General features: G+C 71.8%; 51 protein-coding genes, 1 other RNA gene and 3 pseudogenes (2 of these 55 only partly in view). 19 read left to right on the top strand and 36 right to left on the bottom strand.

Annotation, left to right across the window (positions count from 1 at the left end; translation table 11 throughout):
* Both IE239_RS31820 and cymV read right to left on the bottom strand, forming a co-directional pair.
* On the bottom strand, positions 1–587 hold the 5' portion of the coding sequence (locus tag IE239_RS31820; protein ID WP_190152912.1) for a phytanoyl-CoA dioxygenase family protein. 208 nt of this gene lie to the left of the window's left edge; the window shows 587 of its 795 coding nt (coding positions 1–587); it begins with the start codon at positions 585–587; its stop codon lies beyond the left edge, outside the window.
* A 78-nt stretch (positions 588–665) separates the two neighbouring features.
* Positions 666–1853: a cyclomarin C epoxidase CymV gene (gene cymV, locus IE239_RS31825; RefSeq protein WP_190152913.1), complete on the bottom strand. Its 1188-nt coding sequence runs from the start codon at positions 1851–1853 to the stop codon at positions 666–668.
* 271 nt (positions 1854–2124) lie between these two features.
* Here cymV and IE239_RS31830 point away from each other — a divergent pair, with 271 nt between their 5' ends.
* Positions 2125–3438, top strand: a complete 1314-nt coding sequence (locus IE239_RS31830; protein WP_229878434.1) for a cytochrome P450 family protein — start codon at positions 2125–2127, stop codon at positions 3436–3438.
* A gap of 78 nt (positions 3439–3516) precedes the next feature.
* On the opposite strand, the gene IE239_RS31835 is transcribed toward IE239_RS31830, so the two are convergent.
* The 4 genes from IE239_RS31835 to IE239_RS31850 all read right to left on the bottom strand — a co-directional run bounded on the left by IE239_RS31835 (position 3517) and on the right by IE239_RS31850 (position 7102).
* Complete coding sequence (locus IE239_RS31835; protein WP_190152914.1) at positions 3517–4056, bottom strand: hypothetical protein; 540 nt, start codon at positions 4054–4056, stop codon at positions 3517–3519.
* A gap of 187 nt (positions 4057–4243) precedes the next feature.
* Complete coding sequence (locus IE239_RS31840; RefSeq protein ID WP_190152915.1) at positions 4244–5005, bottom strand: thioesterase II family protein; 762 nt, start codon at positions 5003–5005, stop codon at positions 4244–4246.
* Positions 5002–5859, bottom strand: coding sequence for an FkbM family methyltransferase (locus IE239_RS31845; protein WP_190152916.1), 858 nt, complete (start codon positions 5857–5859; stop codon positions 5002–5004). The genes IE239_RS31840 and IE239_RS31845 overlap by 4 nt, the downstream gene beginning before the upstream one ends.
* 28 nt (positions 5860–5887) lie before the next feature.
* The gene (locus IE239_RS31850) at positions 5888–7102 is read right to left on the bottom strand and encodes a cytochrome P450 (RefSeq protein ID WP_190152917.1); all 1215 of its coding nucleotides are present in this window, start codon (positions 7100–7102) and stop codon (positions 5888–5890) included.
* 322 nt (positions 7103–7424) lie between these two features.
* Here IE239_RS31850 and IE239_RS31855 point away from each other — a divergent pair, with 322 nt between their 5' ends.
* The gene (locus IE239_RS31855) at positions 7425–10301 is read left to right on the top strand and encodes a helix-turn-helix transcriptional regulator (RefSeq protein ID WP_229878435.1); all 2877 of its coding nucleotides are present in this window, start codon (positions 7425–7427) and stop codon (positions 10299–10301) included.
* A gap of 97 nt (positions 10302–10398) precedes the next feature.
* Here the strand turns inward: IE239_RS31855 and IE239_RS31860 are convergent, their stop codons facing one another.
* The 13 genes from IE239_RS31860 to IE239_RS31920 all read right to left on the bottom strand — a co-directional run bounded on the left by IE239_RS31860 (position 10399) and on the right by IE239_RS31920 (position 22987).
* Positions 10399–10833 carry a carboxymuconolactone decarboxylase family protein gene (locus tag IE239_RS31860; RefSeq protein ID WP_190152919.1) on the bottom strand — a complete coding sequence of 145 codons (435 nt, stop codon included), beginning with the start codon at positions 10831–10833 and terminating at the stop codon, positions 10399–10401.
* A gap of 18 nt (positions 10834–10851) precedes the next feature.
* The gene (locus tag IE239_RS31865; RefSeq protein ID WP_190152920.1) at positions 10852–11154 is read right to left on the bottom strand and encodes an NIPSNAP family protein; all 303 of its coding nucleotides are present in this window, start codon (positions 11152–11154) and stop codon (positions 10852–10854) included.
* On the bottom strand, positions 11151–12842 hold the full coding sequence (locus IE239_RS31870; RefSeq protein WP_190152921.1) for a bifunctional 3-(3-hydroxy-phenyl)propionate/3-hydroxycinnamic acid hydroxylase: 1692 nt from the start codon (positions 12840–12842) through the stop codon (positions 11151–11153). The genes IE239_RS31865 and IE239_RS31870 overlap by 4 nt, the downstream gene beginning before the upstream one ends.
* Positions 12839–13759 carry an alpha/beta fold hydrolase gene (locus IE239_RS31875; RefSeq protein ID WP_190152922.1) on the bottom strand — a complete coding sequence of 307 codons (921 nt, stop codon included), beginning with the start codon at positions 13757–13759 and terminating at the stop codon, positions 12839–12841. Before IE239_RS31875 ends, IE239_RS31870 begins: the two co-directional genes overlap by 4 nt.
* 1 nt (position 13760) lies before the next feature.
* On the bottom strand, positions 13761–14363 hold the full coding sequence (locus IE239_RS31880; protein ID WP_229878436.1) for an amino acid synthesis family protein: 603 nt from the start codon (positions 14361–14363) through the stop codon (positions 13761–13763).
* Between the two features lie 84 nt (positions 14364–14447).
* Positions 14448–15011 (bottom strand): VOC family protein, encoded by a 564-nt coding sequence (locus IE239_RS31885; protein WP_190152924.1) that lies wholly within the window; start codon positions 15009–15011, stop codon positions 14448–14450.
* Positions 15011–16033 (bottom strand): WD40/YVTN/BNR-like repeat-containing protein, encoded by a 1023-nt coding sequence (locus IE239_RS31890; RefSeq protein WP_190152925.1) that lies wholly within the window; start codon positions 16031–16033, stop codon positions 15011–15013. Before IE239_RS31890 ends, IE239_RS31885 begins: the two co-directional genes overlap by 1 nt.
* An 18-nt stretch (positions 16034–16051) precedes the next feature.
* Complete coding sequence (locus IE239_RS31895) at positions 16052–16846, bottom strand: SDR family NAD(P)-dependent oxidoreductase (protein ID WP_190152926.1); 795 nt, start codon at positions 16844–16846, stop codon at positions 16052–16054.
* A 24-nt stretch (positions 16847–16870) separates the two neighbouring features.
* Positions 16871–18409: an aldehyde dehydrogenase family protein gene (locus tag IE239_RS31900; RefSeq protein ID WP_308435440.1), complete on the bottom strand. Its 1539-nt coding sequence runs from the start codon at positions 18407–18409 to the stop codon at positions 16871–16873.
* A gap of 11 nt (positions 18410–18420) precedes the next feature.
* The gene (locus IE239_RS31905) at positions 18421–20019 is read right to left on the bottom strand and encodes an acetolactate synthase large subunit (protein ID WP_229878437.1); all 1599 of its coding nucleotides are present in this window, start codon (positions 20017–20019) and stop codon (positions 18421–18423) included.
* Between the two features lie 71 nt (positions 20020–20090).
* Positions 20091–20846 carry a DsbA family oxidoreductase gene (locus IE239_RS31910; protein WP_190152927.1) on the bottom strand — a complete coding sequence of 252 codons (756 nt, stop codon included), beginning with the start codon at positions 20844–20846 and terminating at the stop codon, positions 20091–20093.
* Positions 20830–21453 (bottom strand): NAD(P)H:quinone oxidoreductase, encoded by a 624-nt coding sequence (gene wrbA, locus IE239_RS31915; RefSeq protein WP_190152928.1) that lies wholly within the window; start codon positions 21451–21453, stop codon positions 20830–20832. Before wrbA ends, IE239_RS31910 begins: the two co-directional genes overlap by 17 nt.
* A gap of 58 nt (positions 21454–21511) precedes the next feature.
* A complete protein-coding gene (locus tag IE239_RS31920; protein ID WP_190152929.1) occupies positions 21512–22987 on the bottom strand; it encodes an aldehyde dehydrogenase family protein in 1476 nt (491 codons plus the stop codon).
* A gap of 208 nt (positions 22988–23195) precedes the next feature.
* Here IE239_RS31920 and IE239_RS31925 point away from each other — a divergent pair, with 208 nt between their 5' ends.
* From IE239_RS31925 to trxA, 8 genes are all read left to right on the top strand, one after another.
* Positions 23196–23903 carry an IclR family transcriptional regulator gene (locus tag IE239_RS31925; protein ID WP_229878438.1) on the top strand — a complete coding sequence of 236 codons (708 nt, stop codon included), beginning with the start codon at positions 23196–23198 and terminating at the stop codon, positions 23901–23903.
* Positions 23904–24336: 433 nt separating this feature from the next.
* A complete protein-coding gene (locus tag IE239_RS31930; RefSeq protein WP_190152931.1) occupies positions 24337–25770 on the top strand; it encodes an APC family permease in 1434 nt (477 codons plus the stop codon).
* Between the two features lie 66 nt (positions 25771–25836).
* A complete protein-coding gene (locus IE239_RS31935; RefSeq protein WP_229878439.1) occupies positions 25837–27789 on the top strand; it encodes a primary-amine oxidase in 1953 nt (650 codons plus the stop codon).
* 808 nt (positions 27790–28597) lie between these two features.
* On the top strand, positions 28598–28924 hold the full coding sequence (locus IE239_RS31940; RefSeq protein ID WP_190152932.1) for a rhodanese-like domain-containing protein: 327 nt from the start codon (positions 28598–28600) through the stop codon (positions 28922–28924).
* A 48-nt stretch (positions 28925–28972) separates the two neighbouring features.
* Entirely contained in the window at positions 28973–30202 is a 1230-nt protein-coding gene (locus IE239_RS31945) for an NAD(P)/FAD-dependent oxidoreductase (RefSeq protein ID WP_190152933.1), read from the top strand.
* Positions 30203–30326: 124 nt separating this feature from the next.
* Positions 30327–31712, top strand: coding sequence for an MBL fold metallo-hydrolase (locus IE239_RS31950; protein ID WP_190152934.1), 1386 nt, complete (start codon positions 30327–30329; stop codon positions 31710–31712).
* Positions 31713–31924: 212 nt separating this feature from the next.
* Entirely contained in the window at positions 31925–32530 is a 606-nt protein-coding gene (locus IE239_RS31955) for a class I SAM-dependent methyltransferase (RefSeq protein WP_190152935.1), read from the top strand.
* A 365-nt stretch (positions 32531–32895) separates the two neighbouring features.
* The gene (gene trxA / locus IE239_RS31960; protein WP_190152936.1) at positions 32896–33267 is read left to right on the top strand and encodes a thioredoxin; all 372 of its coding nucleotides are present in this window, start codon (positions 32896–32898) and stop codon (positions 33265–33267) included.
* 48 nt (positions 33268–33315) lie between these two features.
* On the opposite strand, the gene IE239_RS31965 is transcribed toward trxA, so the two are convergent.
* Entirely contained in the window at positions 33316–33918 is a 603-nt protein-coding gene (locus tag IE239_RS31965; RefSeq protein WP_190152937.1) for a rhodanese-like domain-containing protein, read from the bottom strand.
* A gap of 81 nt (positions 33919–33999) precedes the next feature.
* On the opposite strand from IE239_RS31965, the gene IE239_RS31970 reads away from it, so the two are divergent.
* Positions 34000–34287 carry a metal-sensitive transcriptional regulator gene (locus IE239_RS31970; RefSeq protein ID WP_047017838.1) on the top strand — a complete coding sequence of 96 codons (288 nt, stop codon included), beginning with the start codon at positions 34000–34002 and terminating at the stop codon, positions 34285–34287.
* A gap of 21 nt (positions 34288–34308) precedes the next feature.
* Here IE239_RS31970 and IE239_RS31975 read toward each other — a convergent pair whose 3' ends face one another.
* Positions 34309–35055 carry a sulfite exporter TauE/SafE family protein gene (locus IE239_RS31975; protein ID WP_190152938.1) on the bottom strand — a complete coding sequence of 249 codons (747 nt, stop codon included), beginning with the start codon at positions 35053–35055 and terminating at the stop codon, positions 34309–34311.
* The gene (locus tag IE239_RS31980; protein ID WP_190152939.1) at positions 35052–35438 is read right to left on the bottom strand and encodes a rhodanese-like domain-containing protein; all 387 of its coding nucleotides are present in this window, start codon (positions 35436–35438) and stop codon (positions 35052–35054) included. Before IE239_RS31980 ends, IE239_RS31975 begins: the two co-directional genes overlap by 4 nt.
* Positions 35439–35714: 276 nt before the next feature.
* On the opposite strand from IE239_RS31980, the gene IE239_RS31985 reads away from it, so the two are divergent.
* The gene (locus IE239_RS31985; protein ID WP_190152940.1) at positions 35715–36107 is read left to right on the top strand and encodes a DUF302 domain-containing protein; all 393 of its coding nucleotides are present in this window, start codon (positions 35715–35717) and stop codon (positions 36105–36107) included.
* Positions 36108–36278: 171 nt separating this feature from the next.
* Here IE239_RS31985 and IE239_RS31990 read toward each other — a convergent pair whose 3' ends face one another.
* Positions 36279–36827: a hypothetical protein gene (locus IE239_RS31990; protein ID WP_190152964.1), complete on the bottom strand. Its 549-nt coding sequence runs from the start codon at positions 36825–36827 to the stop codon at positions 36279–36281.
* Positions 36828–36894: 67 nt separating this feature from the next.
* Between IE239_RS31990 and IE239_RS31995 the strand changes: the two genes are divergently transcribed.
* Complete coding sequence (locus IE239_RS31995) at positions 36895–37929, top strand: SAM-dependent methyltransferase (protein ID WP_229878441.1); 1035 nt, start codon at positions 36895–36897, stop codon at positions 37927–37929.
* Between the two features lie 169 nt (positions 37930–38098).
* On the opposite strand, the pseudogene IE239_RS32000 reads toward IE239_RS31995, so the two are convergent.
* The 4 genes and pseudogenes from IE239_RS32000 to IE239_RS32015 form a co-directional block, all read right to left on the bottom strand.
* Positions 38099–39150: pseudogene (locus IE239_RS32000) on the bottom strand (helicase-related protein); the annotation flags it as partial.
* 73 nt (positions 39151–39223) lie between these two features.
* A complete protein-coding gene (locus tag IE239_RS32005; RefSeq protein WP_190152942.1) occupies positions 39224–40213 on the bottom strand; it encodes a hypothetical protein in 990 nt (329 codons plus the stop codon).
* Positions 40214–40235: 22 nt separating this feature from the next.
* Positions 40236–41528 (bottom strand): DUF8616 domain-containing protein, encoded by a 1293-nt coding sequence (locus tag IE239_RS42525; protein ID WP_229878443.1) that lies wholly within the window; start codon positions 41526–41528, stop codon positions 40236–40238.
* Entirely contained in the window at positions 41525–41887 is a 363-nt protein-coding gene (locus IE239_RS32015; RefSeq protein ID WP_190152943.1) for a hypothetical protein, read from the bottom strand. Before IE239_RS32015 ends, IE239_RS42525 begins: the two co-directional genes overlap by 4 nt.
* A 179-nt stretch (positions 41888–42066) precedes the next feature.
* On the opposite strand from IE239_RS32015, the pseudogene IE239_RS42530 reads away from it, so the two are divergent.
* Positions 42067–42276: pseudogene (locus IE239_RS42530) on the top strand (transcriptional regulator); the annotation flags it as partial.
* 280 nt (positions 42277–42556) lie between these two features.
* On the opposite strand, the gene rnpB reads toward IE239_RS42530, so the two are convergent.
* The 3 genes and pseudogenes from rnpB to IE239_RS32030 form a co-directional block, all read right to left on the bottom strand.
* Positions 42557–42959: RNase P RNA component class A (rnpB, locus tag IE239_RS32020), an RNA gene on the bottom strand.
* 115 nt (positions 42960–43074) lie between these two features.
* A pseudogene (locus IE239_RS43350) lies at positions 43075–43863 on the bottom strand (DMT family transporter); the annotation flags it as partial.
* Positions 43864–43888: 25 nt separating this feature from the next.
* Positions 43889–44710, bottom strand: a complete 822-nt coding sequence (locus IE239_RS32030; RefSeq protein ID WP_229878445.1) for a helix-turn-helix domain-containing protein — start codon at positions 44708–44710, stop codon at positions 43889–43891.
* 320 nt (positions 44711–45030) lie between these two features.
* On the opposite strand from IE239_RS32030, the gene yaaA reads away from it, so the two are divergent.
* Positions 45031–45813 carry a peroxide stress protein YaaA gene (gene yaaA / locus IE239_RS32035; protein WP_190152945.1) on the top strand — a complete coding sequence of 261 codons (783 nt, stop codon included), beginning with the start codon at positions 45031–45033 and terminating at the stop codon, positions 45811–45813.
* Between the two features lie 212 nt (positions 45814–46025).
* Complete coding sequence (gene eda, locus IE239_RS32040) at positions 46026–46691, top strand: bifunctional 4-hydroxy-2-oxoglutarate aldolase/2-dehydro-3-deoxy-phosphogluconate aldolase (protein WP_190152946.1); 666 nt, start codon at positions 46026–46028, stop codon at positions 46689–46691.
* Here the strand turns inward: eda and IE239_RS32045 are convergent.
* The 3 genes from IE239_RS32045 to IE239_RS32055 are packed head-to-tail and all read right to left on the bottom strand — an operon-like array spanning position 46666 to position 49755.
* A complete protein-coding gene (locus IE239_RS32045) occupies positions 46666–48123 on the bottom strand; it encodes a bifunctional RNase H/acid phosphatase (protein ID WP_190152947.1) in 1458 nt (485 codons plus the stop codon). The two genes, eda and IE239_RS32045, sit on opposite strands and share 26 nt — an antisense overlap.
* A gap of 25 nt (positions 48124–48148) precedes the next feature.
* Positions 48149–48892: a zinc ribbon domain-containing protein gene (locus IE239_RS32050; protein ID WP_190152960.1), complete on the bottom strand. Its 744-nt coding sequence runs from the start codon at positions 48890–48892 to the stop codon at positions 48149–48151.
* On the bottom strand, positions 48889–49755 hold the full coding sequence (locus IE239_RS32055; RefSeq protein WP_190152948.1) for a Nif3-like dinuclear metal center hexameric protein: 867 nt from the start codon (positions 49753–49755) through the stop codon (positions 48889–48891). Before IE239_RS32055 ends, IE239_RS32050 begins: the two co-directional genes overlap by 4 nt.
* A 296-nt stretch (positions 49756–50051) precedes the next feature.
* On the opposite strand from IE239_RS32055, the gene IE239_RS32060 reads away from it, so the two are divergent.
* Both IE239_RS32060 and IE239_RS32065 read left to right on the top strand, forming a co-directional pair.
* Positions 50052–51218, top strand: coding sequence for a hypothetical protein (locus IE239_RS32060; protein WP_190152961.1), 1167 nt, complete (start codon positions 50052–50054; stop codon positions 51216–51218).
* Positions 51219–51315: 97 nt separating this feature from the next.
* Positions 51316–51495 carry a hypothetical protein gene (locus IE239_RS32065; protein WP_190152949.1) on the top strand — a complete coding sequence of 60 codons (180 nt, stop codon included), beginning with the start codon at positions 51316–51318 and terminating at the stop codon, positions 51493–51495.
* A 112-nt stretch (positions 51496–51607) separates the two neighbouring features.
* Here the strand turns inward: IE239_RS32065 and IE239_RS32070 are convergent, their stop codons facing one another.
* The 3 genes from IE239_RS32070 to chsH3 all read right to left on the bottom strand — a co-directional run bounded on the left by IE239_RS32070 (position 51608) and on the right by chsH3 (position 54793).
* Positions 51608–52579: a 3-oxoacyl-ACP reductase gene (locus IE239_RS32070; protein WP_229878449.1), complete on the bottom strand. Its 972-nt coding sequence runs from the start codon at positions 52577–52579 to the stop codon at positions 51608–51610.
* Between the two features lie 93 nt (positions 52580–52672).
* Complete coding sequence (locus IE239_RS32075) at positions 52673–53749, bottom strand: Zn-dependent alcohol dehydrogenase (protein ID WP_190152950.1); 1077 nt, start codon at positions 53747–53749, stop codon at positions 52673–52675.
* A 186-nt stretch (positions 53750–53935) separates the two neighbouring features.
* Positions 53936–54793 carry an enoyl-CoA hydratase ChsH3 gene (gene chsH3 / locus IE239_RS32080; protein WP_190152951.1) on the bottom strand — a complete coding sequence of 286 codons (858 nt, stop codon included), beginning with the start codon at positions 54791–54793 and terminating at the stop codon, positions 53936–53938.
* A 387-nt stretch (positions 54794–55180) separates the two neighbouring features.
* Here chsH3 and IE239_RS32085 point away from each other — a divergent pair, with 387 nt between their 5' ends.
* A protein-coding gene (locus IE239_RS32085; RefSeq protein ID WP_190152952.1) for a sensor histidine kinase crosses the window boundary here: on the top strand, positions 55181–56590 show its 5' portion. 210 nt of this gene lie beyond the right edge of the window; 1410 of the gene's 1620 nt are visible here — the first part of the coding sequence; the start codon lies at positions 55181–55183; the stop codon falls past the right edge of the window.

Genomic DNA, 56590 nt, shown 5'->3' on the forward strand with positions numbered 1-56590 from the left:
CCCTTGGGGCTGACCATCTCGTGCTGCTTGACCAGGCCGGCGAGTTCGACGGGGGTCAGCGCGTACTCGTGCGGGTCGATGTGGCCGGCGCCGTGGTCCCGCGCGGACGCGGCGCGTTCCAGCGTGCCCAGCCGGTGCGAGCCGCGCAGGAAGATCACCGGGCCGTTGAACTCGGTGACGTCGTCGAGGAAGAGCGCGACGTTGACCTGTGAGGCGGCCCGCATGTTGTCGGCGTCGCGCCAGACGATGTAGTCCTGGTGCCACGCCCACTCCTCGCCGCCGAACGCCTGCTTGGAGTTGACCTTCATCTGGTGGACGTAGAGGTCGTCGTCGGCGATCTGCCGGGCCGGGCCGAGCAGCCGCTCGGAGCGCACCAGCCGTTCGAAGACGGGATGGCGGGTGTGCGAGGCGTAGATCGACCGGGGGGTGACGCCGTCGTTCTCGGTGATCAGCCGTGGGCCGGGCACGCGCTGGTCCTCGGCCAGCGCGAGACACAGGGTCTCGATCTCCTCGCCGGAGAACGTGTTCTCCAGCAGGACGAATCCGTCGTTGCGGTAGCTCGCGAGTTGTTCCTCGGTCAGTGTCATGGCTTTCTCCGCGTGGACCTGGTCGGCAGGACGTGGTGACCGACGATCGCGTCAGGTGCGGCGACCCGTGGTGTCGGATCAGTGGTGACGGAAGGCGATGTGCAGGGAACGCGGACCGGCGACGCCGGGCGTGTCGTAGTAGTCGACGGAGGTGTCCGTCACCTCGAACCGGCTGAACCGGTCGAGCATCGCCTCCAGCGCGATGCCCAGTTCGAGGCGGGCCAGCGGGGCGCCCAGGCAGTAGTGGACGCCATGGCCGAACCCCAGATGTCTGCGGGCGTCACGGTGGACGTCGAACCGGTCGGCGTCGGTGAAGTGCTGTTCGTCGCGGTTGCCGGAGATGAACGACAGCGACACGAACTGGCCCGCCGACAGCCGCTCGGCGCCGACCGTGACCGGGCGGGTGGTGACCCGCATGTTGCTGACGATCACCGGCCGGTATCGGAGGGTCTCCTCGACGGCCCCCGGGATCAGTGCCCGGTCGGCGCGTATCCGCGCCTCCGCGGCGGGGTGCTCGTCGAGTGTCAGGACGATGTTCGCCAGCAGCAGCGTGGTCGTCACATGGCCGGCGAGCAGGAGGAGGTTGGCGAAGTTGACCACCTCCTCCTCGGTGAGCCGCTCGCCGTCGACCTCGGCCCGGCAGAGACGGCTGATCAGATCGTCCTGGGGGTCGGCCCGGCGCCGCCGGCAGTGGACCCTCAGATGGTCCAGCAGTTCCTTCTGGGTGTCCGTGACGCGTCTGCGGGCCGCCTCGTCCGTCAGGTCGCTCCTGTCGAAGGAGAGCAGGCGCTGTGCCCAGTCGCGGAACAGCTCCCCCTCCTCCTCCGGCAGACCGAGCAGCTCGGCGATCACCAGGACGGGCAGAGGATCGGAGAGATCGGCGACGACGTCCATCTCGCCGCGGTCGGCGACGGCGTCGAGCAGGCGATCCGTGACGGCGGTGATCCTGGGCCGCAGGCCCGCGACCGCGCGGGCCGTGAACGCGCGGCTGACCAGATCGCGCACCAGGCGGTGCCGGGGCGGATCCATCGCCGTCAGATTGCCCGCGGTGAGATCGCCGGTGCCCATCTCCCCGGGCAGATAGCGCCACAGCTCCGACGAGAAGGCGGCCGGGTCGGCGGTGGCCCGTGTGATGTCACTGTGCCGGTACAGGGTCCACACCCGGGTGAGGGGATCGCGGTGCACCGGGTGGTGCGTCCGCATGTCCCGCAGCCACCGGTGCAGCGAGCGTCCTCCGTCGAGCGAGTACGCCGGGGCCGTCAGCACGCCGGTTCACCGCATACGCGTGCAGGCGCCGATTCACCGCATACGCACATGTGCGCCGAAGATCCGTCCACGCTCACACCGCCCCCGTCGTGCTTTCGGAAGATCTTCGGCAATCCTTCGCGACGACGGTCCCTCACCGCACCAGGGGAGCACCCCAGAAGAACCCCAGGAACGAGCCGATCCGGACGCTGCGTAGTCCAGGGTTGCGGCTGGGGGCCCGGACACGCAGGGTGGGCGCAGCGAGCGCATCCGGTGCATACGGAGGGCATCCGTGAGTGGTCACCCTGTCAGCGGTCAGCAGCAGCCCGACGTACACGCAGCACCCCCCGACGTGCTCACCGACCCGCACGCCGTGTACGCGCACATGCGGGAGCAGGCGGCCGCCTGTCCCATGCGCTCGCTCGACGGGTCGTTGATGTGGGTGGTCGGACGCCATGAGGGCGTGCGGTCGGTGCTCGCCGACCCCCGGTTCGCGAACGATCCGGCCTCGGCCGGCGCGCCGCTGATGCAGGTCGACGCGATGCGGAACCTCGGTCTCGCCGAGGAGCTCATCCCGTATCTCGCCGACACCCTCCTCGACAACGACGGGGCGGTGCACAGCCGGTTGCGGCGGCTGGTGGCGCCCGCGTTCAGCGCGCGGCGGCTCCTCGCCCTCCGTCCGCGTATCGAGCGGCTCACGGACGACCTCCTGGACGAGATGGCGGCACACGCCGAGGACGGAGTCGTCGACTTCCTCGGCCGGTTCGCCTATCCGCTGCCCATCACGGTGATCTGTGAACTCGTCGGCGTGCCGATGTCCGACCGGCCCGCCTGGCTGCGCTGGACCCACGCCCTGTCGTTCGAGCAGGAGAAGCTGGGCGAGACGCTCGGACCGCTCGTGGACCACACCCGGGCGCTGGTCGAGAGTCGCCGGGCCCGGCCGGCGGACGACCTGATCAGCGAGCTGATCCGGGCGCAGGACGGCGACCGTCTCACCGACCGGGAACTGGTCACGATGGTGCTCAGCCTGGTCATCGCCGGACACGACACCACGGCCAACTTCCTCGCCAACAGCGTCTGGGCGCTGCTGACCCACCCCGAACAGCTGGCGCTGCTGCGCGCCGACCCGGAGCTGACGCCGCAGGCGGTGCACGAGTTGCTGCGCTGGTGCGGGCCCGTCCTGGTGTCGCGGCTGCGGTACGTCACCGAGGACGCCGACGTCGGCTGGGCGTCGTTCCAGGCGGGGGACGCGGTGATGGCCGCGCTGAGCGGCGCCAATCACGACCCTCGGGAGTTCCCGGACCCGGAGCGCCTGGACATCACCCGTCGGCATCGCACCCGCGGGGAGGCGCATGTGTCCTTCGGCGCCGGCCCGCACTACTGCCTCGGCGCCGGCCTGGCCCGCCATCAGTCCGAGATCGCCTTGCGCCGACTGCTCGCCCGCTGGCCCTCCCTGTCCATGGCCGTGAGCCCCGAGGAGCTGAACTGGCAGCCGGTGTCGGGCATGCGCAAGCTGGAACGCCTGCCGCTGCGGCTGGACGGAGCCCGGCCGGCAGGGCCTCCCCTCCACCGTGACCGCCCCGGGCCGGACGGCGCATCCGCCTGACGGCGAGGCCTCCTGCCCGGCGGCACACCCGTGTGCCGGTGAGGGCGCGGCCGAGGGCGCCGGCGCCGCCACCTGGTCTCACGGTTCGTCGGTGTCGGCCTCGCCGGGGTTGCGCGTCAGTCCGCCGGACACGGGGCGGGCCGGGTCGAACCCTCGCTCGCGCCATCGTTCGCTCTCGACGGGATCGAGGTGGCGGCCGGCCCAGTCGTCGAGGTCGTGGGCGTACGCCTCCGGCGCGTAGGCGGCCTGGGGGACGGCCAGTTCCGGCAGCTCCTCTCCGGGCTCGTGCCGCATCGGATGGGCCAGACCGGCCTGCCAGCGCTGCTCCTGCGGCAGCCACCGCTCGGTGACGGACTCGGTGCGGATGCCCATCGCGACCGCGATGCCGGTCCAGTCGGCGCCGTTCTCCCGTGCGTGCAGGACGGCGGCCTCCACCAGCCTGTCGGCGGACGAGCGCACCCGGAGCGCCTGGAGCAGCAGTTCCTGCGCGGTGTGCCGGTCGTCGTCCAGGGTGGGAACCAGACGGAGCGCCTCGTCGACGGTGTCGCGGGCCCGGTCGGCGAGGACCAGACGGGCCAACGCCGCGGTCGTATAGGGGTTCGGCGGCCTATCGGACATGGACGGCTCCGAATACGGCGTGCGGGGACGGCGTGCCCGAACGGTGTGACGGCATCGGGCGAGTCTAGTCCCGGGCCCGCTCGCGGTCGTCCTGCGTGCAGTCCGCCGTGACCGCCCGGCAGACCGCGGCCGGGTCCTCGTGCGGGAAGAACGGCGTGCCCGAACGGTGTGACGGCATCGGGCGAGTCTAGTCCCGGGCCCGCTCGCGGTCGTCCTGCGTGCAGTCCGCCGTGACCGCCCGGCAGACCGCGGCCGGGTCCTCGTGCGGGAAGAAGTGGGTGCCGTCGAAGACTCGTATCCGGGCTTCCGGGGCCAGCTCCCGCCATCCCTCCAGCGACGCGACCGGGACGTCGTGGTCCGCCGCCGCCCCGTACACCGAGACCGGCGACGTCAACGGGCGCGTGAACTCCGGTGTGTACCGCTCGATCAGATCCAGGTCGGCACGCAGCCCGGCCAGCAGCTGCGGGCCGAACTCGGGGTCCGTCAGGAGGCTTTCGTCCGTGCCGCCGAGCCGTCGGACGTAGGCGGCCATGTGCGCGTCCGACGCCCTGAGCACATCGGGCGGAAAGGTCCGCCGGGAGCCGGGGGGCGCGGCGGCGCACAGCACCGTGCGCTCCGGGAGCGGCCCGGCCGAGTCCTCCAGCAGGCGCAGCGTCTCCGCGGCGATCAGCGCGCCGAGGCTGTGGCCCAACAGGATCCACGGCTCCGGCAGTTCGCGCACCGCGTTCGCGAGGGCGGCGGCGCGGCGCTCGACACCGGAGCGGCGTTCCGACCCGGCGGGCCGATCCCAGTGCACCGCCCGGACCGCGAAACCGTGCGGGCCGAACACCCGGTGCCAGGAGTGGAAGGCCACGGCGCTGCCCCCGGCATGCGGCACACAGACCAGTGTCCGGTCCGGCTTCGGCGGCTCGGCGCCCATCGTGACGAGGGCCGCCTGCTCGGCGCTCATCGGCCCGCCTCCTCGTGGGCGTCGTCCGTCACGACCGGTCGGCCGGTGTGCTCCGCCCGGTAGGCGTGGACCTCGTACATCTCGGTGCCGCGCAGTGCGGGGTCCTGCCGCACCCGCAGGGAGAAGCCCACGTCCCGCAGCAGCTCGCTCAGCCGTGCGAGGCGGTCGTCCTCGTCGTGGACCTCGGCCACGACGGCGCCGATGCGCGGCCAGTCGGCGGCGTCGACCCCGCGCAGGACGTCGAGCTCCGCGCGCTCGACGTCGACCTTGAGCAGTGCGACGGACCGGAGGTCGTGCTCGCGCATGAGGCCGGAGACGGTGGTGACCGGGACCTGGATGGTCAGCCCGTCGTGCAGTCCGTCGATCATCATGTCGACGGCCTCCTCGTCGAGACCGCCGTGGCGCAGGAAGGTCCTGGTGAGGGCGTCGTCGGCCGCACGGTCGGCGTACAGGCCGGAGTTGCCGGGGGCCGCCGGGTAGTAGGTGAAGTCCTGGACGCCGGGCGCGGCTCCCACGGCCGTGCGCACCGGGGTCGCTCCCGGGACATGGCGGGTGAGGTTGTCCCGCAGACAGGAGAAGACGTCGGGTACGGGTTCGGCGGAGACGATCCGCAGTGTGCGCTGCGCGTCGGCGAACGCGATCGACACCAGCCCGATGTTGGCGCCGACGTCGAGAACCGTGTCGTGGGGGCGCAACCCGCGTGCGGCGAGCCCGTACAGGCCGTCGCCCGTGGCCTCCCGCCAGATGAGCAGTGCCTCCGCCGGGCTGGTGCACCACACCCGTCGGCCGTCGGGGAGGCTCACCTCCCGCCGCGTCGCGCCGGGTGCGTCGTGCGCGGTCCGTTGCTCGCTCATGGTCGCTTCCTTCGGCTCGCGCGGTGGGTCAGGCGGCGACGAGCCGCACGGGCAGCGTGTCGTAGCCCCAGATCAGGATCGACCGCGTCCGCCGGGGCGGGCCGACCGGCTCGGCGTCGCGGACCCGTCGCAGCAGTTCCCCGAACAGGACGGTGAGTTCCCGGGTGGCGAGTGCCGCGCCGAGGCAGTAGTGGGGGCCGCCCGCGAAGGCGAGGTGGGGGTTGGGCCGCCGGGTCACGTCGAATCGGTCGGGGTCCTCGAACACGGCGCCGTCGCGGTTGCCGGCCGCCAGCCACAGCGCGACCTGGTCTCCCGGGGCCAGCGCGTGGCCGGCGATCTCGACCGGGGCGGTGGCGGTGCGCAGCACATGCATCGCGGGGCTGGTGAACCGCAGGATCTCCTGCACGGCGGTCGGCAGCAGTTCAGGGTCCTCGCGCAGCGACGTCCACTGTGCCGGATGGCGCATCAGCGCCAGCAGGCCGCCGACGCTCGCGTGCCGGGTGGTCTCGTTGCCTCCCGAGACGAGCCCGTCGCAGTTGAGGAAGATCTCCTCGTCGGTGAGGGGGACGCCGTCGACCGTGCCGTGCGCCAGCGCGGTGACGATGTCCTCCTGGGGTTCGCGGCGGCGGCGGGCCAGCAACTCCTCGTAATACGACAGGATGTCCGCGTGCGCCTCCGCCGATGCGAGCGGGTCGGCCGCCGGTTCCCCTCCCTCGCCGAAGGCGGCCTTGGTGCGCTCCAGCATGAAGTCCCGGTCGCCGGGCGGCACTCCGAGCATGTCGCAGATCACCGAGAGCGGCAGCCGGGCCGCGACCCGGGTGAAGTCGCACTCGCCGGCCTCCAGGGCCTCGTCCAGTACGGCGGTGACCGTCTCGCGCATGCTCTGCTCCAGCCGGGCCACCATGCGCGGGGTGAAGGCGCCGCTGACGATCCGGCGGATCCCGCCGTGGCGCGGCGGATCGGTGATGATCAGCATCTTGCCCGAGGCCGCCGCCGTCGCGGCGGGGTTCTGGTCCAGCCGCATGCCCTGCTGGGAGGAGAAGCGGCGGGTGTCCTTGACGACCCGGGAGATCTCCGTGTGCGACAGCACGGCGTGGAACCGGCGGCCGTCGTACTCGCCCTCGTGCACGGGGGCGATGCGCCGCATCCGCTGCCAGAGTTCCTCGGGGTGTCCCTGGGCGTAGAGGTCCGGGTCGCAGAGTTCCAGGGAGGAAAGCGCGGTGACCGGTCGACCACGTGACATACCGAAGGCTCCTGGGGTGAGGGGACGAGCCGATTGTGTCCGACACCCGCTCGGGGCTGAACCCCAGAGTTCTTCATGCCTCGTCCGGCCCGATTCCGGGGGCCCCGCCGAAAACTCTGGGGGTGCGGCCGCGATACCGGCGGCTATGGGCCCCGGTGACCGTTCCGCGGAATTACGGAGGGCGAGGAGCGTATCGGCTAACGGGATTTTTATTTCGGGACGAAGGCCGTTTCGGCGAGCGAGGCGCTCGGCCAGAATCATCCTGGACGCTCGGGCAGGGGTCGTGTAATCTCTGATTCGTTCATGCGTTCATAGCAGTGAAATGTTCTCGGCCAGGCGATACGGGGAAGCACTGACCGTGGTAACCGATATTCTTGACAGAACGCGCACCGAACTTCTCGAACGACAAGCTGAAATATCCGCGATCGAGAGAAAACTCGACAATCTGCGCGGCGGATCCGGCGGAGTCCTGGCGGTCGAAGGCGCACCGGGTACGGGCAAGTCGAGCCTCCTTCACCACCTGCACCGCAAGGCCGTCGACAGCAAGTTCCTGGTACTCCGTGCGAGAGGGAACGAATTCGAGGCCTCGTTCGCCCTGGGAGCGGTCGCGCAACTGATTGAATCCGCGGTCGAGGACCCTCCGGGCGGGGACCTGTCCGCCCGACTTCACACATCGCGCATCGCGCACCTGCTGCACGGGGAAATGCCCGACGAGGCGCACCCGGCGGAATGGCACGCGCTGCTCCACGAATTACACCGGGTCTTTCTGGACCTCGCCGGCGACCGGCGCCTCGTCCTCGTGGTCGACGACGCGCAACTGGCCGATCTGCCCTCGCTGCGGTTCCTCAGCTACCTCGCCGCCCGGGTGGGGCGGAGCCGCATCGTGCTGACCGTCGCCATGGAACCCCGGGGCCCCGGGCCGGCCGCCGATCTGCTGGGGGCCGTGGTCACCTCCTTCGAGTCGACCGTGCTCCGGCCGGCCCCGCTGAGCCTGCGGGCCCTGGAACAGGTCGTCGCGGAGACCGTCGGCGGAGCCGACCCCCTGGCGACCGCCGCGTCGCTCTTCGAGGCGACCGACGGCAACCCGATGCTGGTGCGGGCGGTGCTCGACGAGGCGGCCGCCGGAACCGGCCGGCCGGCCGGGACCGACCTGGACCGGCTGACCGAACGCGCCCCGCGCAGTCTCATACGCTGGATCGTCCGCAAGCTGCGCAGCCTCCCGGAGCCGTCCCTCGAACTGGCCCAGGTGGTCGCGGTGCTGGGCCGCGCGACGGAGCCATGGGTGGTGGAGCGGACCACCGGACGCGCCGACGCCGGGGTCGACAAGGCGCTCGCCGCGCTCATCGACGCGGAGATCCTGGTCGACGGACCGGTACTGCGGTTCGCCCATCCGCTGGTGCGTACGGCGGTCAAGGACAGCACCCCGCTGGTCACGCGGCGCCGGTTGCACGCCCGCGCGGCACGGGCGCTGGCCACCACCGGCGCCTCACCGGAGCAGATCGCCGGCCATCTGCTGCAAGCGCCGGCCCAGGCCGACCAGCGGAACGTCAGGAGCCTGCTCGACGCCGCGGCCGCCGCGACCGCGCGGGGCGAGCCGGACACCGTGTCCTATCTGCGGCGCGCCCTGCGCGAGCCCCCGGCCGACCGCAATGTGCCGATGGTCCTGAGCCGCCTCGGCACGGCCGAACTGTCCGTCGACCACGAGGCGGCCGCCGCACACCTCGGGGAAGCCCTGGCGCACACCTGCGCACCGGACGCGCGCGGCGCCGTCGCACGCGACCTGGCCTGGGCGCTCGCCGCCGGCTCCCGATTCGAGGAAGCCGTCACCGTACTGGCCGACGCCATCGTCGAACTCCCGGCGTCGGACGCCTTGGCGGACCTGCACGACGCGCTGTCCTGGATCGGCAGGATGTCGCCCCGCGCCCGTGATCTCCAACGGCAGCGGCTGGCCCAGATCCAGGAGCGGACGGCCGGGACGAGCCTCCCCGGGAGCGTTCACGGCCTCCTCGAACAACTGCGGAACGGCACGGACGCCCGGCGGACGGCGGACTCGGCCGGCCACGTGCTGCGCCGGACGGGCCTGCCCGCCGGGAACGGCGTCGGCTGGGGCGCCGCCCTCGCCGCGTCCTGGTCCCTGGCGATCTGCGACCGGCTCCCGGAAGCGCGCAACGCCCTGCGCACGGTGACGGACGAGTCCCGGCGCCGGGGAGTCCACCTCTTCCACCTGGACCACTGCCTGCGGGCGTACGTCGAGCTGCACCTCGGCCAGGTGTCCGCCGCCGCCGAACTCGCCGCGACGGCGCTGGAGGCGAGCGAGTCGGGAGGCCGCCCCACGATCGCGCAACCGATCGCGGCGGCCGCCCTGGTCGAGTCGCTGATCGAACTGGGCGAACTGGACCGCGCCACGGCCGAGCTGTCGGACCGTGAGCTGCTCCACGTCGAGAGCGACACCTCCGTCCACCTCCCCCTGCTGCACGCCCGTGGACGGCTACGGCTCGCCCTCGGGCAGACCGACGCGGGGGCGGCCGACCTGATGAGGGGACGAGCCCTCGACGCGGAACTCGGGCCGACGGCGGGGTCGGTGGGTATGTGGACCCCGATCGTCACGGCCCTCCACCACAGCGGACGGGTGCGGGACGCACAGGAGCTGGGCGAGGAGGAACTCGCCCGCGCGCACGCCTTCGGAGCGGCCCGCCCGCTGGCGGTGGTGCTGCGGACCCTGGCCGCGACCGCGTCCCCGGGCCGCGCCCTGCGGCTGCTGGAAGAGGCCGTCGACGTGCTGGACGGCTCACCGGCCCTCCTCGAACGGGCCCGCTCCCTCTACGTCCACGGCCGGCTGCTGGGCAGGGCCGGCAAGACCTCGACGGCACGCGAGCGCCTCCGGCTCGCCGCCGAACTCGCCGGGGAGTGCGGGGCGTACCCCCTGCACGAACGGGCCCGGAAAGAGCTGCTGTCACTCGGGGCCCCGGGCCGCGGCCCGGGCCGCCTCAAGCGGTCCCCGTCCACGCTGACGCCCTCCGAGGAACGGGTGACGGCCCTCGCCGCCGAGGGCCTGAGCAACCGGGACATCGCCCGGACGCTCTTCGTGACGGTCAAGACGGTGGAGTGGCACCTCACCCAGGCGTACCGGAAGCTCGGCATCGTCTCACGGGAGGACCTCTCCCGGGCGCTCGAGGCATCGGCCGCGGAGCACCGCTGACACCAGGGCGCCTGCCGGTGTGCCGGGCGGCTGCCGGGAGCGAGCGAGTCGTCCGGGGGCGGTGCTTCCGAGGGCTGCTTCGATGCCGGACGGGGCGTCATCCTCCTGTTCCCGAGCCGCCCTGGTGCACCTGCACGGTGGGTTCGACGCCGTCGGCGCCGACGACTTCCCGCCACGCGTCCAAGCCCGCCTGGAAAGCGACGATCCCGGCCTCCGGGAGAGCGATCTCGATCGCTTCGAGGATCTCCTGCGAGGTGACCCCGAGGTCCAGGGCCACCCGGATGTGACTCTGGATGTGCCCTTTGCCTGCTCTCATCACGGTCAGACTCAGGATGAACAGCAGTTCCTTGGTCCGGGGGTCCAGGGCGCGAGGGGCGAGATAGGCGGCCCGCACCAGGGTGTCGGTCGCCTGCAGCACCTCGAAGTCATGCCGGGCCATGACCTTGTGGTAATCCAGGACGTACCCGCGTTCGCGGGCCATCGCGTCGATGTAGTCCTGCGCGTCGTCCGGGGTCCGGGCGTCGGTGGACATGGTTCTCCTCGGGTCGGGTCAGGGCAGGGCGGGCGTGAGGATCCTGTTGGACTGCCGCACCAGAAGGTCTCGCACCTCTGCGCGGAATGTCGCGAAGTCGGGGTCGGCGGCCAGCTCGGCGCGCCTCCTGGCACGGTCGTCCGGCCCCTCGTAACCCCACAGGTAGACCAGCGTGTTCAGCTCTCCCACCTCGGTGACGTAGAAGCCGAGCAGGTTCCCGAGAATGCGCACCTGGGGTTCGCGGCCGTGCTCGGCCCACAGCTGGGCGTACTTCGCGGCCGTCCCCGCCTTGACCAGGTAGTTGCGTTCCTCGACGATCACGACGCACCTCCGGTGGCGGGGACGGCCGTCGGCCGGGGCGGTTGCTCGTCGTGCCGGTCCGGCTGTCGCCGGGGGGCGAGCAGCCGCTCGAAGGCGCCGCTCAACGTGCCCAGCTCCGCCGCGTGGGCCATTGCCGCGACATAGCGGTCGGGGCGGATCACGGCCACTGTTCCGGGCTGAGCGGCGAACCAGTCCCGCAACGTGCCGTCGAGGTCCTCCAGGACGACCGAATCGGTGCCCGAGCGGGGTCGCTCGGCGCGCGAACGCCCCGAACGGGACTCGGTGACGGTGACGTAGCGGGTTCCGATCCCGTCCCAGAAGGCACGGGACTCCGGGTCCAGGTGCACCAGTGGGTCGGTTCCGTAACCGACGAGGGTGAACCACTCACCGAGCGTCTCGTCCAGCAGCACCGACCGTCCGTCCGCCGTCTCCACCTTCGGCTGGACGAACATCCGGCCGACGGCCGACTTCTTGGCCACGGGCCGCCGGCCGTGCAGCACGACGCCCTCGGTGTAGCGGGGCATCGGCTTGAATCGCATCTGCAGCAGCCAGTCACGCACCTGCGGCGCCACCGTGAGACCGCGGAACAGGGCGTCGCGGGTGCGCGCCGTCCAGGTGTTGGTCGAGCAGAGCACGCGGCCGAGGGTGTCGGACAGTGCGACCATCGCCCGGGCGTGCGCGCGTCGCTCGGTGTCGTACGTGGACAGGATCCGCGGGTGGGCCCGGCCCGTCACCACGGCAGCGAGCTTCCAGGCGACGTTGGTGGCGTCGCGGATCCCGGTGTTCATGCCCTGGCCGGCCCAGGGCGGCATCAGATGGGCGGCGTCGCCCACCAGGCAGACCCGGCCGTCCAGGAAGCGGGCCGCGACGCGCGAGTGGTGGGTGTAGACGCGGGCGCGGACGATGTTGAGTGCCCTCGGGTCGGGGACGTGGCCGGTGAGCAGCTCATGCACCTTCTCGGGCCGGAGCATCGCCTCGGCGTCCTCCCCGGGGAAGAGCTGGAACTCCCAGCGCCGGTAGCCGTACGGCAGATCGACACAGACATACGGCCGCCTCGGATCACAGTGCAGGCCGGTGTAGGGAGCGTCCAGGGGGTCGTTGTCGCACTCGATGACCACCCACTTGGCCGGATGGGTGTCCCCGACCAGAGGGATCCCCAGCTGTCCGCGGACCGTGCTGCGGCCACCGTCCGCGGCGACCACGTACTGGGCACGCACCAGCAGTTTCTCGCCCGCGGGGCCGGTCACATGGAGGCGGACCTCGGTGCCGTCCTGCTCCAGCCGGTCGAGTTCGTGGCCGAACATCGGCTTGATCTGCGGGTAGCGTTCCAGGCCCGTGCGCAGTGTGGCCTCGGCCAACTGCTGCATGAAGATGTTCCGGCGGGGCCAGCCGTACTCGTCGGTGGCCGGCCGGATGTCGGCGAAGCACCGGCCGTCCGCTCCGAACATCTTGAGCGAGACGTTGCGGATCGCGTCGGCGAGCACCTCCTCCGCGAGCCCGATGCCCTGGAAGCTGCGTACGCATTCGTCGTCCATGCCGACGGCGCGCGGGTAGTCGACGATCTCGGTGCTGCGGTCGATGAGCACGGCCTGCACGCCGTACCTGCCGAGGTAGTTGGCGACCGTGACCCCGCAGGGCCCGGCGCCGACGACGGCCACCTCGGTACGGATCTCGGTGTGTTCGCTCATGGGGTGACCTCCCGACCGGTCAGGAACTGTTCGACGAGGCGGCAGAAGGAATCCGGGTCGTCGTCGTGGACGTAGTGGCCCGCGCCGGGGATGTCCGCCGTCCGCACCCGCGGGTTGCGCGCGGTCATGGCCTCGGCGGTGGCCGCGGGCAGGAAGTCGGACGCGCCGCCGCGGATGACCAGGGTCGGGCAGCGCAGCCCGTCGATGTGGGGCCACAGGTCCAGCCGGCGGGCGGGATCGGGATCCAGACGGGCCCGCGCGATGCCCGCCATGTCGGCCTTCCACAGCCATCGGCCGCAGGAGCCCGGTCGCAGCGTGTGCCTGAGCCGGGACGCCAGAGCCGCCTCGGAGATGCCGGGACGGAGCGTGCGCCAGTAGGCACGCGCCGCTTCGAAGTCGGGGAACTCCGTCGGCGTGCCGGCCATTTCACGCTTGATGCGCTCGGCTCCCGCTCCGGAGATCGACGAACCGGGACCGATGTCCTCGACGATCAACGCCGTGACGCGCTCGGGGTGGCGGGCCGCGTAGACGTAGGACGTGGCACCGCCCATCGAGTGGCCGAGCAGAACGAAGCGGTCCAGGCCCAGCCGGTCGGCGAACTGCTCCAGATCGCCGACGTACGCGGAGGTGTAGTACTCGCCGTGCGGGTCCCAGTCGCTGTCCCCCCGCCCGCGGGCGTCCACGGCGAGGATGCGGTGGCTGTCGGCCAGGCGGGCGGCCAGGGGGGCGAAGGTGCGGGCGTAACTGCGCAGGCCGTGCAGCATGACGATGGCGGGCCGGCCGGGATCGCCCCACTCGACGTAGTGGGCCCGCAGGCCGTTCAGCGTGATGAAGCGGTCCTCGCCGGTCGCGTCGGGGTCGCCGGCCGAGGGGCCGGCGCCCGTCGCCTCGGACACGCCGTGGGTGCTGCCGTCCATCTCAGTGCAGCCCGTCCTGTCCCTGGATCTCGTCGGCCTTGATGCCCCCGAGTCGCGCGTGCAGCCGTCCGCGGGTCGCGACGGCGAAGATGACGACGACCTCGTCCGGGCCGGGCGTGTCGGTGAAGCTCACGGTGACGGTGTCGTAGTGGGAGCGGACGTAGAGCGCGTCCTTGTGGGCCAGGGGCACGTCGACGGTGGTCCCGGGGGCGCCGCGCTTGCCGGTGGAGGGCACCCACGACTTCCCACCGCCGACGGACTCGCGGACCGGGTCGGCGAAGACCGCGGTCAGGAAGGCGTTGCCGTGTTCGTACTCGCCGCCGGTGCCGACCAGGCAGGCCTTGCCGTAGCTCTCGATCGCCTGGCCGCCCGCGGCCTCGGCGATACGGCGGCCGAACTCCTCGCCCAGCTTGGGGGAATCGGTGACGATGTCGTCCAGGTTCTCGCTGAACCGGCCGGCGTAGGGGTTGTGGACGGCGGCGGCGACGACGATCTTGCGCACCGGTTCGCCGTCGGCGAGCGCTCCGGTCTCGTTGGCGAGGGTCTCCTCGACCTGGGTGAACCACTTGCGGACGTGGTAGCTGGCGAAGTTCGGCTGGGGCACGGCGTTCTCCATGAGCGGGGCAGGGGGGAAGGGGACGGGATCAGGGGAGGCGGGGGGGCGGAGGACGGGTCGGGGCCGCGGTGCTCAGCTGTGGAGGGGCTCGACCTCGAACGGGTCACTGGGGGCGCCGTAGAGGCCGAGGATGCGCTTGCCCTCCTCGTCGTCGGTGACGGTCTCGTGGAAGAACTCGAAGCGGTTGCCGTCCGGGTCGGTGAAGTACAGCCCGAAGCCCACCTTGTGATCGGTGGTCTTCACCACGGGCACGCCTTTGGCCAGGAGCATTCCGTACAGCCGCCGCCATTCGTCCAGGCTGCCGTCGACCTCCAGGCCGTAGTGCTGCAGGCCGATGCCGCTCATCACCGCCCCTTCCTCGGCACGGATGAGGGCGATGTCGTGGTGCTTCTTGCCGAAGGACAGGAACACCCACTGCGGGCCCCGCGCGGTGACCTCCATGCCGAGCACGTCCTCGTACCAGGGGGCGGCCGCCTCGGGGTCGCGGACGAACAGGGACAGGTGCGTGCGCACCACCCTCGGCTTGAGGTCGCGCACGCTCTCGTCGCGGATCGGTGTGGGCTGCTGGTGTTCTTCCAGCGGGCGTTCGTCGGGGTCGATTCCGGCTGCGGCGAAGTCGTCGGTGCTGCGGTTCATCAGTGTCCCTCCGGGGTTGCGGCGACGGCCGGGGTCCAGGCCACGTCGGTGATCTCGCTGAACTCGCGCCACTCCTTGACCCAGGTGCGTCCGGCGTCGGTGGAGCGGAACAGGTGGCCGTACTTGGTGCCGGCGAACGCGAGTTGCGCGTCGGCGGGGTGCACGCCGAAGGCCCACACGGTGGAGTTGGCCGGCACGTCCAGGGAGGCTTCCTGCCAGGTCTGCGCGAGGTCGGTGGAACGGAAGATCTTCGTCAGGGTCCCCGGTGTGGCGTCGCCGATGCCCAGCAGCAGTTCGTCGGTTCCGGGTATCTGCCTGACGAGCCGGGTGTAGTAGATGCCCCACTCCTTGCGGGTGTCCGTGCGGGTCCAGGTCCTGCCGTCGTCCTGGCTGACGAACAGCGCGTTGACGACGACGCACACGATCGTCTTGGGCGGGCCTTCCAGGACGACGACGCAGTGGATGTCGGAGTTGGTGACTCCGTCGGGCAGGGTGGCCGGTGTGCCGTCGATGCGGTCCCAGGTGTCGCCTCGGTCGCGGCTGCGCCAGAGCCCGCCCTCCTCGATGCCGAACCACAGGTTCTTGGCGTCGAAGCGGTCGACGGTCGCCGTGAGGATGCGCGGCTTGCTGACTCCCGCGCAGAACTCGGGGATCTGCGGGGGCAGCCGGTCCCAGTGCACGCCCGCGTCGGCCGTACGGAAGACCGCGGCCCGCGAGGGCGCCCCGGTGCCGGCGATCATGAAGTCCGCGTCGTTCGGATCGATCGCCAGCGACCAGATGGTCTGGTCGTTCATGGGCGAGTCGACGCGGTGCCAGGTGACTCCGGCGTCGTCACTGCGGACGAGGCCCACGTCGGCTCCGGCGTAGACCACGTGCGGCTGCTCGGGGTGCACGGCGAGGCAGCGCACGACGGCGTCGAACTCGAGGTCCTGCTCGAGGCCGAGCCGGTACCAGGTGGCGCCGTCGTCGGAACTGCGCAGCACGCCCTGGCCTGCGGTGGCGACGAGAATGGTTCCTTGCATGAGCTGACTCCTGTCTGGTCAGAGGAAGATGCCGCGGGTCAGACCGCCGTCGATGCCCAGCGACTCACCGGTGATCGCCGCCGCTCGCGGCGAGGCGAGGAAGCAGATGGTCTGGGCGACCTCGTGGGCCGCCAGCACCCGGCGGATGGGGGTCCGGGCGGCGAAGTCGGCCTCGACCTCGGCCGCGGTCATGCCCCGCTTGGCCGCCTCCTTCTCGTACAGCTCGTGAATGTGCTCGGTCTCCACCACTCCGGGGTGCACGGTGTTCACGGTGATCCCGTGCGGCCCGAGCTGGTCGGACAGGGCCTTGGTCATGTGGACGACGGCGAGGTTGCGCATGCCCGACAGCGCGTGGCTGGAACGGCCCGTCAGCCCGCCGATGTTGACGATCCGGCCGAAGCCGTTCCCCTTCATGTACGGGGTGACGGCCTGGGCGCAGCGGAAGTAGCCGACGACCTTCGTGTCGAGGTCGGCCAGCAGCAGCTCGGGATCCGCGTCCTCGACGTCGTTGCGCACCAGGCCGGACGGGGCGGCAGCGCCGTTGACGAGGATGTCGACGCGGCCGAGTTCGGCGGCGGCCGTCCGCACCATCTCGCGTACGGACCGGGTGTCGGTGGTGTCCGAGCTGATCGGAAGCACACGGCTGCCGGTCTCGTCCTCTATCTCCTTGGCGGTCGCCTCCAGGGCGGGCAGCCGGCGAGCGGTGATGACCACGCTGGCGCCCTCCCTGGCCAGTTCACGGGTGACGGCTTTGCCGATGCCGAGGCTCCCACCGGTGACGATGGCGACTCTGCCGGTCAGTTCAAGATCCATGGATTGCTCCGAAGTGCGAGGTGGTCAGTCGAGGTTGACCCAGACGCTCTTGACCTCGGTGTAGAGATCGAGCACCTTGCGGCCCATTTCGCGGCCCCAGCCCGACTGCTTGAAGCCGCCGAAGGGCGAGGCCGGATCGGTCAGGTTGAAGCAGTTGATCCAGACGGTGCCGGCCTGCAGATCGTCGGCGATCCGGTGGGCGTGTCCGAGGTCGGAGGTCCAGATTCCGGCCGACAGGCCGAAGGGGGTGTCGTTGGCCTTGGCGACGAGGTCGTCCACGTCGCTCCAGCGCAGTGCGGCGAGCACCGGCCCGAAGATCTCCTCCTGCACGATCCGCATGCCCTGCTCGGCCTCGGCGAAGACCGTCGGCTCGAGGAAGTAGCCGCCGGCGTAGGGCGGGGGCAGTTCGGGTCGCCGGCCTCCCGTGGCCAGGCGGGCGCCCTGCTGCCGGCCGGACTCGATGTAGGAGGAGACCGTCTCGTGGTGCCGGGCGGAGACCAGGGGGCCCATTCCGGTGGCGGGATCGCTGCCCGGCCCGACCACGATCTTGCGGGCCTGCTCGGCGACGGCGTCCACGACCTCGTCGTAGATCGCGTCGTGGACGTACAGCCGGGATCCGGCGGTGCACACCTGGCCCTGGTTGAAGAAGACGGCTTGGGCGGCGGCTTCCGCGACGCTCTGCGGGTCCGCGTCGGGCAGCACGATGTTGGGCGACTTGCCGCCGAGTTCGAGCGAGACCTTCTTCAGGTTTCCGGCGGCGGCCCGGACGATGGCCCGGCCGGTCTCCGTCGAGCCGGTGAAAGCGATCTTGTCGACCCCGTCGTGTGCGGCCAGGGCGGCGCCCGCGGTCGCGCCGCGGCCGGTGACCACGTTGACCACACCGTCGGGCAGGCCGGCCTCGGTCAGGATCTCGGCCAGCCGCAGCGTGGACAGCGGAGTCTCCTCGGCCGGCTTCAGCACGACGGTGCAGCCCATCGCGAGCGCGGGGGCCAGCTTCCAGCAGGCCATCGACATGGGGAAGTTCCACGGGACGATCAGGCCGACCACACCGACCGGCTGGTGCGTGGTGTAGTTCAGCACCCGCATCCCGCCACGCGGGGACACCGGGATCGTGCTGCCCTCGATCTTGGTGGGCCACCCGGCGAAGTAGCGGAACATCTTGACGCTGGTGCCGACGTCGACGGCACGGGCCACCGAGACGGGCTTGCCGTTGTCACGGGATTCGAGCAGTGCCAGTTCGTCGGCGTTGGCCTCGATCAGGTCGGCGATCCGGTGCAGCAGCTGGCCCCGGTCCATCGCGCTCATGCGCCGCCAGCGGGGGTCCTGGAAGGCGCGTCGGGCGGCGGCGACGGCCCGGTCGACGTCGGCGGCGTCGCCCTCGGAAACCTGGGTCAGCACCGTGCCGGTCGCCGGGTCGAGGGTGTCGAAGGTCCCGCCGGAGACGGCGGGCACCCACGCGCCGCCGACGAGCATCGTCCGCGGCTCGGACAGGTACCGGCGTACCTTCTCGTGTGCTTCGGCCGGACCGGTCTCGGGTGCGGGGGGCGGAGCGGTGTCGTGCACGGGGATTCCTCTCACAGAGCCATCTCGATGAGCCGAGGGCCGCCGGCGGCCAGGGCCCGTCGCAGGGCGCGGGCCAGTTCGCCGCCCGTCTCGGCTCGTTCGGCCGGGACGCCGTAGCCGTGAGCAAGCCCCATCCAGTTCAGAGCGGGGTCGTCGAGGCTGGTCAGAGCCGTGGATGCCGGGCCGGCGAGGCTGGCGCCGTGGCGGGTCAGCTCGGTCTGCAGGATGCTGTACTTGCGGTTGGAAGCGATCAGAGTGATGACGGACGTCTGCTCTCGGGCCATGGTCCACAGCGCTTGGATGGTGTACTGGGCGCTTCCGTCGGACTGCAGTGCGATGACCTGACGCTCGGGTGCGGCGATCGCCGCACCGAGCGCGGCGGGCAGTCCCTGGCCGATCGCCCCTCCGGTGTTGGTCAGTGCGGTGTGGCGCAGCGCGTCGGCCGAAGCCGTGAAGAAGGGGTAGCCGCAGGTGCCGCCCTCGACGGAGACGATGGCCCCTTCGGGCAGGAGAGCGGTGACGATCCGGCCGACCGTCCCGGGCGTGAGCGGGCCCTCCGGCAGATGCGCGCCGTCCGGCGCGGCCGCCCGGCCGTGGGTCAGCACGGGCGCTCCGAGGGCGTCCGCCAGGTCCTCCAGCGCCTGGACGACGTCGTCGCCCGGGGCTGCGAGCACCTCCACCGATCCGGGCGGGGCCAGCAGGCTGGGAATGCCCTCGTAGCCGAAGTAGGAGACGGGTTCCAGCGCGCCGGCGAGCACGACGGTCCGCGCACCGGCCAGTGCCTTGATCGCCGTTTCCGGGAAGTACGGCAGTCGGTCCAGGCCGGGCAGGCCGCCGCCGCGTTCGGCGGTCGCGGGGAACGTCTCGCTGTAGAGCGTGGCCCCTGCAACGGCGGCGATCCGCTCCGCGGCGCGCTGTCCGGGTTCGGTGAGGGCCTGCGCGCCGAGCAGGAACACGGTGCGTGAACCGCCGCTCAGGCGCTTGGCCAGCCTCTCCACCACGTCGGCGCCGACGGGCGCCGGCTGCGGTGCCGGTCGCGGGGAGGCGCCGGCGTGCGTTTCGGTGACGGCCTCCTGCTGGAAGTCCACCGGAACGATCAGCGTGGCGCCGTGGCCGGGAGGGGTCCGGGCCGCTGTGAGCGCCTCGGCGGTGGTGCGGCTCATGTCGTCCGCCGAGCCGACCGTGCCGACCCAGCCGGACACCGGTGTGGCCAGGGAGACGATGTCACTGGTGAGGGGGGCGTCGTAGGGAAGGTGCCAACTGGCGTGGTCTCCCACGACGTTGAGGATCGGGGAATGGGCCCGGCGGGCGTTGTGCAGGTTGGCCGCGCCGTTGGCGAAACCGGGGCCCAGGTGCAGCAGGGTCATGGCGGGCTTTCCGGCGATCCGCGCGTACCCGTCGGCCGCGCCGGTGCACACCCCCTCGAACAGGCCGAGCACAGGGCGTACGGCGGGCACCGCGTCGAGCGCCGCCACCAACGGCATCTCCGTGGTGCCGGGGTTGGCGAAACAGACCTCGACGCCTCCGGCGGCGACGGCCTCGACCAGTACCTGTGCACCGGTCTTGCCACCGCCCCGGTTCATGGTCGTGTCGGTGATCGGATCAGTCATGCGACGGCAGTGCCTCTCGTGATGGGGCCGAGCCCGCCGGTTGCGGGGTCGGAGGAGCCGACGCGCGGACATCAGACGCCGCCGGCCGGCTTTCTCGTGGCCTCGGCCCTGGTCGGATCCGGTGGCGGACCGCCCTCGCGGACGGCGCGGACGACCTCGAGCAGGCGCCGCTCGGGCGCGCTGCGGTCGGTGCTCAGGATCCTGACGAGCCCGCCGTGCCACTCGTGATCGGTCATGCCCGGGTTGTGATCGCTCGTTCCGTCCGGCCAGACGATCTGCGGGCTGCCCTGGATCGTGACGCGCAGGCTCGCGCGATGGTCGGCGGCGACGTCCGACCGGACGTCGGACTCCCTCCACATCTCCATGACCGCTTCGGGGTCCAGCGACGCGGTGTCCGCCGCGAGCTCCAGTGCCCGGTGCAGCCCGGCGGCGATGCTGACGTCCACGCCGTCCCGGAAGAACGCCAGGCGCAGTGCGTAGTCGACCTCCTCCGCCGCGACGACGCCGTGGACGCGGCGAGCGGCGGCGACGAGTTCGAACGCGGGGAGAAAGGTCGACGGCCAGGATTCGCCGCGATACGCGGTGAACAGGTCGGGTTCATGGCTCGCGAGCGCGGCGGTCTCGGTGGTGACGATCTCGCGCGGTGTGCCGCGGCTGTTGACCCATTCCAGCGGCCAGGCTCGCGGCACGAACACGACGTCGAGGCCGTGTTCGCGGCGGGCCTCGCGCAGGCGGTGGATCGCGACGAGCGCCCATGGGCAGTGCAGTTCGGACCAGATCTCCACCCGCAGGGCGGCATCGGAGGGACTGCTACGCGGCGGTGGCATGGCGAGCCGAGAGGGCGACCGCGAACCGGGCGAGGCGCGCGCCCTGGAAGCGGGCGCATTCCAGCGTCACGTCGTCGGGCATCGTGGACGGGAAGCCCGCCGGCCACGAGGTGCCGTACGGGTTCCCGCCGGCTGCGAAGACGACGTCGTCGGTGTAGCCGAGGGGGACGATGACGCTGCCCCAGTGATAGAAGACGTTGTTCAGCGAGAGAATGGTCGACTCCTGGCCGCCGTTGCGTTCGGCCGAGGACACGAAGGCCGTGACGGGCTTGTCGGCGAGCTTGCCGTCCTGCCACAGGCTGCCGGCGGTGTCGAGGAACTGCTTGAGCTGGGCGGCGGGGGCCCCGTAGCGGGTCGGGGTGCCGAAGGCGTAGCCGTCCGCCCACTCCAGGTCCTCCAGCGTGGCCACCTCGACGGCCTCGTGGGTGTCGCGTCGGTGCTGGGCCCAGGCCGGGTTGGAGGCGATCGCCTCCTCCGGGGCGAGCTCGGCGACGCGGCGCAGACGGACTTCGGCACCCGCTGAGGCGGCGCCGTCCCGGACGGCCTCGGCGAGGCGGTGGACCGATCCGGTCGCGCTGTAATAGGTGACGAGTATGCGAGCGGTCATGACGACGTGCCTTTCGGGAAGTTGCGGTGCGGCTGCGACGCAGCCCGGACGACGGGTCTCACAGAACGACCGTCACGGTCTTCTCTTCGGTGTTGGCTTCGATCCCCGCGCGGCCGAGTTCGCGGCCGTGGCCGCTGAGGCCGGACCCGCCCCACGGAAGCCGGGGGTCCAGGGGTGACCAGCCGTTGATCGCGACGGCGCCGGCCCGGACGCGCTGCGCCACCCCGTGCGCGCGACTGAGATCGGAGGTCCACAGAGTCGCCGCGAGGGCGTAGGCGCTGTCGTTGGCGAGGGCGACGGCGTCGTCGTCCGTGTCGAAGGACATGATCGTGCCGACGGGTCCGAAGATCTCCTCCCGGGCGATGGTCATGTCGTTGGACGCGTCCGCGAACAGCGTCGGCTCGATGAAGTAGCCGCTGCGGTGCGGCCGCCCGCCGCCGGCGACGAGCCGGGCGCCCTCGTCCCGGCCGATCTGGATGTAGCGGGCGACCCGCTCGAGTTGCCTGGCGTTGATCAGCGCGCCCATGGTGGTGCCCTGGTCGAACGGATCGCCCAGCACGGCGGCGTCCGCGCGAGCGACGAGCCGGTCGACGAACTCGCCGTACACCGAGCGGGCGACCAGGATGCGGCTGCCGGCCGCGCAGACCTGACCCTGGTTGGCGAAGATCCCGAGCGCCACCCCGTCGGCGGCCGCGTCGAGGTCCGCGTCGGCGAACACGATCTGCGGGCTCTTGCCGCCGAGCTCCAACGTCGTGGGCCGGAATCCCCTGGCCGCCGCAACCGCGACGATGTGCCCGGTCTCCGGGCTGCCGGTGAAGGAGATCTTGTCCACGCCGGGGTGTTCGACGAGCAGGTTGCCGGTGGTCGCGCCCCGGCCGGGAAGGACGCTGAACGCGCCCGGCGGGAACCCGGCCTCGTCGATGAGCTGCGCGAGCAGCAGCGACGTCAGGGGCGCGTCCTCCGGCGGCTTGAGCACGACGGCGCAGCCGGCGGCCAGGGCGGGCGCGACCTTCCAGGACCCGATCATCGTGGGCGAGTTCCAGGGCGTGATGGCCGCGACCACGCCGATCGGCCGGCGGATCGTGTAGTTCAGGGTCTGGCGGCCCATGTATCCCGGGGTCGGGATCATGCGCCCCTCGATCTTGTCCGCCCACCCGGCGTAGTGCCGGAAGGTCTGCACGGCCTGCGGCAGGTCGATCATCCGGGGCTCGACACCGGGCTTGCCGACTTCGAGCGACTCCAGATTCGCGAAGTCCTCCCGACGCGAGTCGATCAGGTCCGCCAGCCGGCCCAGCAGCACACCGCGTGCGGCGCCGTCCAGTCGGCCCCAGTCGCCGTCGTCCAGCGCGGAGTGCCCGGCCGACACCGCGAGGTCGACGGCGGTGGCGTCCGCCTCGGTGATCGTCGCGAGGACGCCTTCCGTGACGGGGTCGACGACGTCGAAGGTCCCGCCGGTCCCGGCCGTCTGCCATGTTCCCGCCACATACGGCACCGGCGGCACCGTGCCGGCCAGCTCTTCCGCTTCTGCACGCATCGACATTGTACGATTACCGTTCTCCTGGACGATATTCGGACGGTACGCTTTCACGGTGGGCGCAGTCAAGGGTCGCGATACCGGGCAGCAACGCCCCTTTCGACACGGGATCCACCGGATCACGCCGAATCGGACACAGGCATGAGCCATCGAGAAACGTGACAGCATGAACCGGCAGAACCGGACGGACCGCGGGAAGGCGACACGAGTGAGCTCAGGCGGCGAGACATCACAGACGCTTGACCGCGGGCTGACCGTGCTGGCACTGCTGGCCAAGCACAGCGACGGCCTCACCGCCGCCGAACTCGCCGGACATCTCGGGGCCGCCCGCGCGATCGTCTACCGGCTGCTGCGCACCCTCGAGGCCCACAACCTCGTCACGCGCCTCGACACGCGCTACGTCCTGGGGTTCGGCCTCTCCGAGCTGGCCAGTCGGCTACGGCCCAGGCTCCAGAGCGTCGCGCTGCCGATCCTGCGCCAACTGAGCCAGCGCACCAACAGCACCGCGCTGCTCAGCGTCGCCGACGGCGACCAGGCCCTGGTCCTGCTCACCGCGGAGCCGCCCGACAGCACCATGCACCTGGCGATGCGCGAAGGCGCGCGGCACCCGCTCACCGTGGGCGCCGACGGCGTGGCGATCCTGGCCGGCCGGCCGCCAGGCGATTCCGACACGGAAGACGTCAGGCGCGCGCGCCGGCAGGGCTACGCCGTCAGCGTCGGCGCTCTGCAGGAGGGCGCCGTCGGCGTGGCGGCCCCCATACGCGTATCGGACTGGCCGACCGCCAGCCTCGGCATCGTCCAGCTCGGGGTCAGCATGCCCGACCCCACGGTCGGCGACCTGGTGACGAGCGCGGCCGCCGAAGCGGCTCAACGGCTCACCGGGACACCCGGATTCGACATGTCCAGCAGTCGCTAGACCCCACCGCCCCTCGACGCCGGTCAAGGCCGCTCGGCGCGGCCGCGCCGAGCGGCTCGCCGGCATGCCCGGATGCGCCGTGTCCGGCAGGCGCCCACCCGCCGCCGGGGCGGCATGATTCACCCATGCCCCGGCGGCGAGCACGTCCGCGCCCGCCCCGTGAGCCGGCCTCGGCGGCGACGTCGTCCACAGGTCAGGCACCTGCGCCGACGCCGCTTCCCGGCGCGGCCGACAGCGGCGAACATGGCGCCGACTCCGTGCCCCGCCATTCACCGATCGCCGCTCGGGTGGGTTGACATGCGAGCTCCGCGGCCCCACCATCTGCCCAATAGCGGACGGCCTGTACGAAAATCGTACAGCTCCGCGATCCCTCACCGGGAGTGGACAGATGACTTCTCCAGACAATCAGCCGCTCGGCCGAGGAAAACTCTCCATGACCGGCGTCCTGGCCCAGTCCGTGGGCTTCATGGGGCCGGTCTTCTCGGTCGCGGCGCTGCTGCCGTTGATAGTGGGGCTCTCGGCCACCGGCCGCGGCGCCGGCGTCGCAACACCGTTGGCGATCATCGTCGCGGGCGCGGGAATATTCGGCGCCGGCTGGATCATCGCCCAGTACGCCAAGCGGATCCACCTGTGCGGTTCGCTCTACGAATACGTCTGCGACGGGGCCGGACCACGCGTCGGCGTCGTCGCCGGCTGGGTCTACTACGGCGCCATGCTGGTCCTCGGCGCCGCGACCTTCCTCGTGCTCGGCGGTCTCACGCAGTCGTTCCTGCAGACCGCCTTCTCGATCGACGTGCCCTGGTGGCCGCTCGCCCTGGCCTACCTCGCCGTGGTCCTGGTCATCGTCGTCATCGGCGTCCAGGTCTCGGTCAACGCCCAGCTGGCGCTGGTGCTGATCTCGTCCGCCGTCGTGCTCGGCTTCTCGCTCTACATCATCTTCCGTGGCGGCCTCGGCGGGCACAGCCTGTCGGCCAAGCCGTTCAACCCGTTCTCCATCAGCGGCCTGGACCTCCTCTACGGCGTGCTCTACGGCATCAACATGTTCATCGGCTTCGAGTCGGCCGCCAACCTCGCCGAAGAGACCGACGACCCGAAACGGCACGTCCCCAGGGCCGTGCTCATGTCACTCACCATCGTCGGGCTGTACTTCGTCATCACCGCCTACGCCCAGGACATCGGCTTCGGCCTCGACGGCACGGCGTGGAAGAACAGCGTCTTCCCGCTTCAGACGCTCGCCTCGGGCAGCGCCTTCGGCTCGTCCGCGTTCGGCGACGTGGTCGCGGTCCTGATCATCCTCGACGTCCTGGCCGTCGCGATCGGAGTCGGGGTAGCCGCCACCCGCGGCATGCTCTCCATGGCGCGCGCCGGCAGGCTGCCCGCACCACTGGCGGCTGTGCATCCCCGCTTCTACACCCCGACGGGCGGCGCCGCGCTGCTCGGCGCGGTGTCGGTCGTCGCCATCGTCCTGGTCCGGGTCGACCACGGCATCTTCTCCCTCGCCACCGGGCAACCGGGTGTGCTGCAGCCCGAGTGGTCACCGATGTTCGGCTGGATGGCGGGCTTCGGGGGCACCGGCCTGGCCCTGATGTATCTCGTGGTCAGCGCCGCCGGCGCCAAGGGCCTCTGGCACGAGGTCAACCGCGTCAAGCTGGTGATCGCCGCCTTCGCCGGGATCCTCGTCGCCGCCGGAGCCGTGTTCGGATCGTTCTACAAAGCCACCAGCCCTCTCGACACGGTCGCGCCGGCTCTGGGCATCTGGCTCGTTCTCGGCATCGTCTGGGCCTTCTTCGCCCTCCGCCGACAGGGGCGGCCGGACCTCGGATCCCCTGTCCCCGAGCCCCGCCCGCTCGCCGGCGACAAGAGCTAGCCGAACGGTCAGGGTCCCGCGCCCGGCGCGCCGGTCCGAAGAACCATCGATGGGAAGACGATCAGCATGACCCTGCAGTCCCCCGCGTCCCACCCGTACGACCCGTTGTCCGCCACGGAGATCGAGTCGGCCGTCGCGATCGTCCGGGCGGGCAAACCGCAACTGACGACTCCGCGGTTCCCCCTCGTGCGCCTGGACCACCCCGACAAGCAGTCGGTGCGCGACCACGACCCGGAGTCCCCGCTCGACCGGTCGGCGTTCCTCGTCGTCTACGACCGCGCCGACGCCGCCGCCTACGAGGCACGGGTCGACCTCAACGCCGGGACCATCACGTCCTGGACGCATGTTCCGGGCGTCCAGCCGGCCATCATGATCGAGGAGATCATGGCCCTGGACGACATCGTGAAGAAGGACGCCGGGGCCGTGGCCGCTCTCGCACGGCACGGAGTCGACGACCTGGATCTGCTGCAGATCGATCCCTGGTCCACCGGAACACTCCCCATCGACGGCATCGACGCGCGCCGACGCATCATCCGGGCCAGCGCGTATGTGCGGACCTTCCCCGAGGACAACGGCTACGCCCGGCCGGTCGGCAATCTGGTGTTCGTGATCGACTGCGACGAGCAGTCCGTCGCCGCGATCATCGAGGGCGACCCGATTCCCGTCCCGCCGGAGAGCGGGAACTACGACGCCGGCAGCGTCGGTCCGCTCCGGACGGACCTGCGCCCGCTGGAGATCACCCAGCCCGACGGCCCCTCGTTCACGCTCGACGGACACGTCATCGAGTGGCAGCGGTGGCGGCTGCACGCGCATATCGACACCGTCGAAGGACTCGTCATCAGCGACGTCTCCTACCTCGACGGGGAGCGTCGGCGGTCGGTCCTGCACCGCGCGAGCATCAGCGAGATGGTCGTGCCCTACGGCGACACCAGCGACGACTTCTATTTCCGCAACGTCTTCGACGCCGGCGAGTACAACCTCGGGAAGACGGTCGGATCCCTGTCGCTGGGCTGCGACTGCCTCGGCGAGATCCGCTACCTGGACGCGGTACTGGCCGATGAATCGGGCACTCCGCACACCGTGACGAACGCGATCTGTCTGCACGAGGAGGACTACGGAATCCTCTGGAAGCACTGGAACTTCCGCTATGCCGACCAGGCCGAGGTCCGCCGCTCACGCCGCCTGGTCGTGTCGGCGATCCACACCATCGGCAACTACGAGTACGGGTTCTTCTGGTACTTCTACCTCGACGGCACCATTCAGTTCGAGGCGAAACTCACCGGCATCGTCCAGACCCGGGCGATCGCACCGGGCGCCACACCGCGGTTCGGAACCATCGTGGCCCCGCAGCTGGACGCCCCCAACCACCAGCATCTGTTCAACATGCGGCTGGACCTGGAGATAGACGGCCCCGACAACACCGTCGTGGAAGTCGACGCGGTCGGCCTGCCGACCGGGCCGGACAACCCCTACGGCAACGCCATCGTGGCGCGCAAGACCCCGATCGGCAACGAGCGCGACAGCCGCCGGATGTGCGACCCGCTCACCGCACGCACCTGGAAGATCACCAACCCCGGCGTGCTCAACCGCCATGGCGAGCCGGTCGCCTACAAGCTCGTGCCCTTCGTCGGCCCGACCCTGCTGGCTGCGCCGGACAGCGATCTCGCCCGGCGGGCCGAGTTCGCCCGCTCCCACCTGTGGGTCACCCGCTACTCCCCCACGGAACTGCACGCGGCCGGCGACTACCCCAACCAGCATCCCGGCGACGGCATCGGCGAATGGGTCAAGCAGGAACGCGACCTGCTGAACACCGACGTCGTGCTGTGGCACACCTTCGGCACCTCACATCTGCCGCGGCCCGAGGACTGGCCGATCATGCCGTGCGACTACGTCGGGTTCTCCCTGAAGCCGGCCGGATTCTTCGACCGGAACCCCTCGCTGGACGTCCCCCCGCCCGCCCACCACGGCAGCGGACACTGCGCCCCGGACCACGAGCCCGCCGCCGAGCAGACCCCGTGACGTCCGGACTCCGACGGCCCCTCGGCCTCCCCTCCTCGGCACCCTGGTGACCATCCGGCAGACAAAGCGCCCCTGACCAGCATTTCCCTGGTCAGGGGCGCTTGGGCGGTAGGCGAGCCCTCCCGGTGGATGTCCGGACCGGGCTGTCCGGTGGGCAGCCGGCGGCCGGAGGACGGTCAGGGGGTTGTGGTCACCGGTGTGATGCCGCTGCCGGCGATCTCGCGGAAGTCCGCGCGCTGCGCGATGGCGTTGCGCAGGGTAGCGAGCTGCCGGGGGGGGGCGTTGACGCAGACCGCTCCGCGGATGACGCCGTCCCGTCCGTAGGCGGCTACGAGCGAGTTCTCCTCGTGGCGCAGTACGGCGATGGTGCCGTCCGGGGAGATACGTCCGACGCGGCGCGCGTCGCATCGAACCGGTGGGTCCAGAAGTAGGGAACGGACTCGAACGGAAGGTGCTCGCCCATCAGCGTCCCCGCCGCGTGCATGCCCTGCCCCGGCCGGGCGGCCCGGCGCCGCGCGCGGGGGTCCCGGGCCGACATCACACCCGCGGCGGCCGGCTCTGCGGGCGAACGCGTACGCGCCTGGGCGGCGGGCTCACCGGGCCCCACGGGGCGGTGCCGCGGCTGTACGCGGCCGGAGGGGAACAGCGAGAACCTGTTCCGCCGCCGCAAGGGTCACGACTCGGTCCGGTCTCCGACGCCGCGAGTTGCCTCCCGGGCAAATACCCCTGGGGGTATTTGACGACACCTTCCGAGCCGCCGTACGCTCGCCAGCAGGATACCCCCGGGGGTAATTGAGGAGGCAACGAAGTGGCTTCTGAAGTGACGCAGGCAGCGTTCGCGGCGGCCTGGGCCGGCGGCGGGCTCGTGGTCGACGTACGGGAGGCGGACGAGTACGCGGCCGGGCACGTCCCCGGCGCGCGGCTGATGCCGCTGCGCACCGTGCCCGCGCGGTGCGGCGAACTGCCCACCGACCGGCCGGTGTTCGTCATCTGCGCCAGCGGCAACCGCAGCAGGAGCGCCGCCGACCGGATGGCCTCCCGCGGCATCGACGCCTACTCCGTCGCCGGCGGCACCGGCGCCTGGGCCCACAGCGGCCGCCCGATCGCCGTCGGCTCGTCCGAGCACGCGGCCTGACACCCCGTCCGAATCCCGCACACCGGCCAGTCGGGAAGGAGCACTGCCTTGGCCGCCATCCCCTCCCCCACCGACACCCCGCTCTCCGGCCGTCACCGCGTAGCCGTCATCGGCGGCGGCAGCGCCGGCATCAGCGTCGCCGCCCGCCTGCGCCGCGCGGGCGTCGACGACATCACGCTGATCGAACCGTCCGACACTCACTGGTACCAGCCGCTGTGGACCCTGGTCGGCGGCGGCCAGGCCCCCCTGCGCACCGCCCGGCGCCCCGAGAGCTCGGTGATCCCGGACGGTGTGCGCTGGGTCCGCCGACATGCCCTGGCCGTCGACCCCGACGCCCGCACGGTGGCCCTGTCCGGGGGCGGCGAACTCACCTACGAGCACCTGGTGATGGCGCCCGGCCTCCAGCTCGACTGGAACGGCGTGCCGGGCCTCGCCGAAGCCGTCGGGCACGACCGGGTCAGCAGCAACTACGCACCCGAGTACGCCCCGCGCACCTGGGAGCTCATCAAGCGGATGCGCTCCGGCACGGCCGTCTTCACCCACCCGGCCACGCCGCTGAAGTGCGGCGGCGCCCCGCAGAAGATCGCCTACCTGGCCGCCGACCACTGGCGCCGCGAGAAGGTCCTCGGCGACATCCGCATCGTGCTCGTCATCCCCGATCCGACGATGTTCAAGGTGCCCGCCTGGTCGCAGGTCCTGGAGACGGTCGCTGCCCGCTACGGCATCGAGGTGCGGCTGCGCTCCGAGATGACCGCCGTCGACGGCGACGCCCGCGAGGTCACGATCACGAACCACGCGAACGGCACCAAGGAGACCCTCGGCTACGACTTCCTGCACGCCGTGCCGCCGCAGAGCGCGCCGGACTGGGTCAAGGAGAGCCCGCTCGCGGACCCGGCCGGCCGGCAGGGCTTCGTCGCCGCCGACAAGCACACCCTCCAGCACCCGGTCCACGGCACCGTCTTCGCCCTGGGCGACGTGGCCGGCCTGCCCACCTCCAAGACCGGCGCGGCCGTGCGCAAGCAGGCCCCGGTCGTGGCCGGCAACCTCCTCGACGTCATGAACGGCCGTACTCCGTCGCGCCGTTACGACGGCTACACGTCCTGCCCGCTGGTGACCGCCCGGGACCGGATGCTGCTCGCCGAGTTCGACTACGACCTCAAGCCCACGCCCACGTTCCCGCTGCTCGACCCCTTCAAGGAGCGGCGCACGATGTGGCTGTTCAAACGGTACGGACTGCCGCCCGTGTACTGGCACGGCATGCTCACCGGCCGCCTGTGACCGGCCGGCCCGGGCGTCCCCCGACCGGGCCGGCCACTCCCCCCGCCCTTCGACCAGGGCACATCAGACCCTTCCCTGTACCCCCTGGGGTAACAACCCTTTCCGGCTCGGAGGTCATCCACCCATGTTCTTCGCCCAGTACTACCTGGACTGCCTCTCCCAGGCGTCCTACATGATCGCCGACGAGATCACCGGCAGGGCCGTCGTCGTCGACCCCCGCCGCGACGTCTCCGAATACCTCACCGACGCCGCCGAACACGGCTTCACCATCGAGGCCGTGCTCAACACCCACTTCCACGCCGACTTCCTCGCCGGCCACCTCGAACTGGCCGACCGCACCGGCGCCTGGATCGGCTACGGACAACGGGCCGAGGCCGAGTACCCCATCCGCAAACTGACCGACGGCGAACGCATCACCCTCGGCGACGTCACCCTCCAGATCCTCGAAACCCCCGGCCACACCCCGGAATCGATCAGCGTCCTGGTGTACGAGCACATGGCGGACACCGTCCCCTACGGCGTGCTCACCGGGGACGCTCTCTTCATCGGCGACGTGGGGCGGCCCGACCTGCTGGCCTCGATCGGTGTGACCGCCGAGGAACTCGGCACGATGCTCTACGACACCGTCCAGCACAAGCTGATGGACCTCCCGGACGCGGTCCGGGTCTTCCCCGCCCACGGTGCGGGCTCCGCCTGCGGCAAGAACCTCTCCACCCAGCGCCAGTCCACCATCGGCGAGCAGCGTGCCACCAACTACGCCTGCCGGCCGATGAGCGAGGAGACATTCGTGGCGCTCGTGACGGAGGGGCAGCCGTCGGCGCCCGCCTACTTCGTCTACGACGCCATCCTCAACCGCAAGGAGCACGGCCTGTTCGACGCGGCCGCCGCGCCCCGGCCGCTGTCCGTGGAGGAGTTCATGCGGCGGCGCGCGGCGGGGGCGGTCGTCCTCGACGCCCGTTCGCCGCAGGACTTCGCGCCCGGGCATCTGCGCGGCTCGGTCAACGTGCCCGCGGACGGACGCTTCGCCGAGCAGGCGGGCATGGTCCTCGCGCCCGACCAGGACGTCGTCGTCATCGCTCCCCAGGACCGCGAGGAGGAGGTCGTCACCCGGCTCGCCAGGATCGGCTTCGACAAGGTCGGCGGTTACCTGCGCGAACCCGAAGGCGCCTTCCCGGCCCTGGCCGACGAGATGAAGCAGGCCAGCCGCCTGACCGCCGACGAACTGCGCCGCCTGCTGGACGGGGACGAACCGCCGCTGGTCCTGGACGTGCGCAACACCGCCGAGCGCGCAGAGGGCTTCATCGAGGGCTCGTTCCACATCCCGCTGGCCGAACTCGCCCGCCGCGTCGCCGAGCTCCCGGCCGCCCGCCCCCTGGTCGTGCACTGCGCGGGCGGCCACCGCTCCTCCATCGCCGCCAGCCTGCTCCGCCACCACGGCCGTACCGACGTCTCCGACCTGCTCGGCGGCTACGGCGCCTGGCTCGCCCTGCCCACATCAGCGGACGTCTGATCCCTCGCCGACCGGGCGGCGGTCACGGAGAACGACCGCCGCCCCCGACCGCGCGGAAACCCGTGCAGCCCCGGGTCCCGGCAACTGCCCCTACCGCTGTCTGCTCGCAGCAGACGGCACACTGGACCCCGGACCCCGAACCCCGAACCACGACACCGACACCGACACCGACACCGACGATTCCGCGCGCGCGGAAGATTGAGGCGGAAGACATGGACGCGGCGGACTGGGACGAGCGCTACCGCGGCAGCGAACTGGTGTGGAAGGCCGAGCCCAACCGCTTCGTGGCCGCGGAGCTGGCTCCTCTGGAGCCGTCCGGTCGGGCGGTGGACCTCGCCGCCGGTGAAGGCCGCAACGCGGTCTGGCTCGCGCAGCGGGGCTGGGAGGTGGACGCCGTCGACTTCTCCGCCGTAGCCCTGGAGAAGGCCGAGCGGCTGGCCGCCGACCGGGGAGTACCGCTGCGCACCGTTCACGCCGATCTCACGCTCTGGACCCCTGCGGAGGCGACGTACGACCTGGCCCTGATCGCGTATCTGCACCTGCCGTGGCCGCAGATGGCCCAGGTACTGCCCCGGGCCGCCATGGCAGTCCGCCCGGGCGGCACCCTGCTCCTCGTCGGTCACGACGCGGCGAATCCCGAGCACGGGTTCGGCGGCCCGCAGGACCCGCGCGTGCTGTACACACCTGAGCAGGTCGCCGAACTGTGGCGGCCCTGTGCCGAGATCCTGCGGGCCGAGACGGCCGCCCGGCCGGTGACCGACGCCGAGGGCGGCAGCCGCAGCGCCCTCGACACGCTCGTCCGCGCAGTACGGAAATGACCCTGGTCAGCGTGCGTCGGGCCGCTGTACCGGGCGTGGTCGCCAGGCACCGGTCGGGGAACTCGACGCTGTCGTCGGCCGGCCGTGCCTCCAGTTCCGCCCGGGTGCGCTGCGGGCCTACCGATTCGACGCCCGCAGCGGACAGTGACCCCACCACGACGACCCCGCCGCCCCACCGCTGCGGCTGACCGACGTCCGCTTCACCGCCGACGGGCGCCTCACCGCCCCCGCTCCCGCCATCACGGGCTGGGCGGGGCGGCACTGGCCGGCCGACTGGACCGCGCCCGGAACAAAGCCACACCGGCACCGGTTGAACCGAGTGGACGCAGATACCCCACCGGGTATACATGAGCGGAGGGAACTCCATGCCGACCGTCGAACTGACCAAGGACAACTTCGAGGAGACCGTCACCGGCTCCGACATCGTGCTGATCGACTTCTGGGCCGCCTGGTGCGGACCGTGCCGGATGTTCGGCCCCGTCTACGAGAAGGCGGCCGCACGCCACCCGGACATCGTCTTCGGCAAGGTCGACACCGAGGCCCAGCCCGAACTCGCCGGCGCCTTCCAGATCTCCTCCATCCCCACCCTGATGGCCGTCCGCGACCGGACCGTGCTGTACTCGCAGCCCGGCGCGCTGCCGCCGCAGGCGCTGGAGGAGCTCATCGGGAAGATCCGGTCCGTCGACATGGACGACGTGCGACGGAAGGCCGCCGTGGGATCGGCGGGAGCGAACTGACACGCCCGGGGCGCCCGCGGAACAGGAGGGCGCCCCGGAACCCCGGGTTCAGCGGCCGCGCAGGGCGGCCAGGGCGGCGTCGAGATCGGCCGCGCGCGGACGGTTGTGCGGCAGCTTGCCGAGCACGACCGCCATGCCGCAGGTGTCGGTGAGGGCGGAGAAGACCAGGCCGCCCGCGACACCGGCCGAGATCAGCAGGAGGGCCGGATGCACCAGCAGGCCCGGGACGAGACCGACGAGCACCAGGGCGCCTGCGGTGAAGCGCACCTGGCGTTCCATGCTCCAGCCGGAACGGGTGTCGCAGGCCGCCGGTGTGTGCAGATCGTGCCCCTGGGAGGCCCAGGCCCCGGTGCCCCCGGCGAGAGTCGCCGTGGTGACGCCCTGCTCGGCCAGCAGCTTGCGGGCGCCCTCCGAGCGGGCGCCCGAGGCGCACACGCCGAGCACGTCGCCGTGCTCGGCGGCGTGGCGGATCTCCGGCAGCGCCCGCCGGACCTGGTCCAGGGGGATGTTGAGAGCACCGGGCAGATGACCGGAGGCGTACTCGGCGGGCGTGCGCACGTCGATGACGGTCAGTTCGTGCAGCCGCGTGCGGACCTGCGCCGCACCGAGAGAGACGGGACCGAGAGAGACGGGAACGGGGGAGTTGGTCATGACAGGTGTGATCCTTGGTGGTCGACGCCGTCCCGAATCGGGACGTACAGTACCCCTAGGGGTATTTTTCGAGGAGTGATCGTGGAATTGGAGCTCGAAGGTGCGGACCTGAAGGCTGTGCTGAACCGTCTGCGCCGGGCACAGGGCCAGATCTCCGGGGTGATCCGGATGATCGAGGAGGGGCGCGACTGCGAAGACGTCGTCACGCAGTTGGCCGCCGCCTCGCGCGCGCTGGACCGGGCCGGTTTCGCGATCATCGCGACCGGGCTGCAGCAGTGCGTGACGGACATGGAGTCCGGCCGCAAGAACGGCGAGGACCCGGAGGCGATGCGCGCCCGGCTGGAGAAGCTGTTCCTGTCCCTGGCCTGACGGTGCTCGCCGCGGCGGCCGTCACAGCAGCGAGTCGATCAGCATGAAGGCGGCCACGGCCAGCAGCACCAGCGCGAAGATCCGCTGAAGCGTGGGCCCGGAAACCTTCACGGACAGCCGCTTGCCGTCCCACGCGCCGAGGATCGCGGTCCCGATGAAGGGGCCGACCACCGCCCAGTCCAGCCCCTCGACCGTACCGGCGCGCATGGACAGTGCGGCCAGCGAGTTGACGGTGATGACCAGCAGGCTGGTGCCCACCGCGTTGCGCATCCGCATGCCCAGCACGCCCACCAGCGCCGGCACGGCGAGAAAGCCGCCGCCGACCCCGAGGACGCCGGTGACCGCGCCGAGCCCCCCACCGGCCGCCGCCGCGCGTGTCGGCCGCACCGTGACAGTGCCTTCGGGGGCCGGCCGGGAGCGCAGCATGCGCACGGCGGCCGCTCCCGCGACCCCGGCGAAGGCCGCGGTCAGCACGGACGCCGGGATGCGCCCGGCCAGTGCGCCGCCCAGCATCGCCGGACCGATCCCGGCCGCGGCGAACAGCAGTCCCGTCCGCCACCGCACATGCCCGTCGCGGGCGTGCGCGACCAGCGCGGTGACCGAGGTGAGGGTGACGATGACCAGGCTCGCGGTCGTCGCGCCGACCGGGCTGAAGCCCAGCAGGTAGATCAGTGCGGGGACGGCCAGGACACTGCCGCCGCCCCCGAGCGCGCCGAGTGCCAGGCCGATGACCGCTCCGGCGGCCAGCGCGAGAACGAGAGCGCTCACGCGACGATGCCGTTCTGTCCGCGCGCGTCCACCACCGGCAGCCCCGCTTCGGCCCGGTCCCGCATCCCGCCGACCACGTCCACGGCCTGCGAACCCCGGGAGACGAGCAGTTCGGCGGCCCGGCGGGAGCGGTTGCCGGAGCGGCAGATCACGACCAGGGGCCGCGCCTGCGCGTGAGCGGGCAGGCGCGCCCCGGCAGCAAGCGCGGACAGCGGCAGGTGCACGGCTCGCGGCGCATGCCCCGCCTGCCACTCGTAGGGCTCGCGCACGTCGAGCAGTACGGCGTCACCACCGCCGTCGGCGTCGTCGTGCCCGGTGCGCACGGCCGCCTCCCGCACGCTCACGCGGCCCGGGCCGCCCCGGCCTCGTCGGAAGACACTCATCTCGATCTCTGGCTCCTGTTCGTCAGGCCGGCGGTCGGATCGGCCGGCCTCGGCGGCGTCCGGCGCCGTCAGGGAGCCCGGAGAGGGCGAGTCCCGCGCCCTCAGCCGCCTCCCCCTCAGTGAATATTTACCCCCGGGGGTATACTTGCGACGGTAACACAGGTACCCCTGGGGGTATTTCGAGGGGCAGGGAAAGCCCGGGAACTTCCCACGGGCACCTCGTACCCGGCCGGACACCCGTCCCGCCGCTCACGCCACCGAGAGGGGCCCAGACCCATGCGCTACGACCGCACCGTCCACCTCGACACCGACTTCGCCACCACCGTGGAGCGCGTCCGCGACGCCCTCGCCGCACAGGGCTTCGGCATCCTCACCGAGATCGACGTCACCGCCACCCTCAAAGCCAAGCTCGACCACGACATGGAGGACTACGTCATCCTCGGCGCCTGCAACCCGCCCCTCGCCCACCGCGCCCTGGAGACCGACCGCACCGTCGGCCTGCTGCTGCCCTGCAACGTCGTCGTCCGCCGCGACGGCGACCGCACCGCCGTACAGGCCCTCGACCCGAACACCATGGTCGCCCTCACCGAACTCGACGCCCTGCGCCGGGTCGCCGAGGAAGCCACCCACCGCCTCGACGCTGCCCTCGCCTCCCTCAGCACAGGCTGAACGGACAACCGGCGCAGCGCAGACCGCACGGGCAGACGGCAAGGCCCCGAGATCGGCGCGGCGCATCGGCGCACGGTTTCAGCGGCCCAAGGTGACCGTGATCAGCGGTCCCAGTTCCTGATCCCGCAGGTTGGCGCGGATGGGGAGTCTGCCGATTCCTGGCCGCGTAGCTCATCGGCGCAGCCAGGTGCGAATGCGGTGGGCCAGATCGGGCGAGCAGTCCGGGGACTGGGCCAGGGTGAGAGCGCGGTTGCCGGGGCTACGGCGTTCATGAACCGCGAAGGCCTCGCCGATCGCCCTCTTCGTGCCGGGGCCCGCGGCGGGCCACAGATCGGTGACCAGCCAGTCGGCGAACTCCGGGTGATGGTGGAGCACTGCGATAAAGAGGGTGACCATGTCGCGCTCGACTCGGTTGCCGATCTGGCGAGGGTCCCAGCCAGATATGACGCGGCGGACCGACGCCGCCACCTCGGCGGCTGGAAGACTGTGCAGAGCGAGCCGGGTGACCGCGGTGACGAAGCAGCCGAAGTCCGTGGCGAGTTCGTTCTGTGCGGTCTTCCCCGTCGGCCCTGCCGAACTCTCCGAGATCCGCAGAGCCGGTTCCATGACCACGTCGAGGACGCGGCGGCTCGTGTCCTGCGTCAGTGGCGCCACCCTGTTCATCCGCGCCAGCAGGTCGACCAGGGTGGTCGGCAGGTCCGTGCTGCGGCCCGAAGACACCGCCTGCTCAAGCCGCTGCCGTACGAGGTCGGCACCGCCGGAGGGTGTTGGCCCGGACTCGCCGGTGATGCGGATCGTTCGCCCGGCGGCGTTCTTCTCCCGGCTGGCCGTCGTCGGCCCCGCCGGCTTCGGGGAGGCGTACATGGCGGGCGACTGGACGAGCACCGATCCAGCAGGACTGCTGACGCCGGTCGCGGCCCGTCTGACGCGCCCGGCCCGTCGGCCCGCGACCGCGTTCCGGCGGTGGGCCGACCAGAGCCGTCCGGACACGGAGCGCAACACCGTGGAGGGTGCCCGCTCGAACATCCGACGCCACTACGACCTGTCCAACGAGTTCTTCGCACTCTTCCTCGACCCGTCCATGACGTATTCGTGTGCGCTGTTCGGCCCCGGCGACGACCTGCACGCCGCGCAGCTCCGCAAGATCGACCGCGTCCTGGACCTGGCCGGGGTCGGTCCGGGGACACGCATGCTGGAGATCGGGACCGGCTGGGGCGCGCTTGCCGTCCGGGCGGGACTGCGCGGCGCCGAGGTGACCACACTGACGCTCTCACCACGCCAGCGCGACCTGGCGCGCTCACGGATCGCCGAGGCGGCCGTGGCCGACCGGGTGACGGTCCTCCTGCGCGACTACCGCGAGACCGAGGGCGAGTACGACGCGGTTGTCTCCGTCGAGATGCTGGAGGCGGTCGGGGCCGAGTACTGGCCGACCTACTTCGCGGTACTCGACCGCCTCCTGGCGCCCGGCGGACGCGCCGCGCTCCAGACGATCACCATGCCCCACGACCGGATGCTCGCCACGAAGGACATCCGCACCTGGATCCAGAAGTACGTATTCCCCGGAGGGCAGATCCCCTCGCTCCGCGCCGTGGAGGAAGCCCTCGCCCCGACCACGCTCCGCATCAGCGGACGCCACCGGATGGGCGACCACTACGCGCGGACCCTCGCCCTGTGGCGCTCGCGCTTCCTCGCCCGCGAGGACATCGCCTCCTTCGGCTTCGCCCCGGACTTCCCCCGTCTCTGGGAGTTCTACCTGGCGTACTCGGAGGCCGGCTTCCGATCCGGCTACCTGGACCTCTGGCAACTTCGGCTCACACGCTGAACGGGCCACCCGTCGAGCAGCCGACGGGTGGCCCCCCATCAAACCCGGGGTGATTCACAGGTCTCGACGGCCGCAAGGGAGGACCTGACCACCACCACGCCAAGTGCCGCGCGCAGGGCGGGCGTAACGCCTGGCGTCCGTCTGCCGCGGCCTTGGCGGCCTTTCCGATTCAGCCGTCGTGCTGAAAGCGCACCGACTCACGGAGCACCGAGCGGGCGCTCTCGAAGTCGGCCAAGCGGGCCGCCACCGTCGCCACGGCGAGGCGTTCCGGGAGGGCGGCGGAGAACTTCAGGCCGCGTACGGCCCGACGATCCACGTCAGGCAGGACGAGATTTTCACCGACGTTCTCACGGGCCGCACGCCAATCCGCCGAAGTGAGGTTCTCACGCAGGCGCAGCCAGCTGTCGGTGGGCCGTTGCAGGGGGTCGGTCACCGACTGGAGGGTGGTCGCCAGGGTGGCGTTGGCGCGGTAGCCGGCCCAGGTCCACCCGCGGACGTCCGAGCCCACGCGCGTGATCAGCGTGGCGCCCGGGTGCACGGTTCCGGGTGCGTCGGTCTCGCGCTGTTCGGCCAGGCACGCCTGCGCGCGCCGGGTGAGGGAGACCGGCGGGTCCGTGCCGAGCAGCACCTCGCGCATAGCGCGCGTCAAAGCGTACGACAGTCCGGCGACGCCGCCGTTCATCCACTTGGCGATGCCGCCGCCGTCAGCGGGCTCGACGAAGACGCGTTTGCGCAGCCAGTCGATGCACGTGACCTGCCAGCTGCGTCCGCCGAGCAGCAGCCGTCGCGGCCCGGGACGTTCCTCGGTGAGCACGCTCGGGTCGGTGCGGCCGATCTCTGTGCGTCCGGACAAGACGGCTGTTGCAGGGTGACGGCGAGCAGTTGCTGGGCCACCAGGTGGCGCGGCTCGGGCGGAGGGAGGACCGGCTCGGCCCAGCCGCGCGACCACAGCAGCAGCAGACCCGCTGCCTGCAGCAGCGTGTCCTTGCGGGTGGTGAGGAACAGGCGGTTGCGTACGGTGCCGGGGCGGCGGCCGGTGCGGCCGATGCGTTGCAGGAACGAGGCGACGGAGGCCGGTGAGTCGATCTGGATGACGCGGTCGAGGTCGCCGACGTCGATGCCGAGTTCGAGGGTGGAGGTGGAGACGATGACGCAGTCACGTGCCTCGGCGAAGGCCTGCTCGGAGCGGGCGCGTTCGTCGACGGAGAGGGAGGCGTGGGTCCTGTTCTGACGCGGCTCGGACCGCGCCATGGCCCGCAGGATCACGGGCTCGCCGAGATCCAGCGCACGGGGTTCACGCGCGGTGGAAGACTTCGAGTGGGCCGTAAGCAGTCGGCTTGCTGTAGGCCAGTTCAGGGTGGTTGCCCACGCGGTCCCGGAGGATGCCGACGGTGTCGGGCCACACGGTGAAGTGCCCTCCGTTGCCGACGAGGATGCGGTCCCAGTCCTGGGAAGCCGAAACGCCGACTCGGTCGATGACGAACCCGCGGCACACGGCCGCATCCTGATCGAGCGTGCGCACCAGTGCCACGACCGCCTCCTCGCGGTCGGGCACGGGAACGTCGGTGAGGCGCAGCGTGATGCTCTGCGTCGCCTCATCCGTGCGTCGCACGATGCCGGTCAGGGACTGGTCGTAGCCCTTCCAGCAGGTGAACTCGGCCTTCGAGTATCGATCGTCAGCCAAGGCAGCGGCCAGGGCCGCGCCATCACCCATCAGCGGCTCACGGTTTCCGACTGGCGTCTCGCGGAACCCGAAGAGGGCATTGGTCAGCGGGTGTACGGCGGAGAGCCCGGCGTTCTCCAGATGCGTGAGGAGCTGATGGGCGCGCGCGCTGTCCAGCTTCGGCACGTACCAGGTAAAGAAGCCCGCAGCCCTGGACGGGGTCGTAGCGGGGGCGTGGTCCGGGAACTCCTCCTGGAAAATGTGCCTGGCCTGTTCGTCGGGCACGACAGGGACCGTGTAGTCGTTGGTCCGGATGTGGTCCAGGAACTCCTGCGGCAGGGCAGCGTGGTGACGGCGTACGTAGTGCGTGAGATCGACGGGCCAGAGCCAGGTGCCATCCGTCATCAGGGATCCGGAGCCCGGGATCCACTCTTCGCCGGTGAGGACGTCGCGCTCGGCGCCCATCGTGGTGTAGATCTCCAGGGCCGATCCCAGGTAGGCGAGGATACGGTCCTCGTCCCAGGGCCCACTGTCCTGTACGGCATCTCGCAGCGACGGCGAATCGGCTGCCGTGGTGGCCTGGCCGCCGATCTCCCGATAGAAGCCCGCTCGCTTGATCATTTTCACTCCTGTGAGCCTGCCGCTAATGGGCCATGGGCAGGTAGGTGCGCCAGTAGCCATTGTTGCCGATGGTGGGGGTCTGGTTGAGGCCGAGTTGAGGGGACGTTCCCACCTTGCTCGTAGGCGCCGTCACGGGCACGCCGAGCTCGTTGGCGACGGACTGCGCGAGGGGCAGCTCGGGCGGTCTCGCGTCTGCGCCGGAGTAGCAGGAGATGAGGCGCACCGGTTCACCGTGGTAATTGGGATTGCTGCGGATGGCGTCCGCGATGTGGTTGGGGTGCACTTCGAAGTCTGTAAGAGTCTTTCCCGCGGCGTTGATGCGGCCGGGGACGAAAACCCCCTCGTCCGTGCCGTGGACGACCACGTCGTGTACGCCAGGGACACGGGCGACTCGTTGCAGGTTGTTCAAGGTGCGTTCGTCGTAGCCCACCGTGGTGGTGTTCTTGCCGAAGTAGACCGGGTCGCCCGAGACCAACTCGTAATCGCCGGCCCGCGCCGGTGCGGCGGGAATCTTCGAGTCCGGAGACTGGATCAGCTTCCAGGTACGGGACTTGCCCATCTCGTCGAGGGCCGCGCTGTTCAGCCGGAAGCCGTTGAACAGGCCCTCCATTCCGCCGTTCTCGGCGACGATTCGGGCTGTGCTCCCACCTCCTCCGAAGGCGCCGCCGAACTCCATGCCGTAGAGGGCGGAGTCGCTCACCTCGTCGAGGCTGAGGCCCTTGCTCTCGCCGATGGCCATGGCGACGGGCTGGGTGACGGCGAGGTCGACGGTGATCGATTCGAGTCCACCGATGGCGGCCGTGGCAAGGGTGGTGCCGGCGATGGTGGCGATCTCGGTGGACACGGTCACGCCGAGCGTGGCGGACAGCTCCAGGATCGAGACGGTGGCGGCTGCCGCGGCACCTTCGGAGATGCCGAGCGTGAAGACCGCGAGGGCGGTGCCGGCGACGATGGTGGCGCCGACGATCTCCAGCTCGTGTTCCAGATGCTTGACGGCCTTGTGAACGACGTCGGCGTACTGGTCGAGGGCCTTGGCCATGTCGCGGGCGCCATCGATCATGTCCTGGAGCCAGCCGTGGCCGTCGTAGTAGTAGCGGCGCCAGAACGGGTCGTCGAAGGCGGATATCGCCTCGCCCTTGTTGTGCTCGATGATGCCGCGCGCCGACTTGTTGGCGGCGGCCGTCACGTCCTCCAGGTCGTCGGCGAAGTCCCGCCAGGCTTTGGCCGCGTCGCGCAGACCTCCTTCGTCGGCATCCGGCCACCACATGCCGGTCATGTCCTGGACGATCTTTTTCGCCTTGTCGGCTGCGCTCACCGCGCGCTCCCGTCGGCATCGTGCGGGGCGGGCTGGATCTTGCTGAACATCGAGCGGACGAGCAGTTCGTTGTCGATGTGACCGTCGGCCATGTCGGTCATGGCCGCTTCGATGCTGGCCAGGCCGAGCGCGAGAATCCCGGCGGCGGCCTCCATCCTCTTGACGTGCGGACCGTAGTGCTCGTGGAACTCCTCACCCTGTTCGTCGTCACCCCACGGCGCACCGGCCGCCGCCAGGCCGGTCTTGAGCTTGGTCAGCGCCTTGGCCAGGTCGGAGCTGTGCGTATGGAATTGCGGGGCCGTCGCCTTCAGATCGGCGATCTTGATGTCGAGTACCCTGCCGTCACTGTGGTCGCCCATGGCGTCTTCTGCTCCCCCTGAGTCGGCTGACCGGCCCGAAGACGCTAGTTCACCGAGCCGGTTTGCTGCCGCGATCCCGACAAAGGGGCGGCAAAGTTCCGATCAAGGTGGGCAAAGGATGAGGGCTGTGCTGCCTGCATTTGCCGGCCTGGTTCCGTCGCCGTGACGGCGCAGCTGCGTCCCTGCCGCTCAGGATCCCTCCAGCCACCGCTTTCTGTATCTACGACGACCGCCAAGTGATCGTCGAGGACTGGCACGCCGAGCTGTGGATCGACGACGAAACCGGCGTGGACACCTGTCCGCGCACCGGGAACACGCTCCGGGAATCCACCGTGTACGACGCTGACGCGGGTCGTCTCATCAGCGCGGCACGACGGGCGCTGCACCCGCCGACCGAGAAGGCAGACCACTATGCAGAGGACGCCGCTCATGACCTCGATCACCGGTTGGCCCTCAGGGCCCCTGAGCGCGACTGTGCTGCCGTCCAGCGGGCATCGCAAACGCTCAGCGCGGAAGCCTCGGCCGCCGCTCTGTCTAAGGGATTTTCAGCGCTGTCCGAGGGACTTCCGAGGGACTTTCCGCCGCGTAACGCGGCAAGGCCCCGAAAGACCGGAAAGGGCCTCCGACGCAGATCAGAGGCCCTTTCCCAGGCAAAGCCGCAGGTAGCGGCAGACGAGTCGGGCTGTACGCCGGGTTCTGTGCCGAGGTCTCTCGCGAGGGCCTCGGTGACGGCCATCCATCTAGGGCCGGCGTTGCCGCCGGCCTCGTGCGGTCTACCCGCGGACTCGGGCGGGCAGCCCTCGGACGTCCGCGCAGAGCGCCTTTTACCGCGCTCCTTTTGACCTTGCTCCGGGTGGGGTTTACCTAGCTGCCCAGGTCGCCCTGGGCACTGGTGGTCTCTTACACCACCGTTTCACCCTTACCGGGGGCCGGAGCCCTCGGCGGTCTGTTTTCTGTGGCACTGTCCCGCGGGTCACCCCGGGTGGCCGTTAGCCATCACCCTGCCCTGTGGAGCCCGGACGTTCCTCGGGAAGTCCCGTAAGGGACTCCACGCGGCCGTCCGCCCGGCTCGTCTGCCGTGCCGACCATGTTACCGGCCGTGGGCCGCGCTTCGGTCCCGCCGCCGTCGCCAGGACCGAGCCGGCCAGGATCAGGGTGAAGGCGGCCACGATGGTCGCCGTCAGGTGCTCGTCCAGGAACAGGGCGCCCGCCGCGACCGCCACGGCCGGGTTGACGTAGGTGATGACCGTGGCGCGGGTCGGGCCCGCCTCTTTGATCAGTTCCATGAAGGCGACGAACGCTACGGCCGTGCAGATGACGCCCAGGCCCGCGAGGGACAGCAGAACGGTGGTGGAGGGGATCGCCGTGGGGCGGGCGGCGGCCGCGGCCGGGGCGTAGACCAGGGCCGCGAGGGCCAGGCAGGGGGCCGTGAGGTGGAGGGAGGGGACGTCCTTGAGGTGACGGGCGGCTATCAGTGGAGCAGTCGCGTAGCCGACCACCGTCAGCAGGACCTCGGCCAGGGAGCGGGCGTCTCCACCGGTCAGATGCGGGACGGTGAGGACGGCGACGCCGGTCAGGCCCAGGGCGAGTCCGGCGATCCGGCGTGCGCCCAGCCGCTCGGTGTCACCGAAGAACCGGGCCAGAGCCACTCCCACGATGGGGACGCCCGCGATCAACAGCCCGGCCGTGGAGCTCGACAGGCGCCGTTCCGCGTCGGTGAGGGTGAACCAGGGGACGATGATCTCGATGACCGCGAAGGCCAGCATGGGCTTCCAGTGCGTCCTCACGGTGCCGGTCAGGCCGGGGCGGCGCAGGGCGAAGGGGAGCAGGAGGGCGGCGCCCAGGGCGCATCGGGTGAACACGACCACGGACGGGGAGAGGCCGTCCTGGCCGTCCACCGCGACTTTGATCATGAGGTAGGGAACGCCCCACACCACTCCCATCAGGGAGAACAGGAACCAGCCGCGAGCAGTCATACGGGGAGTGTCGGCCCGGTGCCGGTCAGGCGTCTTGAACGCTGTTGCGGTACGCCGCCGGGGTCACGCCCAGGACGCGGCGGAACCAGCGGGTGAGGTGGGCCTGGTCCGCGAAGCCGACCCGGAAGGCGACTTCGGCGGGGGTCAGACCGCACTCCAGCAGAGCCCTGGCCCGGCTCACCCGGTACTGGGCGAGCCAGGCGTAGGGCGGGATCCCGGTCGTCGCGCGGAAGGCGCGCAGGAGTTGGTAGCGGGACAGGCCCATTTCGGCGGCGAGGTCGGCCAGCGACGGCGGGGCGAGCAGTTCGTCGGCGAGGCGGGTGCGGACGGCGCGGGCGATGTGCTCGGCGCCGGGGATGGTGTCGGACACCGGGCGGGCCGTGGAGTGGCGTCGGGCCAGGGCTGTCAGCAGCCACGGGAGCCGGGACTCGGCCTCCAGCGGGTCGGGGCAGGCGGTGAGGTCGGTGTGGGCGCGGCGCAGGGCGGCGGCGAGTTCGGGATCGTCGAGGAGGGGCTCGCGGAAGTGCGGTGTGCCGCCGGCCGTGCCCTCGGTGAGGAGGCCGGGGGCCGCGTACAGGGCGCGGTAGGCGTAGCCGCCGCTGTCGTCGCCCGGGCCGCCGGTGTGGGTCTCGCCGGGGTCGAGGACGACGATGGAGCCGGGACCGGTGCGGATGTGGCCGCCGCGGTAGGCGATGATCTCCGCCCCTTCCACGCACACGCCGACGGTGAACTCCTCGTGCGTGTGCGGCGCGTAGACGTGCCGCTGGAAGCGGGCGGTGAGCAGGTCGAGGGGCGGACCGCAGCGGCCCAGTCTGGCTCTGGTCCACCACGCCTGTTCACGGTTCACGCGCCACCCCCGGTCGTCCGTAGCCCTGTGTTCCGGATGCTTCCGGATGCTCTCGGGGGTGCAACGCGTTCGGGGGCCGGTTCCATGCCGCGGCGCCGTGCCGCACTGCCAGGTCACGAGGTAACGGGACCAGGTCACGGGGCCAGTGCGCGGGGTCATGCCGTGGGGCCATGCCGCCGGCTGCTCGTGCGGTCGGCCGGGGTGTCCGGTCGGCGGGGGCGTTCGGTCGGCCTGGGTGCCCGGTCGTCGCCGAGGGACCGGGGCGTCCGGGTGGCACGCCGTACGCTGTGGCTGCTGAGCTCGATGTGAGGAGATGTCCCGTGCTGGTCCTGCTGCCGCCGTCCGAAGGCAAGGCGTCCTCCGGACGCGGCGCCCCGCTCAAGCCGGAGGCGCTCTCCCTGCCGGGGCTCGGCGCCGCGCGTGAGGCGGTTCTCGACGAGCTGGTCGAGCTGTGCGCGGCCGACGAGGACAAGGCCCGCGAGGTGCTGGGGCTGAGCGAGGGACTGCGCGGCGAGGTCGCGAAGAACACGGCGCTGCGCACGGCGGGCGCGCGGCCGGCCGGGGAGATCTACACGGGCGTCCTGTACGACGCCCTCGGCCTGGCCTCGCTGGACGCGGCGGCGAAGCGGCGTGCGGCCAGGTCGCTGCTCGTCTTCTCGGGACTGTGGGGCGCGGTCCGGGTGACGGACCGGATCCCGTCGTACCGGTGCTCCATGGGCGTGAGGCTGCCGGGCCTCGGGGCGCTGGGCGCGCACTGGCGTGCGCCGATGGCGTCCGTGCTGCCCGAGGCCGCCGGGGACGGGCTGGTGCTGGATCTGCGGTCGGCGGCGTACGCGGCGGCGTGGAAGCCGAAGGGCGAGGTCGCGGCGCGGACGGCCGGCGTACGGGTGCTGCACGCGCCGACCCGCAGCGTCGTCAGCCATTTCAACAAGGCGACGAAGGGGCGGATCGTCCGCGGCCTGCTGACGGCGGGAATCGCGCCCAGGACCCCGGCGGAGCTGGTCGAGGCGTTGCGGGACCTCGGCTACACGGTCGAGGATCACGCGCCGAAGCGGACGGGGAGCGCCTGGGCGCTGGACGTGCTGGTGGACGAGGTCCACTGACGCACCGCAGAACCGCCGGACACTTCCGATCCGTCCACACGGTTCAGCCAGTTCAGCCGGTTCCGCCGGATCAGCCGGATCAGCCGGTTGCCGGCTCGTTCCCAACCGGTTGCCGGCCCGCTCCCGACCCGCTCCCGACCTCTCCCCCCCTCTCGTCGCAGCATGTGCAACGTTCGTTGCGCAGGGTGTACGTCGGCGGCAGGATGAGGCGCATGACCTCATCCCTGCCCTCACCGTCGGCCGCCTCGGTGCTGGATCTCGCTCCGGCTCCCGTGGTCCCCGTGGTGGTCGTCGGGGACGTCTCGGACGCCGTGCCGCTGGCGCGGGCGCCGGTGGCGGGCGGGCTGTCCGCGATCGAGGTGACGCTGCGGACGCCGGCCGCGCTCGACGCGGTCCGGGAGATCTCCGGGGCGGTGCCGGAGGCGGTCGTGGGGGCCGGGACGGTGATCTCGCCGGAGCAGGTGACGGCGTGCGCGGCGGCCGGGGCGCGGTTCCTGGTGAGCCCCGGCTGGACGGACGTCCTGCTGACGGCGATGCGGGCCTGCGGCCTCCCCTTCCTGCCCGGGGTGCCGACCACCTCGGAGGTCGTCGCCCTGCTGGAGCGGGGTGTGCGGGACATGAAGTTCTTCCCGGCGCAGGCGGCGGGCGGCGCCGCCTATCTGCGCGCGCTCGCCGGACCGCTCCCGCAGGCCCGGTTCTGCCCCCCGGGCGGCATCGGTCCGGACAACGCACCGGAGTACCTCGGTCTGCCCAACGTCTGCTGTATGGGCGGGAGTTGGATGGTCCCGCCGGAGGCGGTCGCGGCGCGGGACTGGCCCTGGATCGAGGAGCTCGCCCGCACCGCCTCCCGCCTCACCGCAGGTGTGACGTGTCGTTGAACAGGCGGACGCTGGCGTTGCCGTCCGCGAAGTAGGCCACCGCCGACAGCGACGCAGCCGACAGCTCCATGCGGAACAGGGAGGCGGGCGGGGCGCCGAGGGCGAGCCGGACGAACGTCTTGATCGGGGTCACGTGGGTGACCATCAGGACCGTGCGGCCCGCGTACTGCGCGGCCAGTCGGTCGCGGGCGGCCGCGATGCGGACGGCGGTCGCCGCGAAGCTCTCGCCGCCCCCGGTCGGCTCGGCCTCCGGGTCGGCCAGCCAGGCCTCGAGATCGTCGGGATAGCGCTCACGGACCTCGCCGAAGGTCAGTCCCTCCCAGGCGCCGAAGTCCGTCTCGATCAGCCCGTCGTCGACGGCGACCTCCAGCCCGAGGCGGGCCGCGACCACGCCGGCGGTCTCCCGGGTGCGGGCCAGCGGGGAGGCGAGGACGTGCTGGACGGTGCCGCGCCGGGCGAGCGCGGCGGCGACCCGCTCGGCCTGCTCCCTGCCGACGTCCGAGAGGGAGGGATCGGTGCCGCCGCTGCCGGAGAACTTCTTCTGCGGGGTGAGCGGGGTCTCGCCGTGCCGCAGGAGGACGAAGGTCGCGGGCGCCCCGAGGTCCGGGGCAGCGCCCCAGCCGACCGTGGGGGCGGCGACGGTCCGCGCCGCGCGTATGTCGGACGCGGCCGCCGACCGCGACGCGTCAGCCGCGGCGGCCTTCGCGGTCCCCGGCACGGCGCCCGCGCCGGGGACCGCGAAGGCCGCCGCCCCGACGTCCGCACCGGCGTCCTCGCCTGCGGCCACCCCGACATCCGCCCCGGGGTCCGGGAAGGCGCGGGCGGCCGTCTTCGGGCCGGGCCGTGTCACGGGCTGCGTCGGTGCGGCGGACGACGACGCGCGGGTACGGGTCAGCGCCTCGCGGGCCTTCGCCGCGCCCGCGACGGCGTCGCCGGGAGGCCCGGACGGCTCGGGAGCCGGCGAGGCCGCGGGGGTCCGGGCGGCGAGCGCGGCCTTGGACGCCCCGGCGTCCCACTGCTCGCCTCGCTTGCCCGCGTCCATCGCCTCGTTGGCCAGCCGGTCGGCGTGCTTGTTCTGCTCGCGCGGGATCCACTCATAGGCGACCTGCCCGGCCGGAAGCACCCGGGCCGCCTCCGCGGCGAGCGGCTTCATGTCGGGGTGCTTGATCTTCCAGCGGCCCGACATCTGCTCGACGACCAGCTTGGAGTCCATGCGCACGCGCACCGTCGCCGAGGGGTCGAGCTCACGGGCTGCCAGCAGCCCTGCCACCAGCCCCCGGTACTCGGCCACGTTGTTGGTGGCGACGCCGATGTACTCGGCGCGCTCGGCGAGCGTCTCTCCGGTCGCCGCGTCGATCACCACGCTGCCGTAGCCCGCGGGTCCCGGGTTGCCCCGCGACCCGCCGTCCGCCTCGACGATGAACTCCCGCACGGAAACAAGCCTCTCAGCGGCGCGGCTACAGGCCGGACTCGGACGTGCGCACCAGGATGCGGCGGCAGTTCTCGCACCGGACGACCGTGGTGGGGGCGGCCGAGCGGATGTCGTTGATGTCGGTGATCGCCAGCTCCTGGCGGCAGCCCTGACAGGTGCGCTGGTAGAGCTTGGCCGCGCCGATGCCGCCCTGCTGCTCGCGCAGCTTGTCGTAGAGCTTGAGCAGGTCGGCGGGGACGGATCCGGCGATGACCTCGCGCTCCTTCGTCGCCGAGGCCGCCTGGCCGTCGAGCTCCTCGAAGGCCGCGTCCCGGCGCGCGGTGGCGTCGTCGATCTTCCCCTGCACGGACCCGACCCGCTCGGTCAGCTCCGCGACCCGCTCCTGGGCGCTCTCGCGGCGCTCCATGACCTCCAGGACGACGTCCTCCAGGTCTCCCTGCCGCTTGGCGAGGGAGACGATCTCCTTCTGGAGGTTCTCCAGGTCCTTGGGAGAGGTGACGGCCCCGGAGTCGAGCCGCTGCTGGTCGCGGGCGGCGCGCTGACGCACCTGGTCGACGTCCTGCTCGGCCTTGGTCTGCTCGCGGGCGGTGTCGCCCTCCTCGGTCTGCGCGGCGACGAGGAGGTCGCGCAGCTGGGTGAGGTCCTTGGTCAGCGACTCGATCTCGGCGTGCTCGGGCAGGGACCTGCGCTTGTGCGCGAGCTGCTGCAGACGGACGTCGAGGGCCTGGACGTCGAGGAGTCGGATCTGGTCGGCGGGCTCGGCGTTCAGTTGGGGGCTCCCGTTGAGCTAGAGGTGGCGTCGGACGCCACGTGGGCGGTCCAGGGGTCGGTGACCGTGCGGGAGACGTGGACCCTGAGGTCCCATCCCCGACGGTCGGAGATCTCGTCGAGCTGGGTCGCGGCCAGCTCGCACCAGGGCCACTCGGTGGCCCAGTGCGCCGCGTCGAGCAGCGCGAGAGGACGGGGGGCGCCGGCCGCCATGAACTCCGACGCCGGGTGGTGGCGCAGGTCCGCGGTGAGGAAGGCGTCGACGCCGGCCGCCCGGACCTGCTCGAACAGGCTGTCCCCGGAGCCGCCGCTGACGGCCACGGTCCGTACGAGCGCCTCCGGGTCCCCGGCCACCCGGATGCCCTGCGCGGTGGCGGGCAGGCGCGCGGCGGCGCGGGCGGCGAGTTCGCGGACGGTGACCGGGTGGTCGAGCTCGCAGACCCGCCCGAGGCCGCGCCGCCCCTCGCCGTCGCTCGGGTCCGGCACCAGGGGGCCGACGACCCGCAGGTCGAGGGCGCCGGCGAGGGCGTCGCTGACTCCGGGGTCGGCGGTGTCGGCGTTGGTGTGGGCGACGAGCAGGGCGATGTCGTTCTTGATGAGGGTGTGCACGACACGGCCCTTGAAGGTGGTGGCCGCGACGGTCGTCGTCCCGCGCAGGTACAGCGGGTGGTGGGTGACGAGCAGGTCGGCGCCCAGCTTCACGGCCTCCTCGACGATCTCCTGGACCGGGTCGACCGCGAACAGGACCCGGGAGACCTCCTGTCCGGGATCGCCCACGACCGTACCGACCGCGTCCCAGGACTCGGCCCGTTCGGCGGGCCACAGGTTCTCCAGCGCGGCGATGACTTCAGACAGACGGGGCACGAGCAGAAGGCTACCTGTCCCCTCTACGAGCCAGTACCGCCCGTACCGCCGGCTCTCGCGTCCACGAGCCGCAACGGCCCGTACCGCCGGCTCTCACGTCCACGAGCCGGTACGGCCCTACCGGTGCCCCGGCCGCGACGGAGGGCCGTCGGAGGGCTGGGCGATGCACAGGCGTTCCCCGGACCTCAGGCGAATCGCTTCTGCACCACTCTTACGAGGGAAGAAGGCTGCTCGTAGGCCCCCTGTCGTCGCATGCGAAAACTAGCTTCGTCGCCGGAGGTGACGGAACGATGACGATGCCGGCCTGTGTGATCGAGCCCGCCGCAGCGGACGGCGAGCCCCTCGAGCCCCCACCGCACGGGGACTGCGTTATCACGGCGAACGGCGCCTACGCCGCCCGCCTCGCCCGCGACGGCGACTCCTGGTTCCCGGAGCGCTGGACCCTGGACGGCCCCGAGCCCTACGCCGTGCCGCTGCCCGGCAACCAGCCGGAGGAGCCCGGCACCGAGGTGCACCCGATGGCCGACGGCCGGGTCCTCATCCGGCGGTTCGCCGACGGGCGGCACGCCTTCTCGCTGTTGTACCCCGCCGGCCCCGGCACGGGCGAGCTGCCGCTGGGCGCGGTCGAGTGTCCCGACGAGGGCGCCCGGCTGCGGCTGCTCCCGCCGGCCCCCTGCGGGGAACGCGCGTACGCCCTGGCCGTCGACCGCTTCACGACCAGCGTGTGGCTGGTCGCGGGCGGCTCCTTCGGCCCCGAGCACCTCGCCGAGATCCCCGGCCGCTGCTCCGGCGGCGTCTGGCTGGACCGCACGGGCCGCATGCTCGCGCTGGACCGTGAGATCGCCGGCCGGACCAAGACCGTCGTGGTGGACCTCGAGCGCGGCGGCGAGGTGTCCCCCCTGCTGCAGATCGCCGCCGACAGCGACGACCGCCTGCTGCTCGCCGACCCCGACAGCGGGCTGTCGCTCATCGCCTCGGACGCCCCCTCGCCGGGAGAGACCCGCCTGGGCTGGGGGGTCCTCGGCAGCACGCTGCCGGTCCGCTTCCCGGAGTGCCTGCGGCTGCCCGATCTCGCGCTCACGCCCTTCGCGATCCAGCCGGGCCAGATGCTCGCGCCGGAGGCCTGCGCGGTGGCGCTCCGCATCGACGGCCCCTTCGGCGCCTGGGTCGGCGTCTGGCGCCCCGCCGAACGCAGGCTGCACCAGCTCGAGGCCCCGGACGGATGGTTGGCGGGCAGCGGACTGTGGACGCCGGACGGCGTGCTGCGTCTGCCGTACGCCACCGGGGCCGAACCGTGCGGTGTGGCGCCGCTGACCGCGCCGGTCGCACCCCCGCCCCGAGATGCCGCCGACGGCGAACCCGCACCCTCGGAGGCAGCGTCGCCACCGGGGGCGTCGGCGCCCCCCGCGCCCTGTCCGATCCCTCTCCAACAGGCCCCGCTCGGCGGCCTTGTAACGAAGTAGCTGCGGTTGGCGTGGCCGCCTGGATCCGCCCCTCGGTGTGCTGGATAAAATCACCCGGCTGTAAAGAAAGATCATGTTGACGGGGTGAACTTTTCCGATGAACGACACCAGCACGATGCGGCCTTTGTCCGCCGACTCCCAGGAGACGGCCGGTCACGGCCGGCACCGGGGCCCGGTCTCGTCCCACGACGGCGACTCGGCACCGCACGGCCGGCACCGCAAGCCGTCCGAGAACGCCGAGAGCAGGGCCGACGACAGGGCCGAGGTCACCGTCTGACGACACCGCAGACACACTGAAGGCGACCGAAGGCAACCGAAGGTGACCGAAGGGGTTCGGCCGTCCGTGGACGGCCGAACCCCTTCTGCCTGCCCTGCCCACCCTGCGCCCGTCACCCTTCGCCGCGTCGCAGTCCCAGCACCTCCGCCGCCGCGAACGTCTCCCCGGCCGGCCGCTGTGCGAAGTGCGCGCCGAGGACGGCGTCCAGCTCCTCGTAGCCGAACGTGTCCTCCTTGCTGTCGAACTTCGCTTGCACGCGCGGCCGTTCGACGACGGCGACCATGCCGCCGTGCACCACCAGCAGCTGCCCGTTGATCCGCGCGGCGGCCGGCGAGGCCAGATAGCCGACCAGCGGGGCGACGTGCTCGGGAGCGAGCGGGTCGAGCCCGCCGCCCTCGGGCCCGGACAGCCCGGCGAAGACGTCCTCCGTCATCCGGGTGCGGGCGCGCGGGCAGATGACGTTGGCCGTCACCCCGTACTTGGCGAGGGCGAGCGCTGTGGACGTCGTCAGTCCGACGATCCCGCCCTTCGCCGCCGCGTAGTTGGGCTGCCCGGCCGAGCCCGCGAGGAACGCCTCCGACGAGGTGTTCACGATCCGCCCGTACACCGGCGCCCCGGACGCCTTGGACCGCTCACGCCAGTGTGCGGCGGCGAACCGGGTCGTGTTGAAGTGGCCCTTGAGGTGGACCCGGACGACCGTGTCCCACTCCTCCTCGGCCATCGAGAAGACCATGCGGTCGCGCAGGATGCCCGCGTTGTTGACCAGCACGTCCAGCTTGCCGAACTCGGCGATCGCCGACTCGACGAGCTGCCGGGCCTGTGCGAAGTCGGCGACGTCCCCGGTGTGGGCGAACGCGGTGCCGCCGGCCGCCCGGATCTCGCGGGCCACCTCCTCGGCGGGGGCGGCCGACGCCTCGCCCGAACCGTCGCGGCCGGGCTGCCCGAAGTCGTTGACGACGACGGCCGCGCCCAGCCGGGCCAGTTCGAGCGCCTCGGCCCGGCCCAGCCCGCGCCCGGCGCCGGTGACGATCGCCGAGAGTCCCGCGAGCGGCAGGGGCGTACGGTGAGACCCGCCGTGGGACACGTCGTGAGAACCGTCGTGAGAACCGTCGCGGGACTCGTCGTGAGAACCGTCGTGGGACCCGTCGTGGGACCTGTGCTGAGACATGCGGCGGCCTCAGATCTCGATGCACGTACGGAGCGCGGCCCCGGTGCGCATCTGGTCGAGCGCCTCGTTGATCTCGGCGAGCGCCACACGGTGCGTGATCAGGCCCGACAGGTCGATGCGGCCGGCCCGCCACAGGGCGATCGTCCGCTCGTAGGAGCGCAGGACGTCGCCGCCGCCGTACATCGAGGGCAGGATCCGCTTCTCGTCGAAGAACAGCTCGAACATGTTGAGCTGGAGGAAGTCGTCCAGGGCGCCCGCTCCGACGACGACGAGGGTGCCGCCGCGCCGGGTGTTCTCGTACGCGGTCCGCGCGGTCGAGGAGCGGCCGACGACCTCGAAGACGTAGTCGAACCCCTCGCCCCCGGTGACGAGTTGCTTCGCGCCGGGCAGTTCCTGCGGTGAGACGGCCTTCGTGGCGCCGAAGTTCAGCGCGGCCTCCCGGCGCGAGGCGACCGGGTCGACGGCGACGATCTCGGCGGCGCCCTTGAGCCGCGCGCCCTGGATCGCCGAGATGCCCACGCCTCCGCAGCCGATGACGGCGACCGACGAACCGGCCTCCACGTCGGCCGTGTTGAGGGCGGCGCCGAGTCCCGTGGTCACCCCGCACCCGATGAGCGCGGCGATGTCGAAGGGGACGTCGTCGGGGATCGGGACCGCGCAGCCCGCGTCGACCACGACCTCCTCGGCGAAGGTCCCGGTGCCGGCGAAGCCGAACACGTCCCCGCCAGGACGGCGGAAGTTGGGCGTGCCCGCGTTCATGAATCCGGCCAGGCACAGTTCGGTCTGGCCGCGCTTGCAGGCGGGACACGCACCGCAGGCGGGCAGCCAGCAGACGACGACCCGGTCGCCGGGCTTCACCCGGGTGACGCCCTCCCCCACCTCCAGGATCTCGCCCGCGCCCTCGTGGCCGGGCACGAACGGCGCGGGCTGCGGCAGCACCCCGCCCATCGCGGAGAGGTCCGAGTGGCACAGCCCCGTGGCGCGCACCCGGATCCTGACCCGGCCCGGGCCGAAGCCCACCGCCTCGACGTCGTCGAGGACCTCCAGCTTGTCCTGACCGATCTCGTGCAGTACGGCTGCGCGCATGGTGCGGCTCCCCTCGGGTCCCCTCGGATCTGGGTGGTTCAGAGGTGCTTCAGGAGGTTGGTTCACGATTGGTTCAGGAGGTGCTTCAGGAGGTGCTTCAGAAGCTGGACCAGGAGGTCGGTCCAGGAAGGCGGTTCAAGAGGTCGGTTCAGGAAGGCGGTTCAGGAGTGGTCCGGCAGGACGTGCTCAGGAGTGTTCGACGATCGTGTCGGCGAGGACCGGCGCGTCGTCCCGCTGCACGGCGCTGACGGCCACCCGGACCGTGCCCTCGCCGCGCCACATGCGGATGCGCAGGGTCTCCCCCGGGAACACCACCCCGGCGAAGCGCGTGGCATAGCAGCGCACCCGGGCGACGTCCCCGTCGAGCAGCGTGTCGACGACCGCCTTGAGCGTGATGCCGTAGGTGCACAGGCCGTGCAGGATGGGCCGGTCGAACCCGGCGGACTTCGCGAACTCCGGGTCGGCGTGCAGGGGGTTGTAGTCGCCGGAGAGACGGTAGAGGAGCGCCTGGTCCTCGCGGACGGCCCGCTCCACCTCCTTGTCGGGATCGCCGACGGGCGGGTCGAGCCGGGCGGACGGGCCCCGGTCGCCGCCCCAGCCGCCCTCCCCGCGGACGAAGATCTGCGCGTCGTTGGTCCACAGCGGCCCGTCCGCGTCGGCGACCTCGGTGCGCATCACGAGGACGGCGGCCTTGCCCTTGTCGTACACGCCCGCGATGCGTCCGGTGGCGGTGGCCCGGCCCGCGACCGGGAGCGGGCGGTGGATCTCCAGGCGCTGGCCGCCGTGCAGGACGCGGGCGAGGTCGACCTCGACGCCGGGCATGGACAGTCCGCTGATCACGCCGGGCGAGCCGGAGCCCGCGACGGTGGCGAAGCTCGGCAGGACGTGCAGCCGGGACTCCAGGGTGTACCGCAGTTCGTCGGGGTCGGTGGCCGGTACGCCCGCGCCGATGCCGAGGTGGTACAGCTGGACGTCCCGGCGGTCCCAGGTGATCTCGCCGGTCCGGGGTTCGGCGGCGAGCGCCTTGGCTGCGTCGATGGGCATGGGGCTCCTGATCGCTCGGATCGCTCGGATCGTGTCGAGACCTCGGCACGGCCGTCCGCACCGATCGGCCGCACCGAGGTCGCCACGGGGCCGCGGAACGCGTCCTCGACGGAAGCAGGAGGACGAGCGGGCCTAGAACGCGTTCCAGTGCGGCGACCCCCTGTATAGCCCAGGCCCCGGCACTTGTGAAGAGAGCCGACGGCCGACACCTGACGGTATGTCAGAAACAGCAGCCGGTGACATTTGTACCGGCCGGGTCCGTACATCCCGGCACTGCCGCGAGCGGGCCCGGGACCGTAGCGTCGGAGTCGGCCGCGCCGCCCTGGGGCGGCGAGCACACGAGACGCAGACGAAGACCAAGACGAAAGCGAAGACGGGGGACGGACCGTGACAAGGTCGCTCAAGGACTGGCGGCGCGCACAGGCGTGCCGGCGCGCCGCCTGGGGCTCGGCGTTCCGGGAGGCGCGCAGGCAGCAGCAGCACTGGAAGACCGACAGGGAGCGCCTCAGGGCCGAGTACCGGGCCGCCCGCACGGCGGGGCGCCTGACCGGGCGCGGTACCGGACCGGCTCCGGAGGACCCGGGTCCGCCCGCCAGCGGCTTCTCCCTGATGCCGTGGCTGCTGATGGGGATGGGCGCCATCTCCAACCTCTTCCACGGCGAGACCCCGAACCCGTGGATCGGCGGCCTCGGCCTGCTGACGTTCAACTCCCTCTACATCTACGTCGCCATCCGCTCCTTCGTGAAGGAGACCCGCCAGGCGGCCTCCACGCGGGTGGCGCTGGCCCTGATGGGCCTGGTGACCTGCGGGCTCGCCCTCGCCTACGGCGACAGCTGGCTGCTGTTCTTCCCCCTGCTGGGCCTCGCGACGGGTGCGGCCCTGCGCGGCCCCCACCTGCGCGCCGTCGGTACCGGGGTGGCCGTGCTGGCGGGGACGGTCTCCGCCGTCCACGACGGCTGGGACGGCCTCACGATCGCCTACGCCACCTGGATCTCGACGATGGTGACGGCCGCGATCCTGTCCCTCTCCGAGGCCGTGCGGGAGCTGCGCGCCGCCCGCGAGGAGCTGGCCCGCCGGGCGGTGGAGGAGGAGCGGCTGCGCTTCTCGCGTGATCTGCACGACCTGCTCGGCCACACCCTCTCGGTGATCGTGGTGAAGTCGGAGGCGGCCCGGCGACTGGCCCCGCGGGACATGGACGCGGCCCTCGCCCAGGTGACGGACATCGAGGCGGTCGGCCGCCAGGCGCTGACCGAGATCCGCGAGGCGGTCACCGGCTACCGCGAGGGAAGTCTGGCCGGTGAGCTGGACCGGGCCCGCTCGGCGCTCACGGCGGCGGGGGTCGAGCCGTCCGTGACCCGGTCCGGGCCGCCGCCGGACCCGCAGAGCGCGGCCCTGCTGGGCTGGGTGGTGCGCGAGGCGGTCACCAACGTCGTCCGGCACAGCGGCGCGACCCGGTGCCTGATCACGGTGACGGCGGCCCCCGAGCGGATCCGGCTGACGGTGACGGACGACGGCCACGGCCGCGACGGCCGCCAGGATACGGACGGCGGCGACCGCGGCGCGCCGGGCTGCGGCACCGGCCTGACCGGCCTGCGCGAGCGCCTCGCGGCGGCGGGCGGCTCTCTGACGGCGGGCTCCGGCCCACACGGCGGCTTCACGGTCACGGCGGAACTGCCGGTCGAGTCGCCCGTCGCGCCGCCCGTCGCGGCTTCGCCCGGGTCGCCGGCCGGGCCGGCGCCGGAACTCCCGGCGCCCACGAGCGCGAAGGCGGACGCGAACAGGGGCAGCGGCGGGGAC

The organism is Streptomyces humidus (assembly GCF_014649655.1).
Lineage (GTDB): Bacteria > Actinomycetota > Actinomycetes > Streptomycetales > Streptomycetaceae > Streptomyces > Streptomyces humidus.

Bases quoted from the DNA above. Each gene is read 5' to 3' on its own strand.
- IE239_RS31835 (WP_190152914.1), bottom strand. From the start codon at position 4,056: ATGTCCGATAGGCCGCCGAACCCCTATACGACCGCGGCGTTGGCCCGT.
- IE239_RS31895 (WP_190152926.1), bottom strand. From the start codon at position 16,846: ATGGATCTTGAACTGACCGGCAGAGTCGCCATCGTCACCGGTGGGAGC.
- IE239_RS31965 (WP_190152937.1), bottom strand. From the start codon at position 33,918: ATGACCAACTCCCCCGTTCCCGTCTCTCTCGGTCCCGTCTCTCTCGGT.
- IE239_RS31995 (WP_229878441.1), top strand. From the start codon at position 36,895: ATGCGGATCGTTCGCCCGGCGGCGTTCTTCTCCCGGCTGGCCGTCGTC.
- IE239_RS31930 (WP_190152931.1), top strand. From the start codon at position 24,337: ATGACCGGCGTCCTGGCCCAGTCCGTGGGCTTCATGGGGCCGGTCTTC.
- IE239_RS31985 (WP_190152940.1), top strand. From the start codon at position 35,715: ATGCGCTACGACCGCACCGTCCACCTCGACACCGACTTCGCCACCACC.
- trxA (WP_190152936.1), top strand. From the start codon at position 32,896: ATGCCGACCGTCGAACTGACCAAGGACAACTTCGAGGAGACCGTCACC.
- IE239_RS31935 (WP_229878439.1), top strand. From the start codon at position 25,837: ATGACCCTGCAGTCCCCCGCGTCCCACCCGTACGACCCGTTGTCCGCC.
- IE239_RS31905 (WP_229878437.1), bottom strand. From the start codon at position 20,019: ATGACTGATCCGATCACCGACACGACCATGAACCGGGGCGGTGGCAAG.
- IE239_RS31850 (WP_190152917.1), bottom strand. From the start codon at position 7,102: ATGTCACGTGGTCGACCGGTCACCGCGCTTTCCTCCCTGGAACTCTGC.
- IE239_RS31870 (WP_190152921.1), bottom strand. From the start codon at position 12,842: ATGAGCGAACACACCGAGATCCGTACCGAGGTGGCCGTCGTCGGCGCC.
- IE239_RS31950 (WP_190152934.1), top strand. From the start codon at position 30,327: ATGTTCTTCGCCCAGTACTACCTGGACTGCCTCTCCCAGGCGTCCTAC.
- IE239_RS31885 (WP_190152924.1), bottom strand. From the start codon at position 15,011: ATGAACCGCAGCACCGACGACTTCGCCGCAGCCGGAATCGACCCCGAC.
- IE239_RS31875 (WP_190152922.1), bottom strand. From the start codon at position 13,759: ATGGACGGCAGCACCCACGGCGTGTCCGAGGCGACGGGCGCCGGCCCC.
- IE239_RS32075 (WP_190152950.1), bottom strand. From the start codon at position 53,749: ATGCGCGCAGCCGTACTGCACGAGATCGGTCAGGACAAGCTGGAGGTC.
- wrbA (WP_190152928.1), bottom strand. From the start codon at position 21,453: ATGACCGCTCGCATACTCGTCACCTATTACAGCGCGACCGGATCGGTC.
- IE239_RS32060 (WP_190152961.1), top strand. From the start codon at position 50,052: ATGCCGGCCTGTGTGATCGAGCCCGCCGCAGCGGACGGCGAGCCCCTC.
- IE239_RS32015 (WP_190152943.1), bottom strand. From the start codon at position 41,887: ATGGGCGACCACAGTGACGGCAGGGTACTCGACATCAAGATCGCCGAT.
- IE239_RS32065 (WP_190152949.1), top strand. From the start codon at position 51,316: ATGAACGACACCAGCACGATGCGGCCTTTGTCCGCCGACTCCCAGGAG.
- eda (WP_190152946.1), top strand. From the start codon at position 46,026: ATGACCTCATCCCTGCCCTCACCGTCGGCCGCCTCGGTGCTGGATCTC.
- IE239_RS31955 (WP_190152935.1), top strand. From the start codon at position 31,925: ATGGACGCGGCGGACTGGGACGAGCGCTACCGCGGCAGCGAACTGGTG.
- IE239_RS31845 (WP_190152916.1), bottom strand. From the start codon at position 5,859: ATGAGCGAGCAACGGACCGCGCACGACGCACCCGGCGCGACGCGGCGG.
- IE239_RS31920 (WP_190152929.1), bottom strand. From the start codon at position 22,987: ATGCGTGCAGAAGCGGAAGAGCTGGCCGGCACGGTGCCGCCGGTGCCG.
- chsH3 (WP_190152951.1), bottom strand. From the start codon at position 54,793: ATGCCCATCGACGCAGCCAAGGCGCTCGCCGCCGAACCCCGGACCGGC.
- IE239_RS31980 (WP_190152939.1), bottom strand. From the start codon at position 35,438: ATGAGTGTCTTCCGACGAGGCCGGGGCGGCCCGGGCCGCGTGAGCGTG.
- IE239_RS31860 (WP_190152919.1), bottom strand. From the start codon at position 10,833: ATGTCCACCGACGCCCGGACCCCGGACGACGCGCAGGACTACATCGAC.
- IE239_RS31890 (WP_190152925.1), bottom strand. From the start codon at position 16,033: ATGCAAGGAACCATTCTCGTCGCCACCGCAGGCCAGGGCGTGCTGCGC.
- IE239_RS32005 (WP_190152942.1), bottom strand. From the start codon at position 40,213: ATGATCAAGCGAGCGGGCTTCTATCGGGAGATCGGCGGCCAGGCCACC.
- IE239_RS31840 (WP_190152915.1), bottom strand. From the start codon at position 5,005: ATGAGCGCCGAGCAGGCGGCCCTCGTCACGATGGGCGCCGAGCCGCCG.
- IE239_RS31855 (WP_229878435.1), top strand. From the start codon at position 7,425: ATGTTCTCGGCCAGGCGATACGGGGAAGCACTGACCGTGGTAACCGAT.
- IE239_RS31910 (WP_190152927.1), bottom strand. From the start codon at position 20,846: ATGCCACCGCCGCGTAGCAGTCCCTCCGATGCCGCCCTGCGGGTGGAG.